This window comes from Rathayibacter sp. AY1F9, from assembly GCF_002932155.1.
In the GTDB taxonomy this organism is placed as follows: domain Bacteria; phylum Actinomycetota; class Actinomycetes; order Actinomycetales; family Microbacteriaceae; genus Rathayibacter.
Genome location: NZ_PSVA01000002.1, coordinates 109939 through 167609, shown reverse-complemented (window position 1 = coordinate 167609; position 57671 = coordinate 109939). Strand labels below are relative to the sequence as shown.

The window sequence follows — 57671 nt, the reverse complement described above, 5'->3', positions numbered from 1 at the left end:
CGCCTCCGGTCGGGGCGCCCGCGGGATGAGCAGGCCGAGGGCGACGGCGACCAGCGCTCCGATCGCGCCGATCACGAACGTGGTCTCGAAGCCCTGCGAGCTCGGCAGCTGCACGTCGCCGACCGACACGGTCAGCTGCGCGAGCACGCCCGCGGTCACGGCGGAGGAGAGCGTCGTGCCGAGGGTGCGCATCAGCGAGTTCAGCCCGTTCGCGGCGGCGGTCTCCGAGGCGGGGACGGCGTGCATGATGAGCGTCGGCATCGCGGCGTAGGCGAGGCCCAGGCCGACGCCGATGAGGGCGTTGATCACCAGGATCTGCCACACCTCGCCGCCGAACGGGAGGATCAGCAGGTACGAGACCGCGATCAGCCCGGAGCCGGCGATCAGCACGAGCCGCGGCCCGGACTGCGCCGAGAGGCGGGCGGCGAGCGGGGACGTCGCCATCATCGCCAGGCCCGAGGGGGCGAGCACGAGGCTCGCCACGATCAGGCTCAGGCCGAAGCCGACGCCCGACGCGGCGGGCAGCTCGAGGCGCTGCGGCAGGGTGATCTGGGCGCCGAAGAACGCGAAGCCGACCGCCACCGAGGCGAGGTTGGTGAAGAGCACGGCGGGGCGGGCGGCCACCCGGAGGTCGACGAGCGGGCTCTCCTGCCGCAGCTCGTACCAGCCCCAGAGGAGCAGGACTGCGATGCCGCCGAGGCCGGAGCCCAGGATCGCGGGGCTCGTCCAGCCGGAGTCGTTGCCGCGCGAGACGGCGATCAGCACGCCGCTCAGTCCGAGGGCGAGGCCGATCGTGCCGACCACGTCGAAGGTGCCGGGCGAGCGCAGCGTCGACACCGGTACGACCAGGAGGACGAGGACGATGTCGAGGACGCCGAGGCCCGCGGACATCCAGAACAGGACGTGCCAGTCGGTGTTCTGCGCGATGAGGGCGCTGAGCGGCAGGCCGAGCGCGCCGCCGATGCCGAGGGTCGCGCTGACCAGGGCGATCGCACCGGGGAGCCGGTCGCGGTGGAGGGTGTCGCGGAGGATCGAGATGCCGAGCGGGATGACGCCCATCACCGCGCCCTGGAGGGCCCGGCCCACGACCAGCGTCCACACGTCCCCCGCGAAGGCGCACACGATCGAGCCGATCACGAGCACGACCAGCGCGGCCACGGCCATCCGCCGCTTGCCGTAGAGGTCGCCGAGGCGGCCGGAGACCGGGGTGAGGATGCAGGCGCTGAGCAGCGTCGCGGTGATCACCCACGCGGTCTCGGTGCGGTCGGCGCCGAGCAGCGTCGGCAGCTCGGACTGGATCGGGACGACCAGCGTCTGCATGAAGGAGGCGCTCATCCCCGCGAAGGCGAGGACGGCGGTGATGAGGCGCGGGTCCGGCGAGCGGGTCAGGGAGCGTCTGTCGGAGTCGGGCACGGCTGTCCTTCGTGTCGGCGGCGGACGTGCACCCGGACCGCGGCGGCGGGCGGGCCGTCGTCGGCGGGATCGTATCGCTCGGCTCTGCTTTCGACCGGCTCGGGGCTCAACAGCGCGGGCCGCCGCTTTGTTCCCTCCTCCTCCTTCCCGCGCGCGTCGGGCAGGACGAGGATGGGCGGATGATCGACATCGAGAGCTGGATCACCGGCTACGAGAAGGCCTGGGCCACGGACGACGCGGCCGACGTGGCCGCACTGTTCACCGAGGACGCCGAGTACTTCACGGCGCCGCACCGCGACGCGATCACTCCGCGCGACGCGATCGTCGAGTGGTGGCTGGCGGAGGAGGAGCCCGCCGACCCGACGTTCGCGTGGGGCCTGGTCGCGCTGACGGAGGAGACCGCCGTGGTGGAGGCGCGCACCGTCTACCCGGGCGACCGCACCTACCTGAACCTCTGGGTCATCCGCTTCGCCCCCGACGGGCGGGCGCGCTCGTTCACCGAGTGGTACATGGAGGAGCCGGCCGACTCCGTGTCCTGACCCGCGGGGGTCCGCAGGCAGCGGCGAGGAGCCCTCAGCGGCGTCCGGTCAGAGCTGCGCGGCCGCGAAGGTGTCGCAGCTGGTGGCGTCGCCCTCGAAGCCGGCCTGGAACCAGCGCTGGCGCTGCTCGGCCGAGCCGTGCGTCCACCCCTCCGGATCGACGGTGCCGGTGGCCTGCTCCTGGATGCGGTCGTCGCCGACGGCGGCCGCGGCGCCGAGCGCGTCCTGGTACTCCTGCGCCGTCACCGGCTTGAGGTAGGGCGTGCCGGTCTCGTCGGGCACCGTCGAGGCGTCGCCCACCCAGGCTCCGGCGAAGCAGTCGGCCTGCAGCTCGAGGCGCACCGAGTCCGACTCGGGACCGGTTCCGGAGCGGTCCGCCGACTCCATCGCGCCGGTCAGGTTCTGGATGTGGTGGCCCCACTCGTGGGCGAGGATGTACATCTGCGCGAGCGATCCGCCCGAGGTGTCGAACCGGGTGCGCAGCTCGTCGAAGAAGTCGGTGTCGAGGTAGATCGTCCGGTCCGGCGGGCAGTAGAACGGGCCGACCGCGGCGGTCGCGCTCCCGCAGCCGGTGGTGGTGCTGGCCTCGAACAGGTCGACGCCGGTCGGGGTCGTGTAGGCGACTCCGAGTGTCGGCGTCTGCTCGCCCCAGTAGCGGTCGAGCGACTCCGCCGCACCCTCGAGGCGGCAGTCGACCTGCGTGTTCGCGTCGGCGCCGCTGTCGCAGGCCACCGCGGTGGAGGTGACGCCCTCCGGCGAGGACCCGCCTCCGCCGAACACCTCGCCGAGGCCCGAGAGGTTCACGCCGAGCAGCTGCGAGAGCAGCGCGAGCACGACCACGCCCACCGCGCCCCCGCCGACGGCGATGCCGGTGGTGCGGCCGCGACGGCGGACCTTGCCGCCGCTGAGCTGGGAGTCGTCGTTGAAGGTCATGCCGACGAAGCTAGCGCTCCGCGGACAGGCTCCGCTCGGGCTTGCGGTCAGCCCCAGCGCGACTCGCTGGCCGAGCGGATGATCTCGAGCAGCGCCTCGCGCAGGGGGCCGTGCTCGAGCGAGCCCGGGAACATGTCGACCTCGAGGCGGTGCGCCCGGCGCCAGGCCTCGCCGCCCGCGTCGGTGAGCGCGACGAGCTGCCGGCGGCGGTCCGACGGATCCGTGGTGCGCGAGACGTGGCCCTCGCGCTCGAGGCGCTCGATGGTGCGCGACATGGTCTGCACCTCGACGTGGGCCGCGGCGGCCAACTCCTTCTGCGCGACGGGACCCGCCTGCAGGAGGTGCAGCACGATCAGGCCGGCGTGGGTGAGGCCGATCTCGGCGAGGGCGCCGTGCCAGGCGTGCTCGACCATCCGGGAGGCGGTGGAGAGCAGCCGGCCGGTGGGCCAGTCCTCCATCCCGGAGGTGTCGTCCGCGCGCATCTGATCAGGGTAGACCCGCTCCCGGGACACGACGGCACCGGGCGCGGGACGCTCAGGCACGGGCGCCCGGGCATCCCGGCCGCGAGGCGCGGACCGCCCCGCCCGTCAGGACGCGAAGCGGTCCGTCGCCTCGATCAGCGCGTCGAGGATCCCCGGCTCGTCGAAGGCGTGGCCCGCGTCGGCGATCATCCGGAAGTCGGCCTCGGGCCAGGCCCGGTGCAGGTCCCAGGCCGTGAAGGCCGGGGTGCACATGTCGTAGCGGCCCTGCACGATGACGGCCGGGATGTCGCGGAGGACGCCGGCGTCGCGGATCAGCTGCCCCTCCTCCAACCAGCCCCTGTGCACGAAGAAGTGGTTCTCGATGCGGGCGAAGGCGAGCGCGAAGACGGGATCGGACCAGTCCGCGATCAGCTCCGGCTTCTGCAGGAGGGTGATGGTCGACGCCTCCCAGGTGGTCCAGGCGACGCCGGCGGGGCCGTGCACGGCGGGGTCCGCGTCGTGGAGCAGGCGGTAGTACGCCTCGATGAGGCTGCCCCGCTCGTCGGCCGGGACGACGGAGGTGTAGCCCTCCCAGAGGTCCGGGTAGACCGCGGCGGCGCCGCCCTCGTAGAACCACTCGAGTTCGGCGCGGCGGAGGGTGAAGATCCCGCGGAGGACGATCTCGCTGACCCGCTCGGGGTGGGTCTCGGCGTAGGCGAGGGCGAGGGTCGAGCCCCAGGAGCCGCCGAGCACGAGCCAGCGCTCGACGCCGAGGTGCTCGCGGAGGCGCTCGATGTCGGCGACCAGGTACCAGGTGGTGTTGGTCGAGAGGTCGGCCTCCGGCTCGCCGGCGTGCGGGGTGGAGCGGCCGCACATCCGCTGGTCGAACAGCACGATGCGGTACTTCTCGGGGTCGAACAGCCGGCGGTGGGCGGGCGAGGTGCCGGCTCCGGGGCCGCCGTGCAGGAACACGACGGGCTTGCCCTCGGGGTTGCCCGAGACCTCCCAGTAGAGCGAGTGGCCGTCGCCGACGTCGAGCATGCCGGAGTCGTGGGGCTCGATCTCGGGGTACAGAGTGCGCATGGCCCGCACCCTACCGACTGTCAGGGTCGCGGTCCGCGAGGCGGGCGGCCCGGCCCCGGAGTGGGCGGGAGCGCCCGCGTCCACCCGGCGCACCCGCCTCCCGCGGTCGTTACTGTGGAGCGGACCTGCACGCCCCCGTCGAAGGAGCCCCCTTGCCCACCACTGTGCGCGGCGTCATCGCCCGGTCGAAGGGCGCTCCCGTGGAGCTCGTCGACATCGTCGTCCCCGACCCGGGCCCGGGCGAGGCCGTGGTCGACATCGAGACCTGCGGTGTCTGCCACACCGACTTCCACTACCGCGAGGGCGGGATCAGCGACGACTTCCCCTTCCTCCTCGGTCACGAGGCGGCCGGACGGGTCAGCGCGGTCGGAGAGGGAGTCACCCATGTCGCGGTCGGCGACTTCGTGGTCCTCAACTGGCGCGCGGTCTGCGGCGAGTGCCGGGCCTGCACCCGGGCCGAGCCCTGGTACTGCTTCGACACCTTCAACGCGACGCAGCGGATGACCCTGGAGGACGGCACCGAGCTCAGCCCCGCCCTCGGGATCGGCGCCTTCGCCGAGAAGACCCTCGTGCACGCGAAGCAGTGCACGAAGGTCGATCCGGAGGCGGACCCCGCCGCGGTGGGCCTGCTCGGCTGCGGGATCATGGCCGGCCTCGGCGCGGCGATGAACACCGGGAACGTGACGCGCGGCGACTCCGTCGCGGTCATCGGCTGCGGAGGAGTCGGCACGGCCGCCGTGGTCGGCGCCGCTCTCGCGGGCGCCGGCACGGTCATCGCGATCGACCGGGACCCCAAGAAGCTGGTCGCGGCCGAGAAGCTCGGCGCCACGCACGTCATCGACTCCAGCGGCCTCGACGAGGCGGGCGTCGTCGCGGCGGTGCAGGCCCTGACGAACGGCTTCGGAGCGGACGTCGTCATCGACGCCGTGGGCCGCCCCGAGACCTGGCGCCAGGCGTTCTACGCCCGCGACCTCGCCGGGACCGTGGTGCTGGTCGGGGTGCCGACTCCCGAGATGACGCTCGAGATTCCCCTGCTCGACGTCTTCGGCCGCGGCGGCTCGCTGAAGTCGAGCTGGTACGGCGACTGCCTGCCGGAGAGGGACTTCCCGATGCTGACCGGCCTCTACCTCCAGGGCCGCCTGCCCCTGGACGAGTTCGTGAGCGAGCGGATCGGGATCGAGGACATCGAGGAGGCCTTCGCCACGATGGCCGGCGGCGACGTGCTCCGCTCGGTGGTGGTGCTCTGATGGGCGCGCGGATCGAGCAGCTCGTCACGAGCGGCACCTTCAGCCTCGACGGCGGCACCTGGGACGTCGACAACAACGTCTGGATCGTCGGCGACGACTCCGAGTGCGTCGTCATCGACGCGGCCCATGACGCGGACGCGATCCTCGCGGCCGTCGGCGAGCGCCGGCTCCTCGCCGTACTGCTGACCCACGGGCACGACGATCACCTCGACGCGGTCGAGGGAGTCCGCGCTGCGACCGGCGCCCCGGTGCTGCTCCACGAGGCCGACCGGATGCTGTGGGACGCCGTGCACCCCGGCACGGCCCCGAGCGGCGCCCTGGTCGACGGGCGGATCGTGCCCGTCGCCGGCGTCGAGCTCGAGGTGCGGCACACCCCGGGCCACACCCCCGGCGCCGTCTGCTTCGTCGCCGAGGCGCTCGGCACGGTGTTCACCGGCGACACGCTCTTCCAGGGCGGGCCGGGGGCCACCGGCCGCTCGTACAGCGACTTCCCGACGATCATCGACTCGATCACGGAGCGCCTGCTGACGCTGCCCGCCGCGACGGTGGTCCGGACCGGCCACGGCGACTCGACGACGATCGGAGCGGAGGCGCCTCACCGCGAGGAGTGGATCGCGCGCGGGCACTGACCGGGCGGGGCGGGGGCAGAGGCTGCCGGCCCTCCCGCTTCGGCGTTCTGCTCGCCCGGATGTCCGACGGGTGTGGGAGTTTCGCAACCGATGGTCATGCTCCCTTGTTACCGTGAACAATCGCCGGTACCGTGCGAAGACCACACCGCAGGCGGGATCCCCCGTCCGCCCACCGGTTCGCTGCAGAACCCGAGAGGACACGTCGACGATGACGTCACGACCCCCGGGCGGAGGCAGGCCCTCGCGCCTGCTCGCCGCCACCCTCGCCGCATCCGCGACGATCGCCCTCGCCGCCGGCGCCGCCGTGCCGGTCGCCGTCGCCGCGACAGCGGCGACCACTCCCGCGCAGAGCCTGCTCGCGGACTTCACCTTCGACACCGCCCCGAGCGGAGGCGCCTTCACCGACAGGTCGACCCGCGCCGCCGTGAAGGGCACGCCGACCCTCGTCGCCGGCCGCACCGGGCAGGGCAGCGCCGTCTCGCTGTCGTCCTCGTTCTGGCTCGACCTCACTGCGACCGACGGGCAGCCGCTGCTGAAGGGTCGCGACTCCGTCACGCTGTCGTACGACTCCAAGCCCGCCGCCGCGGACAACGTCGGCTGGTCGGTCTTCGCCGCTCGATCGGCCGCGACCCAGGACTACGCCCAGGAGAAGTACGTCGGCGTCCTCGACAGGACGAACGGCATCACCGTCGAGCGGTACGCCAACAGCGGCGCCCGCGACTCCTCGGGCAACCTCACCGGCCCGAGCAGCACGGAGTGGAAGCACGTCGATCTCGTGCTGAGCGCCGGCACCGCCCGCCTCTACGTCGACGCGAAGCCCGTCGCCGTCACGACGGCCGGCCCCTCGCTCGCGACGGTCCTCGGATCGACCGGCGGAGTCCTGCAGATCGGCAAGGCCAACTGGGGCGGCGGGGAGTACTTCACCGGACTCCTCGACAATCTGCGCGTCTACGACCGCGCCCTGACCGGGGCCGAGCTGGGCGCGACGAGCAGCACCGTGGCGACCGACCTGCGCGCCGCACTCGACGTCCCCACGACCGTGCTCGGCGACCTGCCCGCGCAGGTCCTCGGGAACACCGTGACGTGGACCGCCTCCGGCGCCGGCGCCGCGCGCGTCTCCTCCACCGGCGCCGTGAACCTCTCGGGCCTCACCGCTCCCGTCGCCGTCCGCCTCCAGGCAGCCGTCGCCGGGCAGACCTACGCGTGGGACAGCACCCTCGCCGTGCCCGGCGGGCGCATCGCCACCTCCGTCAAGACCGTCACCACGACGAACGGAGTGAAGGACGACCCGCTGGCGTACAACGACGACCGTCGCGCGGACTCACTCTTCACGGCCGCACTGCCCGCCGGCGCGACCACCTGGGAGCCGCTGAACCGCTCGCAGTCGATCCTCTCCGTCCTCAAGGACGGCGATCAGGCGCAGCGCCCGAACGCCCAGATGGGCTCGCCGCTGCTGTTCCGCTCGAAGGACGGCTCGCTCGGCGCGGTCTCGTCGCAGAACAACGCCACGGACTCCGTCTACCTCTGGAGCTCCGCCGACGGCCGCACGTTCCGCGACCAGCGCGTCCTCCGGGTCGCGCCGGGCTCGGTCGTGACCGACCCGCGGATCGTCTTCGACTCCGCCCTCGGCGTCTACAAGCTGTTCTGGACCGATCTGCTCACCACCGAGGGCCGCGTGACGCTGTTCACGGACCTCGCCTCCGGCACCGCTCCCGGAGCGACCACCCGCGCCGACGCCCGCGTCCCCGGTGTCCAGGGCTCGGGTCTCCCCGCCGGGTTCACCCAGGGCCAGGCCGGCGAGACGGCGCTGACCTCGACCGAGTTCAGCACGTTCTACCGCGAGTACGTCGACCTGAAGAACACCGGTGTGAAGTCGCTCAGCGGCTCCGTCGACTCCGGCGCCGGATCCGCTGCGATCGCCGCAGCGCTCCCGGGGCAGGCCGTGATGGAGTACAACGACGGCTCGACCAAGTCGCTCAACGTCGACTGGCAGGACGATCTGACCACCGCCGTCGACACCTCGCGTCCCGGGACCTACCGGGTCACCGGCTCCGTCCAGCAGGACCCCGAGGCGATGGTCAACGAGGCCCGCGCGGATCCGCACGTCTTCTTCAACGAGGACGACGGCTACTACTACCTCACGGGCTCGCACTACGGTCAGGACTCGCTCGGCCCGATCGAGGAGAGCTCCAGCTACCGCAAGATCGGCCTCAAGCGCTCGAAGACCATCGCCGGTCTCGACTCCGCTCCCGAGCAGATCGTGATCGACCCCGACGCCGGCACGCCCGGTCGCCAGAGCCAGTACCCGAACACCTTCTACGGCTGGGGCGGATACATCTGGGCGCAGGAGTTCCACAAGATCAACGGCACCTGGTGGATCGTCGCCGGCATGAACAAGGGCTACGCGCCTGTGGGCGGCTGGTGCGACAACACCGTCCTGATCCCCTACACCGGGACCGACGCCTCGATCGCCGAGGGCGGATTCCTCGACCAGACGAAGTGGGGCGAGCCGGTCGTCCTCGAGGGCGCGGCCTTCGACGTCAGCTACATCGACCGCCAGGAGAACGGCGCCACCCAGGGCTACTGGGTCCTGCCCAACGGCAACACGCTCTCCCTCGCCAAGGCGACGATGGGGCCCAAGGGCACCGTCCCGCTGGTGACCGGTGCGGTCACCCGCATCTACGGCGAGAGCCAGCCGTGGGAGTCGGGCAAGCGCTCGCCGACCCCGTCCGACACCACCGAGGGCAACGACCAGGGCGTCGTGGAGGCGCCGTTCATCGTGTCCAAGGGAGGACGCATGTACCTCACCTACTCGGGCGGAACGGTCGACAAGTACTACTCGCTCGGCCTGCTCACGGCCGACGCGAGTGCCGACCTCCTCAACCCCGCGACGTGGACGCAGACCGCGTTCCCCGTGCTGGACACCGAGGACACCTACCTGGGCCGCCTCGGCGCGGACGAGACGCAGTACTTCTCGCGCCAGCAGGCCGGCACCGGGCACAACTCGTTCGTCGAGGACGAGTCGGGCAACCTGCTCCTCGCCTACCACGCCCGCCCCTACCCGGACCCGCACACGGCGACCGACCCGCAGAACGCGGGCGGCCTGTTCGATTCGGACCGCAACACCTGGTTCAAGGGCGTGAACATCCGCGCGAGCGGCCGGCTCGACCTCTCGCTCTCGAAGGAGCAGGAGGTGGCCTCGGCCAACCGCACCGTCACGGCGACGATCACCGTGAAGGCGCCGGCTGTGCCCGTCACCGCCACTGCAGCGGCTCGCTGCGTCGCGGGCAAGGTGGTGGTCACGCTGACCACTGTCAACAAGGCCGCGTCGACCGCCGACCTCCGCTGGAACACCCTGTGGGGCGCGAAGACGCAGCAGATCGATGCGGGCCGGACCGCCTCGCTGGCCGTGACCACGCGGGCCGCCTCGGTCGCCGCCGGCACCGTCCAGGGGGTCGCCACCGTCGGCAGCGCCTCCGCTCCCGTGAGCGCCGCCTACCCGGCGCTCCGCTGCGGCTGACCTGACCGGGTCCTCCGACCGACGACGCCCGGCCGCCTCTCACCTGAGGGCGGCCGGGCGTCGTCGTTCCGGTCTGCGGTGATGTGCCGGGCGACCGGGTCGCGACCCTCGATGATCTCGGCGGTGCAGCCGGCATCGCGGGAGAAGACCCACCGGATGACGCGGCCGCGTCGGACGACCGGACCGTTGCGATCCACGAACGACTCCCCATCGAGGGGAGGTCGTCGGTCGGCGACGTACGGGGTGTCGTGAGTCGGACGGGAAGAGGCGAGCCGGTCTGCCGCTGCTGCACGAACCGGCCCGCCCCTTCGGCATCGTCTCAGTGGACGAGGGCGGCCTCCGCCTCGTCCCAGGCGGGGTTCAGGTCTTCCTTCTTCCCTCGGGTGAGGAGGAATCCGGTGAGAGAGGCCGCGACCATGGTCACTGCTGCGGCCAGGAACACGGCCTTGTAGCCGTCTGTGAATGCGGTGAGCTCGGCCGTTCCGGACGCGATGGCGGAGTCCGCGGTGCTCGCGTAGAACACGGTGAACACCGCGAGACCGATGGACCCGCCGATGTGGAAGACGGAGTTGACGACGGCGGAGGCCACTCCGGCGTCCTCGTTCTCGACCCCGAGAAGGGCGAGGTTCTGGACGGGCACGAAGAGCATGGAGAGTCCGATTCCGAGCACGACCAGGGTGGGCAGGACCTGGAGGAAGTAGTTTCCGTCCGGGGTGATGCCGAGGAGCAGGAAGAGCCCTGCTGCCGAGACGAGCGGCCCGACGATCATCAGGGGTCGGGGGCCGAACGTGTTGAGGATCTTCGTGGTGACGGGCGAGAACGCCATGATCGCGACGGTCATGGCGAGGTTCGCGAGTCCTGCCATCAGCGGTCCCATTCCGAGCACGATCTGGAAGTAGAACGCGAGATAGAGGATGGCCCCGATCATCACGGCGCCATTGGCGGCCTGGATCAGGATCGCGCCGCCTCGCACACGACGCAGGATGACGCGCAGGGGCAGCAACGGCTGGTCGACCTTGCATTCGATGAGCACGAAGACGGTCAGCAGGACGATGCCGAGTGCGAGGAAGGCGACGGTGTCGATCGCGCCCCATCCGTGCTCAGCCCGGGTGAACCCGTAGACGATCGCGCCCAGTCCCAGGGTCACCGTGACGGTTCCCCAGACGTCGTAGCGGTTGTCTCCTTCCGCCTTGCTCTCGCGGAGCACGAGCGCCCCGCCGACGAGGCCGAAGGCGACGAAGACCAGGTTGACGAAGAGGCACCAGCGCCATCGTCAGGACGATTCGACACCGAGGGGGTCGGGCCTCACCTTCCGACGTCGGCGGGAGAGGATGGCAAACTGGCGGCCGACGCTGTCGCACCCGCTCGTGCGGTGACGCGACGACACCCTCCGGGCGCCTCAGCACCCGCCATCCCTAGCCGCTCACTCGGACCGAGGGAGCGGCGGAATCGATCACGACATGGAACCGAACCCGCCCAGCGGTGAGGGGGTCCTGCCCTCTCCTCGGACGTCTCCTCGCGCGACGCGACCCAACAACCGGACTCGGATCCTCGACGCAGCGGTCCGTGTCGCGGCGAGGGAAGGTTCTGTTCGCGTCACGCTCGAAGCGACTGCCGAAGAGGCTGGGCTGACACGCGGTGGAATGATGTACCACTTCCGCGATCGAGCCGATCTCGCCCACGCTCTCCAGGAGCACGTCGCGGCCGGCTGGGAAGCCCAGCTGATCGACGTCGCGGGGAAGACCGCGAACGAGGCCACCTTGACGGAGCGCGTGAGTGCCTACGTCACCGTCGCCCTGACGCCGTCGACGCACATGCAGATCGGACTCCTCCAGGCCACGGGCAGCGACACCGCTCTCCGAGCGCCGGTAGCGGAGGTGCGCCGAAGGTGGACGCCCTCCGCAGAGGAGACCGCGACCGATCCGATCACTCTCCGCCAGTTCATCGCCTGCCTTGCGGCTGACGGCCTGTGGTCACACCACTCCCTCGGAGGCGATCGGATACCGGACGACACTCGAGCCGCGGTGATCTCCGAGATCATCCAGCTCTCCAGCACGGGGTGATGCACGAAGGGCACTTTCCGGCGCGAGGCGGATCCCGGTCGGAGGAGCTCGACCGGGACCGAGACTCTTCCTTCTGCGGTCGAGGATCAGGACAGGCCTGTCCCCGGACCCGGCTCCTGGGTCGAGGCGAGCCCCAGGCCGGCCTCGCACTGCTGAGGATGCAGCAGGGACGGCCTCCTCGAGGAGCGCCGCCATCGCGTCGCGCCACGGCAGCACGGTCGCGAACGCGGCGCCCAGGATGGTCGGCGACGCCTCGTGCTGCCCCGGAGCGCCCAGGACGCAGCCGGAGGCGACGTCCATGTCGAAGTCGCGCCACGTGGAGCGTCACCGACACGACCGATCCGACGACGGCCGACCAGGAGACGTCCCGCGTGCGCCCGCACAGGCACTCCGCTCGTCAGCGGGACAGCAGCGCGACGTGGATCTCCTCGGCGAGGAGGTCCAGTGCTCTGGCGTGGGACGCCAGGAAGGCCCGGCCGTCGCGCGTGATCGAGAAGCGCTCGATGCGCTGCAGTGCGGTCCTCCTGCCTCTCTCCAGGAGCACCAGGCCCCGGCGGGAGAGCCGGAGGAGCCGCTTGCGCACCTCGAGGACCTCGACACGGTCGCCGGAGCGGAGGTCGAGGACTGCTCGCAGGCGGGTCTCGTCGCGGTTCTCTCCGGTCGCGAGCGCGATCAGGATGAAGACGTCGATGCTGCAGTCGAGCCCGCAGGCTCCGCAGCGGTTCGTGCACCGCGCAGAGCGTGCCAGGGACACGAGGAATCGATCGAGGCGCATCACGGGTATCTCCTGGGGAACGGCGGTCTCCTGCTGCAACGAGAGGAACGGGCCGGACCGGTCACGGTCGGCCCGCATCCGGGAGTCCGCTCAGGAGAGGTTCGCACATCAGCGATCGGTCCGGACAGCAGGATACGGCCCGATCGCCGCCCCGGTCCGCAGCCGGTGGTGATGCCGCCGCGGCGGGATCGTCGGGCGATCAGGGTCGAGGACCCGTCCGAACGGCGCAGGGGGGCTCAGGAGAGAGGGAGGGCGTTGCCGTTGATCAGCAGGAGGTCGTGTCCTCCGACCGCAGCTGCGCTGCCGGCCGCTCCGTCGTCCTTCTCCTCGGTGAGGGTGTGCGACTGCGCGACCTTCGTCAGCACGGGCCCGATGGACGGGACCGTCCCGGTTCTCACTCTGTGGTGCATCTCGTCGGTCGTCCTTCTGAGGTGGCGGCACTGCAGGGCGGCGCAGTGCCGGTCGGGGGCGGGGCGACGAGGGAGCGGGCGATCGTGGCGCCCGCTCCCTCACCGTCTCAGCGGCAGCTGCGCGCCGGGTAGTCGACGCTCGTCTGCGTGCTGACCGTCTTCCCGTCGACGACGGCCTTTCCTGTCGCGGCCACCGACCCCGCGGGGATCGAGACCGCTCGGGTGGTGACGGCGCTCGACGCGGACGATCCCGGAGCGACTCCGGTCACGGTCTTCGAGCCGAAGGCGGTGACGGTCGTGATGTCCATGATCGAGCGGCTGTCGTTCTTGACCACAGTGGTCAGGACGACCTTCCCGCTGACGCAGCGGGTCGACGCCGTGGCGGTCAGGGTCAGGGGCGACGTGACGGTGACCTTGGCGGTCACAGTCCGGTTCGCGGGTGCGACCTCCTCCGTCGGCGTCAGGTCGAAGACCGGCCGGCCGTCGGCGGCGTAGTGGATGCGGGCGAGACGGGTGTCGCGGCCGTCACCCCCGACTCCGTTGCCCCAGGTGTGGTAGACGTACACGTCGTTGCCGTCCTCGTCCTGGGTGACGGCTCCGTGGCCGGGACCCTGCTCGTAGGTGCGGTAGTCGAGGACGCCGTCGGGCATGGGAACGCTCTGCAGGAGCGGGGCGTCGTACTTGGTCCAGCTCGCGATGTCGGTCAGGTCACTGCCCTCCTTCGCCCAGGCGCCGCCCACGATGTACTTCGGGCTGACGCCGCTGCTGGAGTAGACGAGCGTGATCCTCCCGTCGCGCTGGATCGCGAACGCTCCCTCGGACAGGTGGTCCTCGAACGTCAGCGAGGGCACGATGATCGGGGTCGGCTCGCCGATGACGCGGGTGGGGTTCGCGGGATCGACCTTGGCGATCCAGGTCGCCGGGTCGCTCACTCCGTTGTCGACGTAGCGCTGGGACCAGGCGTAGTACGCAGTTCCACCGGACTCGAAGTAGGTCATGTCGAGGCTGATGTTGCGTCCCGTGCCGGGGCGTCCGAGGGCGCTCCCATCGCTCTTCACGACGGCGCGCGGCGCGCTCCAGTCGGAGGGGTTCGCGGGGTCTCCGCCGTCGCGCAGCTGCATGATGTGCGCCTGCACCGTGAACCACTGACCGTTCTGGTTCGACTGGTCGTTGTCCGGGTTGAAGCACGGGGCGAACAGGATGGAGAGCTTGCCGCCGATCTCGTGGATCTCGGGGGCCCAGTAGCAGCCCGCGATCACCTTGCCCTCGGCGGTGCGGTCCATCCGCGTGGTGCGGTTGAGGAGGTCCACCTCACGGGCCCGTCCGCCGTTGTCGTCGCTGAGCTGGTCGATGCTGTCGGCGACCCGGATCGGCAGGTGCTGCGAGGCGACGTTGTTGTTGTTCGTGTCGTCCGTGGCGGTGAAGAGGTACTGCGTCTTCCCGTTGCGCTCGTAGCGGTAGATCGTCGGATCCGCGCGGTTGTAGGCGAACGGCTCGTTGTACTGCCGCTGGCGGACGGTCCCGGAGAGGTCGTACGTTCCCGGGCCCTTCGCAGCGAGGTCGGCGAGCTGCTGCTGGTTCCAGTCGATGCCGAGGCTGCCGGTCGAGCCGTCGTTGTAGGAGAGCTGCGCCTTCACTCCGGACAGGGCGGAGGTGTCGCCCTGATCGATCGTCTGCGGTGCGACCGAGGATCCGGTGTTGACCGTGCGGCCGAACCTCTTCACGAGCGAGTCGGCGACGGAGCCGGAGACCGTCAGCGCGCCGCCCGGCAGAGCGTCGGCGACGCGGCCCGGGACTCCGGAGAGGTCGGGAGCGGCGACGGTGGCGGGGCTTCCTCCGAGGACCGCACCGCGGTTCCCGTCGGTCACGACGACGCTGCGACGGCCGCCGTCCTTCGGCCAGAACGCCTGCGCGCGGAGCTCGGTGCGGGCGAGGTCAGTGACGGTCGTGTACTTCGCCGCCCCGGAGGAGTCCGTCCAGGAGACGAGGTAGCGGTTCTGGTCCGTGTCGAAGACGGCCTTCGGCGCGACGACGCCGCCGGTGGTGCCGAGGTCGATGAGGCCGAGCTCGGTGAAGTCGGACGCGGTGGCGTCCGTGGCCTTGAAGATCAGAGCGCTCGAGGCCCCGGTGCCGTCGGACGCGCCCGACTGCAGGACGCGCGTGGCGATCACGCCGACGGTGCCGTCGGCGAAGGTGAACAGCGAGGGGTTCGCGAGGCCGCGGTTGTCGGCCTTGTCGGTTCCGAGGAAGACCCCGTCGGCGAAGAGGACTCCCGAGTTGCCCGAGAGCGGTGCTGCGTCGGCGACGGACGAGCCGAGTGCCAGGTGGAGGCCGCGGGCGATCGTGTCCTGGTTCGCCTTGTCCTCGCCGGTCGGCGTCCGGGTGTACGACACCACGGTCTTCGCCGTGGAGGCGCTGAGGACGGTGGTGCGGAAGGTCTTCGTCAGCGTGGTGGCGCCGACCTTCACGGAGGCGGTGAGCGCGAGTGCCCGGTCGGTCGCCGAGTCGTTCACGAGGCGGCTGCCGGACAGGCCGGCACCGTCCGCGCTCCACGACACGGTGTAGCCGGCGACCGTGGGAAGAGCGGTTCCGGAGGCGACGGTCGGCGGGACGACGAGGGCGGTGCGCAGGCGCGCCGTGGCGTCGGCCTCGGTGTCGGCGGCGACGGTGACGGTTCGCGCGGTGCCGGTGGCGGCGGATCCGGCGAACGTCGCGGTCGGGGTCAGGGTCACGGTGGCGTTCGCCGAGCCGGGTGCCGGGCGGCGCACAGAGCCGTCGGTGCCGATCACCGCGGGGTCGCTGCTCGCCCAGGTGAGGACGGAGCCGCCCGCGCCGCGGGTCGGGAGGGAGAGGTCGCTGGTGACGGGTCCGGTCACGGCGATGGTCGCCGCGGCGGCGTCCGATGCAGCGATCGCGGCAGCGGCCGGAGCCGCGTCCTCGCGCACCTGGTCCTGGGTCAGTGCGGAGGAGTAGACGTGCACGTCGTCCATCGCCCCGGCGAAGAGAGGGTCGGGGCCGTAGAACGACTTGCCGAGGAGGCCGGAGAAGGCGGAGGTGCCGACAGTCGCCGCTCCGGTCGCGGAGGTCGGGGTGGTCTGGGCGAGCCGGCCGTCGACGTAGGTCGAGACGCTGACGCCGCTGCGCAGGACCACGGCGACGTGGCTCCAGCGGCCGGTGGCGGCGGGACCGGAGTCGGCCGCGCGCTGCTCCGAGCCGTTCTTCACGGCACCGATCAGGCTGCTTCCGCACTGGGGCGTGGTGAAGAGGTACCGCTCGGTCGACTGCCCGAGCGCGTACGCCCAGCTGCAGTTCTGGTTCCCCTCCCAGCGCAGCCAGGCCGACATGGTCACGTCGGTGGTGGCCGCCGTGGTCAGTCCCGGCGCGATCTCGGCGTAGGCGGCGGAGCTGCCTGCGGCGCCGCCGGGGAGGCGGAGTGCGCGGTCGGTGCCGCCGCGCGGACCGGCGACGGTCGTCGCTCCGGTCCCGCGCACGGTGGCGGAGCGGCCGGCAGCGGAGTCGGTCAGGGTCGTGCCCGCGCCCACGGCGGAGCCGACGGCGGCGGACGAGGAGAAGTCGTAGGAGAGGACCGGGCTGGGCACCGCGGCCTGTGCGGGTGCCGCGCCGAGCGCAGCCCCTCCCGCTGTCAGGCTCGCGGCGACCAGGAGGGCCGTCGTGCGTCGGAACCGCATTGTTCGTCTACTTCCGTGGGAGAGGTGGATGCGGGGAGCACGGACGCGGGGTCCATGCTCCCCTGCTCCGGTGGCCGGAGGCCCCGGAACGGAGGAGGTCAGGGGAGGGGCGGCTGGACGCCGCCCCTCCCCTGTCACCGGCCTAGCGGCAGGTGAGTGCCGAGTACGGCGCGGTGGCCGTCCTGGTGCCGTTCGCGTCCTTCGAGGCGACGCTCACCTCGCCCGCGGTGACCGAGGTCGCCCGGGTGGTGAAGGCGGCGGACACGGACTTGCCGGGAGCGACCCCGGCGAAGGTCCTGCTCCCCCACTGCGAGCCGACGGTCATCTCGACCGTGGAGCCGCTCGTGTTGGTGCCGGTCGCGGTGACCGTCACCTTGCCGGCGACGCAGCGGCTCGCGGCCGAGGCCGTCAGCGACGGTCCGGGAGGAGCCGTGGCGGTGATGGTGGCGATGGCCGGCGTCGCTGCCGAGTTGGCGAGCTGTCCGCGCACCTGCACGGTGTCGCCCGCCTTCTTCAGCGAGCTGAGATCGGCGGTCGCCCACGTCACGGCGACCGTCTCACGGTGGCCGTCCTTGAACGTCGCGCCCACCGTGGCGGGCAGGTCGACGGTGGTCGATCCGGCCTGCACGGTCCGCGCCACGGCGTCGATCGAGGTCACCAGGAGCGACGGGTTCCACTTCGCGGCGAGCCCGTCGCGCTCCTTCGCGGTGATGGAGACGACGGATCCGTGGCGGGGCGACGTCGGCAGCGAGAAGCTGCTGGGGATCGTCCACTGGATGTCGCCCTCGAGCGAGTTCGTGCCGAGCGGGATGTAGCCGCGTCCGCCGTAGTTGTCGGTCCAGAGGAAGTACTTGTACCCCGCCCGGTCACCCTCGTTGGTCTTGAAGATCTCGGGACCCTCGACCTCCGGCGTTCCGGCGGTGCGGCCGATGCAGGTGTCGATGAGGCTCCACGCTCCGGAGGCGGTGGTGGCGCGGAGGTTCGTCGACTTCTGTCCGATGATGTCGGGCGAGGGGCAGCCGCTGGTCTGGGTCGCCTTCGTGAAGCGGTAGTAGGTGTCGCCGTCCTTGAGCATCGTGGCGTCGATCAGTCCGTTGCTCTTGTTGAGCGAGGGGACGTCAGCGGCCTTGAACCAGACCTCGGGGGTGGTGAAGTCGCGGAAGTCGCGCGTGGTGGACGTGAGGATCTGCGGTCCGTTGCCGTCCTCGACGTTGCGCGTGCTGTCGGTGAAGAGGGCCGAGGTCCAGTAGACGACGTAGGCGTCGATGGTGGGGTCGTAGGTGGCCTCCGGTGCCCAGGTCATGCCCGCATTGGGCAGGTTGACCTCGACGTGGCGCTGCTGGCCCCAGTTGACGAGGTCCGTGGACTCCCAGATCTCGAGGTAGCGGCTGCCGCGGTTGGTCGATCCGCCGAAGCCGGTGGTGCCGACGGAGAGGTCGGTGGCCATCAGGAAGAAGCGGTCGCCCTCCTTCGAGCGGAAGACGAACGGGTCGCGCAGGCCCTTCGTACCCAGGGTCGAGGTGAGGATCGGCTGCGCGTCGTTCAGTGTCTTCCACGTGAGCGAGTCGTTGCCGTCGGAGGTCGCGAAGCGGATCTTCTCGCCCTCGATGCTGTCGCCGGTGAAGTACGCGAACAGGTACGCGTCGAGGTCGCTCGCGGCGACGGGGGCCGCGGCCGGAACGGTGCGCGTGAGCGTCCGTACGAGGGGCGTGGTGCCGGGCACCGTGACCGTCGCGGTGAGGGTGACGGTCGTGTCGGTGGACGGACGCGTGAGCGAGCCCTTGGCGACGACGTTCGGCGCGGTGCCCTTGTCGGCGGAGGTGATGACGGCCTCGTTCGACGAGGTCCAGCTGACCACGGCGCTGGAGCTGTTCGCGCGCGCGGCGGTGGCGGCGACGTCGGCTCCGGTCGAGGGCAGGTTCAGGCTGCCGCGCACCGGTCCGGCGAGAGCGGGATCGTTGCTGATGCCGTCGGCGACGGCCCGGGCGAGCTCGGCCTCGGCGCTGTCACCGGCGGCGTACGCCGGGACGAACACGGTGGTGGCACGGCCGACGACGGTGATGCCGCCGTGGACGGCGGTCGGGGTCAGCGTGACGGTGGCGTCCGGGCTGCCCGCGGCGGGCCGGGTGACGACGCCGCTGGTGCTGACGACGCCGGGGGCGCTCGACGTCCAGGTGATCGTGGAGCCGTTGGCGCCGGTCGTGGGGAGGGCGAGGTTCGAGGTCACGTTCGAGGTGTCGCCGAGCGAGACGGCGGCGTCCTGGTTCGCGAGCACCGAGTGCACGGATGCGGCGCTCTGCTGCACCTGGCCGGCGGTGAGCGCGGAGGTCCAGACCTGCATGTCGTCGATGGCACCGGCCCAGTAGGCGTCCGCGCCGTAGAACGATTTGCCGAGGAAGCCGGAGAACGTGGACGTGCCGATCGCGGACGCGGCGGTGAAGGTCGTGCTGCCCTGGCCGACGAGAGCTCCGTCGAAGTAGGTCGAGACCGACTGGCCGCCCTTGACGACGACCGCCATGTGCACCCAGCGGTTCGCGGCGACCGGAGTGTTGCCTGCGGCCCGCACCTCGGAGCCGCTCTTGATCGCGCCGAAGCCGGCCGGTCCGCACTTCGTGGTGGAGAGGACGTGGGAGTCGACGCTGGAGCCGAGCGTGAAGGGCCAGGTGCAGTCCGGAGCACCGCTCCAGCGCAGCCAGGCGGACATCGTGACGTCCTGCGTGCCGGCGGGGATCAGGCCCGGGGCGATCCGGACGTGCGGCGCGGCCGACGTGCTCGATCCGCCCGGGAGCGAGAGAGCGCGGTCGGTGGAGGCGCCGGAGGGACCCGCGACGCTGGTCGCGCCGGAGTTGATCAGGGTGCCGGGGTGGTTGCCCGGAGCGGAGTCGGCGACGACGGCTCCATTGGCGAGCGTCGCGCCGATGCCGTCGAACGAGTACTGCAGCGCGGGAGCGGGGACGGTCTCTGCGGCGCCGGCGGCGCCGATCGGTCCGAGTACGCCGCCGAGGCAGGCGATGGCGAGCGTCAGCGCGGCGCCCGCTCGGGGGAGGCGTGAGCGCCGGGTGCGCTCCTGCCGGGGGGTTCGTGACATGGGGGGTCCTTCAGGTGAGGGGTCGGAGGGGGAGGACGGAGCCCGCGCGATCGGCCGGCGGAGTGGTGAGTCCGGCGTCCGTCTGGCGGGGAGGGAATCGCCTGAAGGCGGCCCGGGACGCGGGCCTGGCGACCCGTGATCGGGAGGCGGAGGTCGACGTGGGTGCGAGGACGAGACGTCGCGCGCTGCGGGCGCCGACCGCGGTCACCGCGTGGAAGGTGTCGGCCGGGCCGACAGTCATCGGGGCCGGGCGTGGGCCTGCGGCGGGAGGGTGCGGCGGGAGGGTGGTGCTGTCGTCATCATCGACGTTCCTCTCAGGTTCGCCTTCGAACCGGTCGGAGTGGGACGCGAGGCGCGAGGACGCGCTTGCCCACTTCAGGTGACACCGTACCGACTTTTGTTAACGGTAACAATGGCGGATTCCCGGGCGATGCCGCAGCGACGGCGGGTGTGAGCGCTCTCTCCCTGCGAGCACGGGGATCCGCGTGGACGGATCACCCTCGCCCGGCGGGGCTCGGACCGGACCCGCTCGAGACCGGCACTTGACACCGGCTCCGCGACCGGTCGATGGTTGTCCACGTCAACATGCAGGTCGTGATCAGCTTCCCATCCCACTCGGAGCGTCGGCGCTGACGCGTCCCGCGGCGGGACGACCGGATCACCATCCCGGTCGCTCCGGCGCATCCTCTGCCGTGCTCCGATCCCTTCGGACACGGCTCCTTCCTGCGACCCTCATCCGCGTCCCTTCGGGGACGCCGGATGTCTGTGAAAGGCACCCATGTCCCGGACAACGAAGTCCCACCCCTCCAAGCGCCTGATCGGCGCCCTGATCGCGGCCGTCGTCGGCATCACGACCTTCGGCATCAGCTCGCCCGCCTCTGCAGCCACCGCCCCGGTCGGCCTCGGATCGGCGCAGGAGATCCGCAACCAGCACAGCAGCATGTGTCTCGACGACTTCGACTTCGGCACTCAGCCCGGAGCCGAGGTGCGGCAGTGGAGCTGCACCGAGGGGAGCAACCAGCGCTGGCAGGTCACCGACCTCGGCACCGGCTACGCCGAGATCAAGAACACCTTCAGCAACCTCTGCCTCGACAACTTCGACTTCGGCACCACTCCGGGCTCGGAGGTGCGGCAGTGGAGCTGCAACGGCAGCACCGCCCAGCAGTGGCGGATCACCTCCGTCGGCGGAGGCTACGCCGAGATCGCCAATCGGCACAGCGACCTCTGCCTCGACAACAAGGACTTCCGCCAGATCGACGGCTCCCCCATTCAGCAGTGGACCTGCACCGGCTCCAAGGCCCAGCGCTGGGCACTGACCGATCCGACCGTGCAGAAGATCACCTGGACGCTGAACCGCGTCGCGAGCCCGACCGCGGACGAGGCCGACGCCTACGCCCGCATCACCGACGCGATGGACCGCGCCGTGGCGCGCTACAACCGCCTCAGCAACATCTCCCGCTCCCTGACCGTCTCGTACAGCCCCGGAACCCCGACGGCCGATGCGAACATCTACGGCCAGATCCGCTTCGGCAAGGAGCGCGTCTACATGGTGGAGGGCACCGCCATGCACGAGATCTCGCACACCGTGGGCTTGGGCACGTCGACCACCTTCAACACGAACTGCGAGAACAGCAGCTGGGACTCGGCCCTGGCACTGCTGCGCACCTGGGACGGACCGGACGCGACAATCCAGTGCACCCCGGGTCACATCTTGAACTACGGCCTCAACTACAACAGCGAGTTCAGCCAGCTGAACCTCGAGCGCCACGTGAAGCTGGTGCAGTCCATGCTCAGTGACGGCATGTAGCCGTCACTCGAGGCACGCCCGAACGAGCATCCTCGCCGCCCCTCGCGGGCGGCCGGCGCCGGCGGGGCGGGGAACCAGAGCCCTCCACCCCGCCGGCGCCGCATGCCCCGACGTCTCCCTCCGGAGGCGCGGGGCAGCGGAGCGCTCGGGAGTCGAGGAGGGCCCCTCGACCGGGTGGTCGCAGCCGACGTGCCGGACGCCGCACCCTGGGGAGGGGGCGTCCGGCACGTCTTCCTCGTGTCGGCGCCGTCCGGTCCGCCGGACCCCCCGGAGGCGCATGACGGGCGGCGTCTGCGGGCGCTAGCGGTTCTGCTCGACGGTGCTCGGCGCGGTCCGGTGCGTCTCCGGCGCCTCCGTGCGGACGGGCTCCGCCTCCCCGCTCGCCGCGGCCTCCCGCAGGTACTGCGCCGACATGACGCGGTAGGAGCGGGTGAGCATCGCCGCGCCGGCCGCGATGATCATGACGACTCCGCCGACCAGGAACACCAGCGCGATCCCCCGGCCGATGCCGTCGCCGAGCAGCCCGCCGAACGCCGAGCGCCCGGCCGGCGACTCCATGTACGGGATGAGCGCGAACTCGGCGATCGGGGCGATGAGGAACGACGTGATCGGAGCGGCGGCCGACTCGAACGCCGCCGCGAAGCCGAAGACGCGCCCCTGGGTCTCGAAGGGGACGACCTTCTGGATCACCGTCTGCTCGGCGGCCTCGACCGCCGGGATCAGGGTCATGTAGATCCAGATGCCGCCGGCGTAGAGCCACCACCAGTCGCGGAGGGTGAAGACCGCGCCGATCAGGCCCATCGCCATGACGAGCAGCAGCATCGTCCGGATCGGGTTCCTCCCGAGACCGAACCTCGCGACGAGCAGACCGCCGATGACGAAACCGGTCGCCGTCACTCCGAGCACCACGCCCCACAGCTCGACCGGGAACAGCTCGAGGCCGTACGGGTCCATCAGCGCCATGTAGACGCCGCCGATCAGGTTCTTGAACGTCGAGAAGACGATGAGCGCGAACAGCCCGGTCGCCGCCCGCACCGCGGTGATGCTGCCGCGGAGATCGATCAGCGGCGCCCTCTCCCCCGTCGGCGCGGGCCGGTCCTCCGGGATGCGCAGGAAGAGGAGGTGCAGGAGCGCGGCGGCGGAGAGGCCGATCGCGATCACCAGCGTCCACCCCATGCCGAGCAGGCCGATGGCGAGCCCGCTGAAGACGCTCGTCACCACGAAGGCGAGGCCCTGGACCGTGCCGACGAGGCCGTTCGCGCGGGCGTGCCCCTCCACCGGGACCAGCAGGGTCACCGTCGTGGACAGGGCGATGTTGCGCATGTTCTCGAGGACGGCGCCGAAGAGGATCGTGCCCGAGAACACCCAGAACCAGGGGGCGCGGAAGTCCAGGAGCGCCGCCTCGGGCAGCGCGAGGAAGAGACCGCCCGCGACGCCGAACGACACGAGCGTGACCGCGCCGGCGAAGACCATGACGCGGAACTTGCGGTGCCGGTCCACGATCGTGCCGAAGGCCATCGCGAGGACCGCGACGAGCAGCATGTAGGCGCCGCCGATGATCCCTGTCGCCAGGACGGAGCGCGTCTCGAGGTACACCCAGAACGTGAGCGCGAACCAGAGGAAGCTCGTCGTCACGTTCGCGACGGCGGTGTTGAGGAGGATCTGGTGGAAGTCGCGGAGCCTCGTCGAGGCGTCGACGGCGGCTCCGGGCACGGGGGCGGTCGAGGACACGGCTTCCCTCCGCTCGCGACGGCGCCGTCGGTCCCGCGGCGGGAGTCGAGGGTCGTCGCAGCCACTGTAGGACCGCGCCGTCGGCGAGTCGAGAGGGGCCGGGCGTCCGGCGGGGATGCGCTGCCGCCTCCCGCGCGGACGCGGGCGCCGGCCTCCGGGCTGCATCGTCCGCTCCTCCTCGACGGATGCTCCGCGGCTTCACCGTGGACCGGCGCGGCGCCGGCGGGTCAGCGGTGACGATCAGGACGGCGAGCGCCGCGCACAGCACGACGCCGGCCCCGCGGGAGGGAGCCGGCGTCGTGCCCTCGCGGTTCCTGCTACTCGAGCAGCTTGCCCGCGGTGGCGACCTCGCCGCTGATCAGCGCCTGGATCTCCTCCGGCACCGCGGGGATCTCCTCGCGGGTGATCCCCGTGGAGGGCGACCAGACGAGGTTCACCTGGAGGGCCGGGTCGATGTCCGGGTAGTCGCTGCGGTTGTGGCAGCCGCGGCTCTCCCGGCGCTCGAGCGCTGCCTCGAGGGTGGCCCGCGCGGCCATCGCGGCCGACTTGAGGTCGAAGGCGTGGGCGAGGTCCTGGAAGCCGGCGATGTCCGGGTGCACGCCGATGTCGGCGATGCGCGCCTCGATCGCGTCCAGCTCGGCGAGCCCGGCGAGCAGGCCCTCCTCGTCGCGGACGACTCCGGCGTGCTCGGTCATCGTGTTGCGGATCGCGCGCTGCAGGGCGCGGACGTTCTCGGTGCCGTCGGCCGCGAGCAGGCCGGCGATCTCGTCGCGGGCGACCTGGACGGACGCGGCCGAGCGGGTCTGGGCGGTCAGTGAGGCGGAGTACTCCGCCGCCGCCTGCCCGACGATCCGGCCGAAGACCAGCAGCTCGATCAGCGAGTTGCCGCCGAGGCGGTTGGCGCCGTGCAGTCCACTGGAGGCCTCTCCGATCGCGTAGAGCCCGGGGACGTCGGTGCTGTGGTCGTCCGAGCGCACCCAGACCCCGCCCATCGAGTAGTGCGCCGTGGGCGCGATCTCGATCGGGTCCTTCGTGATGTCGAGCATCTGCAGCTCGAGCATCGTCTGGTACACCCGCGGCAGCCGGGTCATGATCGTCTCGCGCGGCAGGTGCGAGACGTCGAGCCAGACCCCGCCGTTCGGCGTGCCGCGACCCTCCTTGATCTCGGTGTAGCAGGCGAGAGCGACGCGGTCACGGGTCGAGAGCTCGAGGCGCTCGGCGTCGTACTTGCCCATGAAGCGCTCGCCGAGGCCGTTGCGGAGGATGCCGCCCTCGCCGCGGGCCGCCTCGGAGATCAGCGTGCCCGCCGCGTTCTCGGGCTCGATGATGCCCGACGGGTGGAACTGGACGAGCTCGGGGTCGCGCAGGCGGCCGCCGGCCTCGACGGCCAGGCGGAACGAGTCGCCCGTGTTCTCGTCGCGGCGGGAGGAGGTGCGGCGCCAGATGCGGTTGTGGCCGCCCGCGGCGAGGATCACCGCATCCGCGTGGATCAGGTAGCGGGTGCCGTCGACGAGGTCGAAGCCGTAGGCGCCGAACACTGTTCCGTCCTCGTTGACGAGGATGCGCGTGACGTACACGGTGTCCAGGATCGGGATCTCGAGCTGGGCGGCCCGGTTGACGAGCGTGCGCTGGATCTCGAGGCCGGTGTAGTCGCCCGCGAAGGCGGTCCGGCGGTAGGTGTGCGCGCCGAAGAAGCGCTGCGAGATGCGGCCGTCGTCCTCGCGGGCGAACGGCATGCCGTAGCGCTCGAGGTCCTGGATGCCGCGGGCGGCGTTGGAGGTGACGATCTCGACCGTGTGCGGGTTGGCGAGCTGGTAGGACTCGGTGATGGTGTCGGCCGCGTGCTGCTGCCAGCTGTCGTCGGGGTCCATCGTGGCGAGGGCGGCGTTGATGCCGCCGGCGGCGAGGGAGGTGTGCGCGTCCGACTTCGAGCGCTTGCCGAGCGCGAGGACGTCCACGCCCGCCTCGGCGAGCTCGATCGCGGCGCGCAGGCCCGATCCGCCGGTGCCGATGACGAGGACGGAGGTGGAGATCCGGCGCTCCGGTGCGGTGGTCTCTGAAGTGGTCATGCCTCCACGCTAGGCACGGCGCATCGATTACTCCAATGCATAATGCTGGGCACAGCCATGCGCATAGGGTATGCATGTGGATCTCGAGCAGCTCACCGGATTCGTCGAGGTCGCCCGCCTCGGCAGCTTCACCCGCGCCGCCGAGGAGCTGCATCTCGCGCAGCCCTCGCTGAGCCGCCGGATCGCCGCGCTGGAGCAGGACCTCGGCTCCGAGCTCTTCCACCGGGCGCGCTCCGGCAGCACCCTCACACCGGCCGGGGAGCTGCTGCTGCCGCTCGCCCGGCGCATGCTCGCCGACGCCGGATCGGTGCGCCGCGAGCTGGCCGAGCTGGCCGGACTCGAGCGCGGCCGGGTGCGGTTCGGCGCGACGCCGACGCTCTGCATCAGCCTCGTCGCGGAGGTGCTGCACGCGTTCCACTCCGCGCATCCCGCCGTGGAGCTGCACCTCGCCGAGGACGGGTCGCGGAGCCTCTTCGACCGGCTGGCCCGGGGCGAGCTCGACCTGGCGCTGGTGACGACCTCGACCGCGGCCGCTCCCGGCGCCTTCACGGTGACCCCGCTGCTCGTCGAGGAGCTCGTCGTGGTCTCCTCCGCCGCAGAGCCTCCCCTCGCCGCGACCGGCGCGCTCGACCTGGCCGCGGTCGCCCGCCTCCCGCAGATCGTCTTCAACTCCAGCTACGACCTGCGCCGCACGACCGACGCCGCGTTCGCCGCCGCGGGCCTGGAGCCGGACGTGGTGCTGGAGGGCGCCGAGATGGACGCGGTTCTGCGCTTCGCCGAGCGGGGCCTGGGCGTCGCGGTCGTCCCGGCGATGGTGCTGCAGGGGCGCCCGGGGCTGCGCTCGATCCGCATCGAGGAGCCGACGCTCGAGAAGCCCACGCTGACCCGGACGATCAGCCTCGCGCGCCCGGCGGACCTCGCGCCGACCGCCGCGGCGCGGGTCATGCAGCGCACCATCGCGGCGACCGCCCGCGCCTTCGCCGCCCAGGCCGGCGGAACGATGCGCCTGGCCGACAGCCGCTGACCCAGCGGGGTCTCATCACCCCGCTGCGCGGCCGGCACATGCTGATCGAGCAGCCCCGGAGGGGCGTATCGAGATCCCCCCACACGCGCAGGAGCGCCCCCGGCCCCGCAGGGCCGGGGGCGCTCCCCGGTGGTTCAGCCGTGCGCTACGAGCACGGGCGCGCCGCGTACGGAGCGCTCACCTCCGTCTCGACGGGGGCGCCGTTCATCGTGGCCGTGGCCTCGACGGTCACCGCACCGGCGGGCAGGTTCGCCTGACGGGTGGTGAAGGCGTGCGACACGGTCTTGCCGGGCGCCACCGAGGTGAACGACTTCGTGCCGGACGTCGACGTGAAGGTCACGCCGACGGGGACGTCGGAGCCGTTGCTCGCCTGGACGGTGACGATCGCCTTGCCCGCGATGCAGCGGGTCGCAGCGCTCGCCGTGATGTCGAGCGCCGGAGCAGCCTCGCCCTCGGTGAAGGCGAAGGTGTCGAGCTCGAACAGGTCGCCGGAGGGTCCGGAGTAGCTGAAGTACACGTCGTGCACTCCCGTCGCTCCGGTCAGCGCTGCGCTGACGTCGGTCCACTCGCCGGTCGTCCCGTTCACCGCGACGGTGCCCGCGACGGGCCCGGTCTCGGAGTCGAGGCGGACGGTGACGGTGCCGCCGGCCTGCAGCGCCTTGGCCTTCGCGGTGAACGTCGCGGCTCCGGTGTCCCCGAAGTCGACGGCCGACAGCGCGGTCCAGTCGCCGTTGTCGAGGTCCTTCAGCACGAGGTTCTGGGTCGCGCCCGCGGCGGGGGTGCCGAGCGGCGCCGTCGCGATGCCCTTGCTCCAGCCGATGGTCTCGGCCGGGAAGGTGCGGTACGGATCGAAGTCCTTCACCTGGTCGACGCCCTTGTAGTCGCCGACCACCTGCTGCACCGTGCCGTCGGCGTTGAACTGCAGCTCCTGGATGTGCGGGCTGCGGTACCCCTGGGTGGTGTCGCCGTTGATCCGCTTGTTGAGCGTCGGCGCGTGGTAGGTGAAGTAGTACTTGCCGCCCAGCTCGAAGACCGACTGGTGGTTGTTGCCGCCGGTGCCGGCTCCGAAGAAGCGGCTCTGGTTCGGGAACATCACGCCGGCGTAGTTCTCCTTGGGCCAGGACATCGGGTCGTCCGAGATCATGTAGCCGATCTCGCCGCCGCCCGGGTAGCCGGGCTCGCGGGTCTGGTTGCCGCCGAAGTCGTTGCCGCCGAAGTGGGACGAGTACGAGAGGTAGTACTTGTCCTGGCGCTTGAACACCTGGGCCGCCTCGAACGCGACGGGCGCGTCCACGACGGCGGAAGTGCCCTGGGTCGAGATCATGTCGTCGCCGAGCTCGATCACGCGGATGTTCTTCGGGTTGTTGAAGCGCTCGGCCGCGGGGAGCGCGGTCGAGGCGGGTCCGCCTCCGAAGAACAGGTAGCCCTGGCCGTCGTCGTCGACGAGCGGTGCCGGGTCGAACTTCCACGCGACCGCCTCGGCGCCCGGGGTGGACGCGTTGATGAGCGTGGAGGTGCGCTGGCTGGTCCACGGACCCACCGGCGAGTCGCCGGTGATCACGTTGCTGGAGCCGCCGCCGTTGGCGTAGTAGAGGAAGTACTTGTCGACGCCGTTCACGGTCTTCTTCGCCATGCCGGGAGCCCACGAGTTGCCGGTGTAGGGCGCGACTCCGGTGGAGCCGGCGACCTGGATCTCGCCGTGGTCGGTCCAGTTGACGAGGTCGTCCGAGGAGATCACGGTGATCTGGTTGATCTTGCCGTAGTCGATGCCCGCCGAGACGCCCGTGGCGGGGTTCGGAGCGTAGCCCTGGGTGTCGTTCGTCATGTACATGTACACGCGGCCGTTCTCGACGAAGCCGAAGCCGTCGGCGCCGAACTTCCAGCCCATGAGCGGGTTGTGGTCGCCCGGGATCTTGCCCACGACCTCGATGGTGCGCGAGGCGGGCGCGGGCGGCGCCGCTCCGACCAGCGAGACGTCGTCGAGCTTGTAGTCCATGAGGTGCGTCTCGGGCGCGGCCGAGGGAGTCGCGGTCCACGGCGTCTCGAAGAAGAGGCGCGCGGTCGCGACGCTCTGCCCGGCGGGGATGGTGAACGATCCGTTGATCGTCGCCCACTGCCCCTTCGTGGCGGTGACGCTCGCGAGGTTCGTGTAGGTGCCTCCGCCGTAGTGCATGGTGGCGAAGAACTGCTTGGTCGCGGGGCTCGCGGCGTTCTCGTACTTGATCTGCGCCTTGACCTGGTAGGTCTGGCCGGCGACGACCTTGCCGCTGAGGTCCTGCATGGCGCCCGCGCCGGTGGTCGTGCGGCCGGTGACGAGCGCTGCGGCGGTGCCGGTGCGCGCATCCGTGGTCGTCGCGATGGTGCCGGCGTCGGCGGCGTTGCCGTTGTTGACGAACCAGCTGCTGATGCCGCTCTCGAAGCCGCCGTTGACGATGAGCTCCGCCTCAGCGGCGGACGAGGTCTGGGCGGCGAAGGGGGCCACCAGGAGCGCGGTCAGCGCGGCCGTGGCCAGCAGCCTCAGCCGCAACCGCCCCTTCGGAGCGGCTTCTCGTTGTGGTGATCTCACGGATCCTCCTTGATCGTGTCGTGCAGGAGATCGTCGGCGACGGGTGCCGCTGACGCGTTCGGGGGCGGGGGCGGCCGCGCGGGCCGCCCCCGGAGTGCTCAGCCGCAGGACGCGGCCGGGTGGGGCGCTCTCACCGTGGTCGTCACCGGCTCGCCGTCGAGGGTGGCGGTCGCGGTCACGACCACCTCGGCGGCGGGGACCGAGGCCGCCCGCGTGGTGAAGGCGTGGCTCGTCGTGGCGCCGGGTGCGAGCGCGGCGACCGTCTTCGTGCCGGAGGCGCTCTCCATCCGGAGGGCGACGGGCACGTCGTCGGCGTTGGTCGCCCGCACGGTCGCGACGACCTTCCCCGCGATGCAGCGGGTCGCGGCGGCGGCGGTCACATCGAGCGACGCCTCCTTCAGCGTCCCGAGGCGGGCCAGCTGGTAGCTGAGCGCGCGCTCCGGGGCGTCGATCTGGTTCTGCGTTCCCGCGGTGCCGACCGCCTGCGCCTTCGCGAGGACCGACTGGAGGTCGGACCAGGCGTCGGCCGGGTAGTCGTCGGAGCGGAGCGTCGCCGCGTGAGCGACGGCCGCGTCGAGCTGCGAGCGGTCGAGCGCCTTCCCCTCCGAGGAGAGGGTGTCGCTCAGGAGGAACTCGTCGACGTCGACGTGGCCGCCGGCGGTCTTCGTCGCGTAGCTGAACAGCCCGAGGCGGTGGCCCATGAAGTGCGTGAGCTGACCGTCGAGGGTCTGCGGGCCGACGCGGCTGCCGAGCTTCGTCCAGCTCGTCCCGTCGAGGCTGTACGAGAAGGTCGTCCAGAGCTGTCCGGCCGGGGCCGAGAGCTCGAGGTCGGCCTTCAGGCGCACCTGCGAGGCGTCGCCGAGGGCGGCGGTGGTGCCGGGGAGGAAGGACTCCACGGCCGCCTGGTCGAACGTGGTCGCGAACGGCTGGCTGCGGTTCACGACGCCGACGGTGGTGACGCCGTCCACGCGCTTGACCGCGACGTAGGAGAAGCCGCGGTTGTAGGCCGCGAGGCCGGCGACGTCGCCGTCCTTCATCCCGGAGACGTCGAACGCCGCCTCCGCCGACTGCTTCGGAGCCACGATGCGCTGGGAGAGCGTGTTGCGCGCCTCCTCCAGGTACGTCATCTCGGGCGAGCCCGAGAGACGCGTGTGCGCGGCCGTTCCGCTGAGCACCTTCCCGTTGGTGAGGCGGAGCCAGCCCTCGCGCTCGGTCAGCGACCAGTAGCGGTTGTCGGGGGCGTGGTTCCACTGCCAGGGGAGGGCGAGGGTCGAGCCGTTCGGCTCGATCTCGGCGGCCGTCGGGCGCTCGAGGGTGGGAGCGGCGCCGACGAGCGAGACGTCGTCGAGCAGGTACTCGGTGCTCGAGGACGCCGGCTGCGGATTGCCCCACGGCGTCTCGACGGCGAACTTCACGCTGCCGACGTTCGCGGTCTCGGGCACCGTGTAGGTCCCCGTGATCGACGTCCACTGCCCCTGCGTGACGGCGGCGGAGGCCATCGTCACGGGTCCCGCGCCGAAGTCGGCGCAGAGGTTGAAGCGGACCGACGCGGGGCCGGTCGTGTACTTCACCTTCGCGGACACGGTGTAGGTCACGCCGCGCTGCAGCTTGTTCGCGAGCACCTGGCTCGGGCCGGAGCCGTTGAGCGTGCGGGTGCCCACGCGGAGCGCGGCGGTGCCGGACGCCGGGTCGGTCGTGTCGGCCGACAGCGTCGCGCCGAACTGGCCTGCCCACGGCGCCGTCCCCGACTCCGCTCCCGGGTTCTGGAGCAGCTGCACGCCGAGCAGCGACGCGTCGTAGGCGGGCGCGGGCGGGATCGTCCACGACTCGTCCTGGTAGGCCTTCGCCGGGGCGTCGTTGTCGAAGTCGTCCGAGACGACGATGCTCTTCTGCCGCTCGAACAGCTCCTCCTCGGGGCTGAGGCGGATCGGCTTCGGGAAGCTCCCGCCCACCGGCACCGAGCCGTTCGTCCCGAACGTCGGCCAGCCGTCCTTCCACGTCGCCGGGATGAGCCCGGGGATGCGGCCGGTCGGGAAGCTGTCGCGGAAGAACATGCCGTGCCAGGCGGTCGAGCCGTCCTCCTTCGCGATCGGCACGAGGCTCCCCTGGGCGAATCCGCTGGAGTTCAGCACGCCCCTGCCCTCGTAGGGGTTGCTGCCGTCGGCGGTCGCGTAGCGGCCCAGCAGCTCGGACGAGCGGAACAGCGCCACCTGGCGGCCCTGGCCCGAGGGCCACGTGATGATGACGATGTAGTACTGCCCGTCGATGTACTGCACCTGCGCGCCCTCGAACAGGCCGCCGAGGTAGCCGGCTCCCGGGTAGTCCGAGGTGCGGAGGATGTTCGGGTACTCGGCGACGACGGTCGTCAGGTCCTCGCTCAGCTTCACGGCGCTGGTGGATCCGGAGCCGTAGAAGATGTACGGCGTGCCGCCGTCCGCGTCGTCGAAGAAGAGCGACGGGTCGTGGAAGGCGCGGCCGAGGGCCGTGCGGGTCCAGGCTCCGTCCTCGATGTCGTCGGTCGAGTAGAGGTAGGAGCCGCCGAGGTTGTTGGTGTTGAAGACCGCGTAGTAGCGGCCGTCGTGGTACCGGAGCGACGAGGCCCACTGGCCGTTGCCGTAGGAGTTCTGCCCGTTCCGGAGCGAGAAGCGGTCGCCGATCTCGAGCCGGTCGAAGACGTAGTTGACGATCTCCCAGTTGACGAGGTCGTAGGACTTCATGATCGGGGCGCCCGGACTGAGGTGCATCGTGGTGCTGATCATGTAGTAGATGTCGCGGCCCTCGTCGTTCTCGGACGCGGGCACGCGCTCGACGCTGACGTCGGGCACGTCGGCGTTCAGCAGCGGCACGGAGTAGGTGCCGTCGCCGCGGTCCGTCGACGTGTAGGAGGCCTTCGGCGACCAGGCGCCGGCCGCGGTCGCCGGAGCCGCGCCGGAGGCGAGCAGGCCCGCCGCGAGGAGGGCGCCGATCGCCGTGGAGGCGACTGCGCGCATCGGGGTCATTCGAACAGCGACAGCGTCAGGACGGAGGAGTAGTCGCCGGGGGCGACGTCGGCCTCGGTCTTCAGGGTGAGGCCCGCGGACACGGTCCAGGACCCGTCCGTCGCGGTCTCCTGCGAGTCGAGCGACAGCGCGAGCAGCTCCTGGTCGAACAGGCCCACGGCGTCGGCACCCTCGTCGAGGATCGTGTCGACCGGGTCGCCCTCGGACACGAGGCCCGACTCGCCGCCGTCCACGAGGACCGGCGTCCAGCCGAGGTGGTCGGAGGAGATGTCCTCCTGGTCCGCGTCGCCGGTGAAGGCGCTCGCCGAGCCGAGGACGTACCAGCCGGCTCCGGCCGGGATCTCGTCGACGGTCCGGGTGTCCGTCACGGTCACGTCGGGCAGCTGCCCCGTGAAGGCGCGCACGGTCGGGGTGGAGCCCTCCTCGGCGAGCGTGGCGGAGGTGCCGTCGATCGACATCGAGAGGGCGCCGGGCTGCTCCAGCTCCTCGATGCTGACGTTCACGTCGACGTCGTCGGAGCCGTACTCGGTGTCGGCGGCCGCGGCCGCGGCGGCGACGCCGGACAGGAGCAGGCAGCCGGCGAGAGCTGCGCCCGAGCGGACGAGCCAGAGGGGTCGGGGGGTTCGTCGCGTGGACATGGTGTTCCTCACTCGATCGGCATCGTCGCCGATCAGGTCGAGCGCCGGACGGCGCGGAGTGGTGGCGCGGCCCGAGGCCGCGAGAGGACGGAGCGCGGCGCAGCCCGAGGGGCGTTCGGCCGCGCCTGGAGCGCAGGACGCGCGGAGAGCGGCGGACGGCTCGTGCGCGGCGGCTTCCACAGCGTGGCCACGCGAGCTCCAGCTCTCGACCCCCTCAGCACTGAGGGGAGAAAGGCTGCCCGACACTCGTCTCTCTCGACTGCTGAGCTTTCCCTCAGCTAGTCTTGCGGGCAATGTTACCGGGAACATTCCCGATTGCAAGGACGTGTTCTCAACCGTCCGGAGCAGCGCAGCGAGGCGATCACCGCGTTCCGCCGCGGCCGGGCGGGGACGGCGGGAGGGGACGAGGATGTCCGCAGGGGCGGCGACGGCGGAGGCCGAGCAGGAGGTCGTGACGACGGAGTGCGCGGAGCGCTCGGGCGTCATCGGCGTGCTCCTGGGCGACTTCGAGCCGTTCGGCACGGAGGTGCTGCAGGGAGTGGCGACGGCGCTCCGGGGGACCCGGTTCGACCTCCTCGCCGGCAGCGGCGCGAGCCGCCGGGGCCGGGCGGGCTGGGAGCAGGAGTCCCTGCGGCGCCTCACCGAGGCGCACGTAGCGGGAGCGATCCTGGTGACTCCCTCCGGCGTGATCCCCTCGTCGGACCTGCCGCTCGTCGTCGTGGATCCGCTGACCGCGCAGACCGAGCTGCATTCGGTGGCGACCGACGACTTCGGCGGAGCGCAGCTGGCGACGAGCCACCTGATCGGGCTCGGCCATCGCCGCATCGGCTTCGTCGCGGGCCGCCCCGACCTGGAGTCGTCGCACCGGCGCGGCGCCGGCTACCAGCGGGCGCTCGCGGACGCCGGCCTCCCCTACGACCCCGCGCTCGTACGGGTCGGCTACTACCGGCACGACCCCTCCCTCGCCGCCGCCCACGAGCTGCTGCTGCTGCCCGACCGCCCGACGGCGGTCCTCGCCGCGAACGACGCCTCCGCCATCGCCGTGATCGAGGCGGCCCGGGCGCTGGGCCTCTCGGTGCCGGGGCAGCTGTCGGTCGTGGGCTACGACGACGTGCCCGACGCCTCCCGGGTGGTCCCCGCGCTCACGACGGTGAGGCAGCCGCTGCACCGCGTGGGGCGCGCGGCCGCCCGGGCGCTCCTGACGCTGATCGACGGCGGGAGCGTGGCCGAGCAGCACGTGCGGCTGCGCAACAAGCTCGTGCTCCGCGGGTCGACGGCGCCTCCCGCCGAGGGCCCGCCGTCCGGCTGACTCCTCCCCCTCCCCCAGCCGGCGGGAATACGCTCGGCGCATGAACCAGCAGCGCACTCCGGTCACGGTCACGGTCACGGGAGCGGGAGGCGCCATCGGCTACGCGCTCCTTTTCCGCATCGCCTCGGGTCAGCTCCTCGGACCGGACGTCCCCGTCCGCCTGAACCTGCTCGAGATCCCCTCCGGCCTCCGCGCGGCCGCGGGCACGGCGCTCGAGCTGCAGGACGGCGCCTTCCCCCTCCTCCGCGGGATCGAGGCGACGGACGACCCGGCCGCCGCGTTCGACGGCGCGAGCGTCGCCCTCCTCGTGGGCGCCCGGCCGCGCAGCGCGGGCATGGAGCGCGCCGACCTGCTCGCCGCGAACGCGGGCATCTTCGGGCCTCAGGGCGCCGCGCTGAACGCGCACGCCGCCTCCGACATCCGCGTGCTGGTCGTCGGCAACCCGGCCAACACCAACGCCTGGATCGCGCGGCGCAGCGCCCCGGACATCCCCGCCGGCCGCTTCACCGCGATGACGCGCCTCGACCACAACCGGGCGGTCGCGCAGCTCGCCGCGAAGCTCGACGCCCCCGTCGACGCGATCGAGGGCGCCGCGATCTGGGGCAACCACTCCGCCTCGCAGTACCCCGACGCGACGCACGCCACCGTCGGCGGACGGCCGGTGCCCGAGCTGGTCGACGCCGAGTGGCTGCACACGGAGTTCGAGCCGCGGGTCGCCAAGCGCGGCGCCGAGATCATCGAGGTCCGCGGAGCCTCCTCGGCCGCGTCCGCCGCCTCCGCCGCGATCGACCACGTGCGCGACTGGGTCGACGGCACGTCGTGGACCTCGGCCGCTGTCGAGTCGGACGGCTCCTACGGGGTGGAGGAGGGGCTGATCTCCTCGTTCCCGGTCCGCTCCGTCGACGGCGAGTGGCGGATCGTCGAGGGGCTCGAGATCGACGCGCACTCCCGCGCGCGGATCGACGAGTCCGTGCTCGAGCTGCGCGCCGAGCGCGACCAGGCGCTGGCGTTCCTCGCGTCCTGACGCGCCCCTCCCCGTCCTGTCGCCACGGGATGCCACTCCGGTACGCCTCGCGCGACGTGTCGCGTACCGGAGCGGCATCTCGAGGAGGGGCTCAGCGGCGCTTCTCCGGAGTGGGGAGGGTGCCGGAGGCGCGGGCGGCCTCGTACCAGGCGTGCGCCTCCTCCTGGCGCTCCGCCTCGGCGCCGGTCGCGATCGCCGCGCGCACGTGCTCGGGCCCGTAGCCGAACGACGCGACCAGGTCGGCGGCGTGCGGGCGGATGCGGGCGAGCAGCCGGTCGATGTAGGACGTCACCGCGACCGCTCGCTGCGACGACAGGCGCCCGTGGATGAGGTACCAGTCGAGGTGCTTCTCGATCAGGCCCAGGCCGAACAGGTCGCGGAGCCAGGTGAGGACGGTGCGCGTGCCCGCGTCCTCGACGCCGGCGAGCGCCTCCGTGAACGCCTCCCACTGCAGCAGCTCGGCGTGGGCGCGCGCCGCCTCGATGAGCTCGCTCTGGTGCGCGTTGAACAGGCGGGCCGCCTCGTCGGAGGGCAGCTTCGACGCCGGGCGCAGCCGTGAGGCGATCCCCGCGACCATGCTCTCGACGCGGCCGGTGAGCAGCTCGCGCTGGTCCTCCCGCAGCTGGCCGACCGAGCGGGCCGTCGATCCGCGATCGGCGACGACCTGGGCCAGACGGCGCAGACCCGAGTTGTCGACGGTCGCCCCCGCGACCTGCGAGGCGGCGTACCGCGCGAGCTCCGCGGGCTGGGCGCCCTTGAAGCGGCGTCCGACGTCGGTCAGCAGGCGCTTGGCGACCAGCTGGAGGAGCACGGTGTTGTCGCCCTCGAAGGTCGCGTACACGTCGAGGTCGGCGCGCAGCTGCGTGAGCCGGTTCTCCGCCAGGAAGCCCGCGCCTCCGCAGGCCTCGCGCGCCTCCTGCAGCGTGTCGAGAGCGTGCCAGGTCGAGAGCGCCTTCAGCCCCGCGGCGAGGGTCTCGAGGTCCTGCCGCGACTGCTCGGTGTCGTTCGCGCCGGAGAAGACCTCGTCGAACGCCGTCAGCAGCTTCTCGTGCGCGAAGGCGGCGGCGTAGGTGGTGGCCAGGCGCGGCAGGAGGCGGCGCTGGTGCCGCTGGTAGTCGAGCAGCACCTCCTCCCGCTCGCCGCCGCCGGTGAACTGGCGGCGCTGGTCGCCGTAGGTGACGGCGACCGTCAGCGCGATCTTCGCCGCGGCGACCGAGGCTCCGTCGAGCGAGACGCGGCCCTGCACCAGGGTGCCGAGCATGGTGAAGAAGCGGCGGCCCGGGCTCGCGATCGGCGAGGAGTAGGTGCCGTCGGCGGCGACGTCGCCGTAGCGGTTCAGCAGGTTCTCGCGCGGGACGCGGACCCCGTCGAAGTGGAGGCGGCCGTTGTCGATCCCGTTCAGACCGCCCTTGAGGCCGTCGTCCTCCCCGCCGACGCCGGGCAGGAACGCGCCCTGCTCGTCGCGGATCGGGACGAAGAAGGCGTGGACGCCGTGGTTCACCCCTTGGGTGACCAGCTGCGCGAAGACGACCGCCGCGCGCCCGTCCACCGCCGCGTTGCCGAGGTAGTCCTTCCAGGCCGCGCGGAACGGCGTCCGCAGCACGAACACGCCGTCCTCGTAGGTGGCGGTCGTAGCGATCGACGCGACGTCGGAGCCGTGCCCGGTCTCGGTCATCGCGAAGGCGCCCGGGATCTCGAGGCTCATGATCCCCGGCAGCCACTTCTCGTGGTGCGGGCGCGTGCCCAGGTGCAGGACCGCGGCGCCGAAGAGCCCCCACTGCACGCCGGACTTGATCTGCAGCGAGGGGTCGGCGGTGACCAGCTCCTCGAAGCCGGCGATGTTGCCGCCGTGGTCGGCCTCGCCGCCGAGGTCGACCGGGAAGGCGCGGTGCACGCCGCCCTCGGCCGCGAGCACGCGCATCTGCTCCGAGACGCGGAGGCGGTGCTCCTTCATCGGGAGGCCGTCGGTGCGGTGCAGCTCGGGGCGGGCGGTCAGGGCGCGGCTGGCGAGGCGCTGCTCGCGCCAGGCGCCGAGCAGGGTCTCGCCGAGGGCGGCGACGTCGACAGCGGGGGCGCCGTCCTCGTCCAGGCGCGCGTCGACCTCGGAGCCGAGGGAGTCCACCGGCGGCGTGGGCGCGATCGAGCCCGAGCGGGAGCGCCGGGCCCGCGTGCGTCCGGTGGCTGCCCGGTCGGCGGCGTCGGCGGCGGAGCGGGGGTGGGGAGCGGTGCTGACCATGGTGTTCGTGTCCCTTCGACCGTCTGCGGTTCGGGCCGCTCCCGGTGCGTCGTGCGCCGACGGGCGCGGCAGCGGAGGCGGTCCTCGCACGGTAGGTCGCGCGGCGGCGCGGCGGAAACGTTCCGTCGCCCGGGCACAAACGGCGCCGGGCGGAGGCGGAAGCGCGTTGTCGGAACCGACCAGGCGGAGGCGGGGCGCCTCGTCTGTGCGCTGGACGGGCGGTCCCTGCCGACGGGAGCGGAGGAGGGGGCGGCTCGTCCGTGTGCTGAACGGGCTGTCCCTGCGGGCTGCTTCTGCGGAGGAGGGACGCCGCACCGGAGGCCGCCTCGCTAGTCTCTCGGCATGAGCGAGCCGCCGCTGCCTCCCCCTCCGCCCGCCCGACACCCGGCGGCCGGGCCGCCCGCGGACGTCGCGGCAGCGCCTCCCCGGACTCCGGGTGCGCCGCCCGTGGACGTCGCGGCCGCGCCTCCCGCGCCTCCGGCCGCGCCGGGATCCGGGGTGCCGCATGGGCGCCCGGTCCGCGTCTGGGACCTGGTGCTGACGATCGTGCTGATCCTCGTGGCCTCCGCGGTGACGCTGCTGCTGTCGTTCTTCGGGCTGTTCTTCGCGATGGCCAGCGACTCGTGCGGCGGATCGAACGCCTGCGACATCGGCCTGATCGAGGGCGGGGTGGTCCTCGCCGCAGGAGGAGTGTGGGTGCCGTTCCTCGCGGCGCTGGCCGTCTCGATCGTGCTGCTGGTGCGGCGGCGCATCGCGTTCTGGGTGCCGGTGGCGGGCCTCGCGGTGTCGTTCTGCTGCACGCTGCTCGGCGGGTGGATGGCGTCGACGGGCGCGGGCGGCTGAGGGCGCTCGCCGACGCCTCGGACCGAGGACGCTCGCGTCGGTGACGAGGTGGGCACGATCGCCGACGCGGAGCCCGGAACACGGTCGCCCGCGCCGGCGCCCGCCTCCGTCGCGGGCGGTGAATCGCGCGCCTCAGCGACGGATCAGTAGCTGTCCCAGCCGGGCTCCCAGTCGGGCTCGTCCGGCGGCACCCAGTCGTCCTCCGGCGGCTGAGCGGCGGACACCGGCGGACCGGACGACTCGCGGCCGAACGAGGGCTTCGCCCCTTGCGAGCGGGACGACCCGCCACGGGCGGCCGGCGCGCGGCGGGGAGCGGGAGCCTCCTCACCGGGTTCCGGGACGGCGATCTCGGGGCTCTCCCCCGCGACGACGGCGAGAACGGCCTCGCCGTAGGTGAGCAGCTTCTTCTGGCCGACGCCGCCGATGATGCTGAGCGCGTCCATCGTCGCCGGCTCGGCGGTCGCGATCTCGCGGAGGGTCGCGTCGTTGAAGACGATGTAGGCCGGGACCGCCTGCGCGCGGGCCTGCGCGGCGCGCCACTCCCGGAGCCGCTCGAACAGCGGCTGAGCCTCGCCCGACAGCTCGGCGACGGTGGACCGCCCGGAGCGGGAGGATCCGCTGGAGCGGGCCGGCTTCTCCGGCTCCTGCCGCAGCTCGACCTTCCGCTCGCCGCCGAGGACGGAGCCGGACGCGGGCGTGAGCACGAGCGTGCCGAAGCCGTCGTCGTTCACGCCGAGAAGGCCCTGCGCGAGGAGCTGGCGGGCGACTCCGCGCCACTGGGTGTCGCTGAGCTCGGCGCCGATGCCCCAGGTGGCGAGGCCGTCGTGCTGGTGCTGGGTGGTGCGCGGCGTGGTCTTGCCGCGGAGGACGTCGATGATGTGACCGGCGCCGAACTGCTGGTTGCGCTCCCGCTTGAGGCGGACGACCGTCGACAGGAACTTCTGCGCCGCGACCGTGCCGTCCCAGGAGGCGGGCGGCTCGAGGCAGGTGTCGCAGTTGCCGCAGGCGGTGCTCTCCTGGCCGAAGTAGGCGAGCAGGTTCACCCGGCGGCACTGGACCGTCTCGGAGAGCGCGAGCATCGCGTCCAGGTGCGCGGACATCCGCCGACGGTGCGCCAGGTCTCCCGGCGACTCGTCGATCATCCGGCGCTGCTGCACCACGTCCTGCAGGCCGTAGGCGAGCCAGGCGGTGGACGGCAGTCCGTCGCGGCCGGCGCGACCCGTCTCCTGGTAGTAGCCCTCGACCGACTTGGGCAGGTCGATGTGCGCGACGAACCGCACGTCCGGCTTGTCGATCCCCATGCCGAAGGCGATGGTCGCGCAGACGATGACGCCCTCCTCGCGGAGGAACCGCGACTGGGCGGCGGCGCGCACCCGCGAGTCGAGGCCCGCGTGGTACGCGACGGCGTCGAAGCCCGCCGAGCGCAGCGCCTCGGCCGTCGCCTCGACGCTCTTGCGGGAGAGGGCGTAGACGATGCCCGCGTCGTGCGCGTGCTCGCGCCGCAGGAAGTCGATCAGCTGCTTGCGCGGCTCGACCTTGTTGACGATCCGGTACTGGATGTTCGGGCGGTCGAAGCTCGAGACGAAGTGGCGGGCGGCGCCGAGGTGCAGGCGCGAGGTGATCTCGCGGTGCGTCGCCTCGGTGGCGGTCGCGGTGAGGGCGATGCGCGGGACGTCGGGCCAGCGCTCGGCGAGCTCGCCCAGTGCGAGGTAGTCGGGGCGGAAGTCGTGGCCCCACTGGCTGACGCAGTGGGCCTCGTCGATCGCGAAGAGGGCGATCCGGCCGCGGGCGAGGAACTGCTTCATGCCCTCGTTGCCCAGGCGCTCCGGGGCGACGTAGAGCAGGTCGAGCTCGCCGTCGAGGTAGGCGCGCTCGACGCGGCTGCGCTCGCCCGCGTCCTGGGTGGAGTTGAGGAACTCGGCGCGGACGCCGTTCGCGCGGAGGGCGTCGACCTGGTCCTGCATCAGCGCGATGAGCGGGGACACGACCACGCCGGTGCCGGGGCGCACGATGGCGGGGATCTGGTAGCAGAGCGACTTGCCGCCGCCGGTGGGCATCAGGACGACGGCGTCGCCGCCTCCGATGACCTGCTCGACGATGGCCTGCTGCTCGCCGCGGAAGGAGCCGTAGCCGAAGACCTTCTCGAGGATCGCCTGCGCCTCGGAGGATCCGGATCCCGGGGCGCCGCTCGCCGCGTCGCTCCGGACGCCGCCGCGGGACTCCGCCGAGGGGTCGGCGAGCGGCGGGGCGGGGAGGGCTGTCGCGGTGGGCTCTGTCACCCGGGGAACTCTACCCGCCGCCTCCGACGCCGCCCCGGGGGTCCGGGGAACTGTGGAGAAGGGCCGCAGGGAGGGAGCTGGGGAGGCGGCTGCGGGGAGGTCGGGGGTCTTCTGCGGCGCCCGGATCAGAGGTCGGTGAGGGTGCGGGTGTCGCCGTCCCAGAAGCGGACGCCCGCGAGGCCGACGGTGAACGGCTCGCCGAGGAGGGGGACGGCGTCGCCGAGCTGCTCGGCGCGGAGGCGGCGAGAGACGCTGATGTGCGGCGTCCAGGCGTCCGGCAGCGAGGTGTCGACGCCGCCCGGCACGAGGCGCGTGGCACGGCCGTGCAGCGCGTCGAGGGCGGGCGAGCGGACCACTCCCCAGGCGAGGACGAAGCGCCCGGCGTGCGGGAAGAGGAGGACGGCACCGAGGTCGGCCGTCGCCGGCAGCGGACCGAGCGCGCCCGGCTCCGGGGCGGTCAGCTCGGGCCCGGCGATAAGGGTGAGGTGCGGGCGGTTGCTGGCGGACGTGTGCAGTGCGAGGCTCGGGACGCCGGCCGCCTCGAGCGCCTCCCACTGGCTGCGGACGCGAGCCTCCGACTCCGGATCGAGGAGGACTTCGAGGCTGCGCATGTCCACATTCTGCCGCGGCTCCTGTGTGCGGGCCTTCGCAGGCGCGCGGCCACTCGCGGGCGCGCGCGGTCCTCGTCGGCTCCCGCGAGTGCGCAGGAGTCGTCGCACTCGAGCTCGAGTGCGACGACTTCCGCGCACTCGCGGGGGCGGGGAGCGGGGCGGAGACGGGGAGCGGGCGGGCACCGCCCACCCGCGCCCCGCCACCCGCGTCAGCCGATCGTCACGAGGGCGGCGAACAGCTCCGGCGCTCGGCGGTCGACGATCCGACCGCCGACGCGGATGCCCACCAGCGCGAAGACGGTGCCCAGCACGAGGGCGGCCGCCAGTCCGATCAGGCCGAAGGCCGGGTCGCCGCCGATGAGCGAGATCGCGCCGAGGACGATCGACGGGAGCGCCAGCAGACCGGTCGCGGCCATGCTCCCCAGCATCACGACGCTCGAGATCATCCCGGAGCCCGGCGGCGTCTTCAGCGGGCTGTCCCCCGGCCCGGGCACGGGGTAGACGACGAGCGACGAGGCGACGCTCGACACTCCGAACCCGCTGAGAACGAGGGCCAGCGCCATGCCCAGCACGGCCGGGATCGCGTCGGCGCGTCCCGCGTACAGCGCGGTGCCCACCGCCACGGCGACCACCGCAGGGACGCCGATGATCGCGGCGGCGACGACGCGACCGGCGCGGTCGGCCGACCCCGTCACTCCGGAGCTGACGTGCGCCGCCCAGGCGGTGCCGTCGTACGACACGTCGGCGCAGAGGGTCACGCCGAAGATCAGGCCGACGAGCACGGCCGAGAGCAGCACGAAGGTGTCGCCGCCGCTGCCGATCGCGGAGTAGAACACCGCGAGGACGACGACGGCGGGGATGACGAGGAGCCCACGGCTGTAGCGCGGGTCGCGCCACCAGTAGCCGAGGGCACGCGCGGCGACGGCGCCGGTCGGGGTGCCGGGGAAGCGCCCGAACAGGCCGAGGCCCGCGGATCCGGAGGCGGAGTGCGCGCCGGACGCGGCGGGCTCCGCGAGCGCGTGCCGCAGCGCCCGGGCCCACGCCCAGACGAGGACGGCCAGCGTCGCGAGCCCGATCAGCAGGCGCGCGATCGCCGCGACCCAGTCGCCCGCGACGACGGATCCGGGGACGGCCCAGATCGCGCCGAGCGGCGACCAGCCGAGGGTTCCCGCGATCACGGGCAGGACGTCCAGGCCGTCGCGGATCACGTTGGTCAGGCCGAAGAAGAGCGGTCCGAGCAGGATGACGACGACGAGCACGACGCCGCCGATCACCTCGCGGTAGCGGCGGCTCGAGCCCAGGCCCGTGGTGAGCGCGCCGATCAGGCGGGACGCGACCACGCAGGTCGCGACGCCGATCACCGCGGCGACGAGGCCGGGCAGGATGCCGATCGGACGGCTCCACCAGGCGGCGGCGGAGGCGAGCGCCCCGAGCGTGGTCACCACGCCGGGGATGCCCGCGAGGCCCGCGGCGGCGAGCCCGAGGAGGAGGGTCCGCAGCGGGATCGGGAAGGTCGCGAGGGTGGGCAGGTCGAGGCTCTGGTCGGAGCCGGACAGGAAGATCGGCCCGAGCACCCAGCCGAGGATCAGAGCGGAGCCGCCGAGGACGATCGCGACGTTCGCGAACGCCGGGTCCGTGCCTCCGAGCGCGACCAGGCCGGCCGCGACCAGGCCGAGCACCGCGATCGCGTAGAGACCGCCGAGGATCACGCCGATCAGCTGCCACACGTTCCGCGTCAGCGAGTTGCGGAGCAGGAGCAGCCGCAGCCTCAGGAGATGCGCAACCATGCCGGTCCCTCCTGGTGGGTGCGGCCGCCGACCAGCTCGACGAAGCGCTCCTCGAGGCTGGAGCCGGCGCGGACCTCCTCGAGGGTGCCGGAGGCGAGCACGCGGCCGTCGGCGATGACGGCGACGCGGTCGCACATCCGCTCGACGAGGTCCATGGAGTGGGACGAGACGATGACCGTGCCGCCCGACGCGACGAAGCCGGTGAGGATGTCGCGGATGTTCGCCGCCGAGACCGGGTCGACCGACTCGAACGGCTCGTCGAGCACCAGGAGGCGCGGGGCGCGCACGAGCGCGCAGGCGAGCGCGATCTTCTTGGTCATGCCCGCGGAGTAGTCCACGACGAGCGTGCGGTCGGCCGGATCGAGGCCGAGCAGGGCGAGGAGGTCGTCGGTCCGCTCGACGACGACGGAGCGCTCGAGCCCGCAGAGCAGGCCGTAGTAGGTGACGAGCTGGAGACCGGTGAGGCGGTCGAACAGCTTGACGCCGTCGGCGAGGACGCCGATCAGCCGCTTCGCCTCGAGGGTGTCCTTCCAGACGTCGACCTCGTGGATCGTGACGACGCCGCTGTCGGGGCGGAGCAGGGCCGTGGCCATCGAGAGGGTCGTCGTCTTGCCCGCGCCGTTGGGGCCGACGAGCCCGAAGAAGGAGCCGGCGGGGACGTCGAGGTCGATGTCCTTCACGGCCTCCTTGTCGCCGAAGCGCTTGCGGAGGCCGCGGATCCGCAGAGCGACCTCGCCGTGGCGGCCGGAGGCCTCGGGGGCGGCCCACGCGGGGGTCGCGGAGTCGGTGTGCGCGGAGTCGGTGTGCTCGGCAGCGGTGCCGTCGGCGGCGGTGCGCGCGGCGGGGCTCTCGGTGTCCGTGCCGTCCTGGGGAATGCCGGGGGGCGTCGTCCCGTCCATGTGTGTCCCTTCCGGGCCGCGGTGGGCGGCCGCTCCTCCACCCTAGGCAGGCGCTGCGGCCGGGGCATCCGTCCCGCGATGGAGTCGCGCTGAACGCGCCGGCGCGGCCCCGGTGGTCCGGCGGGGCGGGGCGGGAGCACGGCCGCCTACGCTGGCCCCATGCCCACGCTCCTCCTCGTCCGGCACGGACGCACCACCGCGAACACCGCGGGGATCCTCGCCGGACGCACCGCCGGAGTGCGGCTCGACGACGTCGGACGCACGCAGGCGGCGCGCACCGGGGAGCGGCTGGCGGCGGTCGAGCTCGCGACCGTGGTGTCGAGCCCGCTCGAGCGGTGCCGGCAGACCACGCGCTTCGTCCTCGAGCGGCAGACGGGATCGCCGGCGACCGTGATCGACAAGGGCATCACCGAGTGCGACTACGGCGACTGGTCGGGGCGCTCGCTGCGGGATCTCGCGACGGAGCCGCTCTGGGCGACGGTGCAGAACCAGCCCTCCGCGGTGGTGTTCCCCGGCGGCGAGGGGATGCTCGCGATGCAGGCCCGGGCCGTATCGGCGATCCGGCGGCACGACGCGGCGGTGGCGGAGGAGCACGGGGCCGGCGCGGTGTGGGCGGCGGTCAGCCACGGAGACACGATCAAGGCGATCCTCGCGGACGCGCTCGGCATGCACCTCGACCTGTTCCAGAGGCTCAGCGTCGGACCGGCGTCGGTGTCGATCATCCGCTACGGCGCGGGGCGGCCCGAGGTCGTCGCGATGAACACGGACGCCGGGGACCTGGGCTGGCTGCGGAAGGCGGCCCCCGTGGCGGACGCCGCTGTGGGGGGCGGGGCGGGGCACGAGTAGGCGCGGTTCGGGAGGGCCGCTTCAGGGCTCGACCGAGCGGCAGGGACGCGGGTGCTCGGCGGCGGTGGATCTCGATGCGCCCGCTCCGCGGGGGGCTCGGTCAGCAGAAGAGACGGCTGCTCGATCAGCAGGCCGCCCGAGCCCGACGCGCGCAGCCACCGCGGAGGCGGGCGCTCGTAGACTGGGGGCATGCCTCCGATCGTGCACGGATTCGACTGGCCCGATCGCGTCGTCGTGGGGACCGTCGGCTCACCCGGCTCGCGCTCCTTCTACCTCCAGGCCAAGACCGGGCCCCGCGTGGTCAGCGTCGGCCTCGAGAAGCAGCAGTCGGCCCTCCTCGCCGAGAAGATCGACGAGATCCTCGACCAGCTGATGACCGCCCAGGGCAACCCGGTCAGCGTCCCCGCCGGCACTCCCCCGGAGCTCGTCGACAACGACCCGCTCGACCAGCCCGTGGAGCCCGAGTTCCGCGTCGGCGGTCTCAGCCTCGGCTGGGACCCGTCCACCGCGCAGATCGTGATCGAGGCCTACCCGCTGACCGAGGCGGAGGACGACTCCGAGGAGGAGCCCGAGCCCACCGAGATGCTGCAGGTGAAGATCCCGGTCGGAACGGCGCGCGCCTTCGCGAAGCGCACCCTCGAGGTCGTCGGCGCCGGACGTCCGCTCTGCCCCCGCTGCGGCGAGCCGATGGATCCCGACGGGCACGACTGCCCGCTCGCATGAGCGACCCGGGCGGGCTCGACGGCGAGCTGGAGCTGGCCGGCCGGATCACGATCGCCTCGAACGCGACGTTCCTCGCGCAGCTCGGCGAGACGTCCGTCGTCTACAAGCCGATCTCGGGCGAGAAGCCGCTGTGGGACTTCCCGGACGGCGTGCTCGCGGGCCGCGAGGTCGCCGCGTACCTCGTCTCGGAGGCGCTCGGCTGGAACGTGGTGCCGCGCACGTGGCTCCGCGACGGTCCTCTCGGGCCGGGCATGGTCCAGCTCTGGCAGGACATCGATCCGGACCAGGACGCGGTCGACCTGGTGCCCGCCGACGCCGTGCCCGACGGATGGCGGCACGTCCTCGACGGCAGCGACGAGGAGGACCGCGACATCTCCCTCGTGCACGAGGACTCGACGGCGCTGCGCCGGATGGCCGTGTTCGACGTGGTCGCCAACAACGCGGACCGGAAGGGCGGGCACGTGCTCGCGCTGCCCGACGGCCACCGCTACGGGGTCGACCACGGCCTCACCTTCCACTCCGAGCACAAGCTGCGCACGGTCCTCTGGGGCTGGATCGGCGAACCGCTGCTCGAGGAGGAGCTGACGGCGCTGGCGCTCCTGCGCGCGCAGATCGACGGACCGCTCGGCGAGGCGCTCTCGGAGCTGCTCACCGAGGACGAGGTCGCCGCGTTCGCGAAGCGCTGCGAGCGGCTCGGCTCCTTCGGCCGCTTCCCAGGCCCGCGGGGCGGGATGCCCGCGGTGCCCTGGCCGCTGTTCTGAGCCGGGCGCGGTCGGAACTCAGGACGAACGCCTCCGGAGCGGCGGAGACGCGCTGATCCTCAGGCGCGGGAGCGGGTCCCTCCTGCATCCTGAGCGGCTCAGAAGCTCCAGCCGCGGCCGAACAGCTCCTCGCCCGGCGTCCCGCCGCCTCCCGGACCCGCGCCGCGAGCGCCGAGGTAGGAGGAGACGACGGCCGCTCCCAGGTCCTCCGCCTCCGGGTTCACCACCGAGCCGCCGACCCGGCGGGCGAGCGAGTCGATGAAGCGCGCGAGGCCCGGGTCGTCGCCCAGGCGGAAGAACGTGGTGTGCGCGCCGAGGCGGAGCGACGCGTCGAGCTCGCGGACCGCGACGGCGACCGTCAGCGGGTCCGGCGGGTAGTCGAAGAAGACGCCGCCGTCGGGCTCGAGGTGCGCGGTCGGCTCGCCGTCGGTGACGATGAGCAGCACCGGCTGCGCGTTCGGGTGCTTGCGGAAGTGCCGGTTGGCCAGCAGCAGCGCGTGGTGCAGGTTCGTGCCCTTGTCCCACTCGGCGTCCAGGCCCACCAGCTGCTCGACGTCCATCACCTCGGCGCGTCGGCCGAAGGCGACGAGCTGCAGCGCGTCTCCGCGGAACCGGCTGCTGATCAGGGTGTGCAGGGCGAGCGCGGTGCGCTTCATCGGCACCCAGCGGCCGTCCATCGCCATCGAGAACGAGGTGTCGACGAGGAGCGCGACACAGGCCTGCGTGCGCGCCTCCGTCTCCTGCACCTCGACGTCGTCGATCAGGATGCGCACCCCCGAGCCGACCGGCCGGCCCTCGCCGGCGGTGCGGGTGAGGGCGTTGGTCACCGTGCGGGGGATGTCCCAGGCCTCGGTGTCGCCGAACTCCCACGAGCGCGTCGCTCCGGAGCGCTCGCCCGCCGCGCCCGCGCGCCGGACGTCGCGGGCGCCCTGACGGCCGGAGACGGTCTCGGCGATGTCGCGCAGGAGCGCTTTGCCGAGCTGGCGCATGGCCTTCGGGCTGAGGGCGAGGCGGCCGTCGGAGCCGCGGCGCAAAGTCCCGGAGTCGCGCAGGGCCCGCTCCAGGCGCTTCAGCGTCTGCGCGTCGACGGAGGCGTCCTCGCCGAGGCGCTTCGCCAGCAGGTCGAGGTCGAGGTCGTCGAGGGAGGAGCGGTCCGTCTGCGCGAGCTGGTCGGCGAGGGCGTCGAGGTCGGCCAGCTCCTGGAACACGCCCGTCCCGTCGCCGAGGCCGAGCCCCTGCTCGCCGTCCATCCGCTCGGAGCCGCCCCAGTCCTCGCCGGGACGGAGCCCCCGCAGGGTCTCGTCGAGGCGGCCGAGGGACTGCATGAGCTCCGGCGTGCCGAAGGCCTCCTGGGCGAGGGCGTCGAGCTCGGCGCGCTGCTCGGCGGTCATCGAGTTGCGCATCCGCTGGGCCGCCGCCGCGCGGGCGGCGAGCGCGTCGATCAGCTCGTCCACCGATTCCGGGCCCTCGGGGAAGTACTCGCCGTGCTGCTCCATGAAGGCGTCGAACTGCTCGGGGGTGTCCTCCCCGCGCGCGTGCGCCTCGAGCAGCTCGTTCAGGTCGCGGAGCATCGCGTCGATCGCGGCGCGGTCCTCGTCGCTCGCGTTCTCGAGGGCCTGCTTCATCCCCTCGAAGCGCTGATCGAGCATCTCGCGGCCCAGGAGCTCGCGGATCCGCTCGAAGTCGGCGCGCGCCTCGGGGCTCTGCCAGCGGTAGTCGCGGAGCTCCGAGACGGCCGCGGCCGGCGAGGGCGGGAGGCTGTCGAGCTGGATCTCGGCGAGCGCGCGGTCGCCGTCGTCCATCTGCGTGTCGCGGGCGAGCTGCTTGCGCTCGGCGAGGACGGCCTTGTCGAGGAGCTCGCGGATCTCGCGGAGCGTACCGTCGAGGTTGTTCCTCTGCGTGAGCTCGCGACGCCGCTCGGCGACGCGGGCTGCCAGGTCGTCCAGGCCCTCGCGGTCGCGGGTGCCCCGGCGGAGGAACTCGCGCAGGGCGCGCTCGGGCGAGGTGCCGCCCATCACGTCCTCGCCGATCGCGTCGAGGGCCTCCTTCAGGTCGACCGGAGGAGCGAGCGGATCGGGTCCCCCGTCGTACTTCGCGTAGCGCGCGTCGCGCTTCAGCCGCCGGTTGCCGCGCGGAGCATCAGCCATAGACGGCCTCGCCCCCGCCCGTCTCCTTGCTCAGCTTGCGCGAGAGGTAGAGGCCCTCGAGGGCGAGCTCGACCGCTCCGGCGCGGCGCCCCTCCCCCACGGCGTCGAGGCGCTCGGCGACCTCGTCGTACACGCGGGCCTCGCCCAGCAGCGGCAGGCCGGCCAGGAACTCGCGGGCGGTCACCTGCTCGCCCGTCGTGATCATCGCGCCGTTCTCGACGGCCTCGACGAGCGGCCCGAGGTCGACGCCGCGCAGGTGGGCGCGGACGGTCTCGGCGGTGGCCTGACGGAGCAGGTGGTCGAGGATCTCGTCCTCGCGGCCCTCCTCCCCCGCCTCGAACTCGATCTTGCCGCCGAGCACGTCGACGGCGGTCTCGAGGTCGATGGGGCGGGCGACCGCCTCCTCCTCGCCGCGGCGGGTGGCGCGGTGCAGGGCGGCGGCGGCGATCGTCTCGGCGCCGGCGATGGCGAAGCGGGCGCTGACGCCGCTGCGCTGGTCGACGGAGCTCGACTCGCGCAGGGCCCGCGTGAAGCGGGCGAGGATCTCGATGAGCGCATCGGGCACGGTCGCGACGAGGTCCGCCTCCTGCCGGATGACGGCGACCTCGTCGACGAGAGCCGTCGGGTAGTGGGTGCGGATCTCGGCGCCGAAGCGGTCCTTCAGCGGCGTGATGATCCGGCCGCGGTTCGTGTAGTCCTCCGGGTTCGCGCTCGCGACGACGAGGACGTCGAGGGGGAGGCGGAGGACGTAGCCGCGGATCTGGATGTCGCGCTCCTCCATCACGTTGAGCATGGCGACCTGGATCCGCTCGGCCAGGTCCGGCAGCTCGTTGATCGCGACGATGCCGCGGTGGCTGCGCGGGATGAGGCCGAAGTGGATGGTCTCCGGGTCGCCCAGGCTGCGGCCCTCGGCCACCTTCATCGGGTCGACGTCGCCGATGAGGTCGGCGACGCTGGTGTCGGGGGTGGCCAGCTTCTCGACGTAGCGCTCCTCGCGGGGCTTCCACCCGACGGGCAGGTCCTCGCCCAGCTCCTCCGCGCGGCGGCGGCTCTCCGTGGTGATCGGCTCGTAGGGGTGCTCACCGAGCTCGGACCCCTCGATGACGGGCGTCCACTCGTCGAGCAGGCCGACGAAGGTGCGCAGGAGGCGGGTCTTGCCCTGGCCGCGCTCGCCCAGCAGGACGATGTCGTGGCCGGCGATGACGGCGCGCTCGACCTGCGGGATGACCGTCTCGGCGAAGCCGTGCAGGCCCGGCCAGGGATCGCGGCCCTCGCGCAGGGCGTCGAGCAGGTTGTCGCGGATCTCGGTGCGGAGGCTCTTCTGCACGTGCCCGGAGGCACGGAGCTGGCCGAGGGTCTGGGTCGTCGGGCGCATCACCTCGGCAACGCTACGCCGCAGGTCCGACACGTGGTGGAGGTGCGGCGGATTCGCGGCGCGGGCTTGCGCGGGGGCCGCGCCGCGGACGGCTCAGCGCTCGAGGCGCGGGGCGGCGGCGAGCAGGCGGCGCGTGTACTCCTCCTGCGGTGCGGCGAGGAGCGACGCGGCCGGCCCCGCCTCGACGATCCGGCCCTCGCGCATCACCGCGATGCGATCGCTCATGTGGGCGATCACGCCGAGGTCGTGCGAGATGAGGAGGAGGGCGAGGCCGTGACGGCGCTGCAGGTCGTCGAGCAGGTCGAGGATCTGCGCCTGCACCGACACGTCGAGGGCCGAGACGGGCTCGTCGCAGATCAGCACGTCGGGGCGCGTCGCCAGCGCCCGGGCGATCGAGACGCGCTGGCGCTGACCGCCGGAGAGGGTCCGCGGCGAGCGCCGCTCCAGGGCGGGGTCGAGCCCCACGCTCTCGAGCAGCGCGGGCACGGAGGCGGCGCCGGCGTCGCGGAGGAGGCGGCCGACGCTCCAGCGCGGGTCGAACGAGGAGAGGCTGTCCTGGTAGACGGCGCCGATCCGCGGGCGGCGGGGACGGCGGGAGCGCTCGGTCGCTGCCGACCACGGCTCGCCGAACAGCTCGACGGCGCCCGCGTCCGGACGCCGCAGCGCCAGCACGAGCCGGGCCACCGTGCTCTTGCCCGACCCGGACTCGCCGACGAGCCCGACGGTCTCGCCGCGCCGCAGCCGGAGGTCGACGTCGTCGACCGCGACCCGCACTCCTCCGCCGGGCAGCGGGAAGCGGGCGGCGAGTCCGCGGGCCGCGACCACGACCTCGCCGGGAGTCTCGGGCGGGGTCGCCGGTGCGGTCGGGTCGGTGAGCCGGGAGCCGCGCGGGCGCCCGGCGGGGACGGCGGCCACGAGCGCGCGGGCCTCGGAGCTGCGGGGCGCGCGCAGCACCTCGGCCCCGGTCCCCTCCTCCACCACACGGCCGTCGGCCAGCACGAGGATGCGGTCGGCGAGGCCCGCCACCACCGCGAGGTCGTGCGAGACCAGGACGAGCGCCCGGCCGCGCGCCTTCTGCTCGGCGAAGAGCTCGAGCACGCGGGCCTGGACGGTGACGTCGAGCGCGGTGGTCGGCTCGTCGGCGACGAGCAACGGCGGATCGAGCGCCACGGCCGCCGCGAGGAGGGCGCGCTGGCGGAGACCGCCGGAGAGGTCGCCGGAGCGCTCCCGCATCCGCTCGGCCGGCTCCGGCATGCCGACGCTCGCCAGGGCCTCGACCGTCCGCTGCGCGCGCTCGGCCGCGGGGAGGCGGCCGTGGAGGCGGAGCACGTCGCCGATCTCGCGGCCGATCGGGCGCAGCGGGTCGAGCGAGAGCAGCGCGTCCTGCGGGACGAAGCCGACGGATCCGCCGCGCAGCCGCCGCAGCTCCCGCTCGCCCGCTCCGACCACCTCGGTCCCGCCGACGCGGACGCTCCCGGTCACGGCGCCTCCGCTCAGCCCCAGCAGCGCTCGCGCGGTGACGCTCTTGCCCGACCCGGACTCGCCGACGATCGCGACGCACTCCCCCGGCTCCACGCGGAACGAGACCCCGTGCACCACCTCGACTCCGTCGAAGGCGACCCGGAGCCCCTCGACGACGACCGCGCTCACCGCGCACCCCGCAGACGCCCGCCGAGGACCGTCGTCGCGATCGTGGTCAGCACGATCGCCAGCCCCGGGAACACGGTCAGCCACCACGCGCTCGCGAGGTAGGTGCGGCCCGCCGAGAGCATCGCGCCCCACTCCGGCGCGGGCGGCTCGGCGCCCAGGCCCAGGTAGCTGAGGGCCGAGGCCCAGACGATCGCCTGGCCGACGCCGAGGGTCGCCAGCACGGCGAGCGGCCCGAAGGTGTTGGGGAGGACGTGCCGGACGAGGATGCGGACGGGTCCGTGGCCCAGCACGCGCGCCGCCTCGACGTAGCCGGAGTCGCGGATGCCGAGCAGCTGCGTGCGCAGGATGCGGGCGTACCCCGGCGCGGTCGAGAGGCCGACCGCGATGGTGGCGGGGACGACTCCGGGACCCGTGACCACGATCACGAGCAGCGCGAGCAGGAGCGCGGGGAAGGCGAAGAGCACCTCGAGTACGCGGCCGATCACGCCGTCGACGACGCGGCCGCCGAACGCCGCGACCACCCCGAGCACCGCGCCGAGGACGAGGCCGATCGCGGTGGCGCTGGCGCCGATCAGGAGGGATGCGCCGGCCCCCGCGATGAGGCGGCTGAGGACGTCGCGACCGGACTCGTCGGTGCCGAGCAGGTGCGCGGCACCCGGTGGGGTGAAGGCGTCGCGCGGGGCGACGGCGAGCGGATCGGAGGGGGCGAGCAGCCCGGGCGCGACGGCGGCGAGCAGGAGCAGCACCACGAAGACCGCGGCCAGCACCTCGCCGGCGCGGAGGCGGGAGGGACCCCGGCGGAGCGGGCGGGCGGCGCGCAGCTCGAGCTCGCTCACGCGACCGCCTCCCGCCGGGCCAGCCGCGGGTCGATCACGCGCGTCAGCAGATCGGTGGCGAGGGTCACGACGATGTACGCCAGCGCCGTGACCAGCACGACACCCGTCACCACCGGCACGTCACGGACGGTCACCGCCGCGAGCAGAGTCCGGCCGAGCCCCGGCCTCGCGAAGATCGTCTCGACCACCACGGCCCCGCCGATCAGGTAGCCGAACGCCCAGCCCGAGAGCGAGACCCCTGGCAGCACCGCGTGGCGCAGCGCGTGGCGGGCGCGGACGCCGAGCTCGCCCTCGCCGCGCGCCCGAGCGGCGAGCACGAACGGCGACTCCAGCGCGTCGAGGAGGGAGCGGCGCATCACCTGGCCGAGGAAGCCCGCCAGCGGGATCGCGAGGGTGAGCGTCGGCAGCACCAGCCCGGCGGGCGACCCGGTGCTGACCGGGGGCAGCCAGCGCAGCGCGGTCGCGAAGACGGCGATCAGCACGGTCGCCAGCCAGAAGTGCGGGAGCGCGGCCGCCGTGAGCTCGAGGCCGGACCCGACCGCGGCGGCGAGGCGGCCGCCCCGGGTCGACCAGAGGGCGGTCGCGAGCGCCAGGATCCATGCGGCGGTGAGCGCGAGCACGGCGAGCAGGAGGGTGCCGGGCAGCTGCTCACCGAGGATCTGCGCGACGGGAGTGCGCAGAGAGTAGGAGGTGCCGAGGTCGCCGCGCGCGAGCCTGCCGAGCTGCACCAGGTACTGCACGAGGAGCGGCTGGTCGAGGCCGTACTGCTCCCGCACCGCGGCGAGCGCCTCGGGCGACGCCTGCGAGCCCGGACCGCCGAGGATCGCCTGCGCCGGATCGCCGGGGACGAGGCGGATGAGGACGAAGACGGCGGTCGCGACGGCCCACAGCACCACGAGGGCGCCACCGAGGCGGAGGAGCACGCGACGGATCATGCGGGCGGGCGTCCTCTCTGGTCGGGGCGGTGGAGGGGGGCGTCGTCGAGGTCCGCTCCCTCCGGAGCACGCGATGCGCGACCGACGGCGGCTACTCGACCAGCATGGAGGACGGACCCCTGCTGATCGAGCAGCCCGCGGAGCGGACGCATCGAGATCCGCCCGTCCGATCGCGGGGTCTCGGTGCGCCGCCGCGGCGACTACTCGACCGGCATGCGTCCGCTCTTCGATCGGTGCAGGCGGCTCTCCGGGGCCGGGTCAGACCCAGGCGTCGGCGAACCAGGGGGTCGACACGGTGTCGAGGGCGACGAGGCCCTGGACGGCCGACCGGTGCAGGTAGTGGTTCTGCTGGTCGTAGAGCGGCAGAATCCAGTAGCCCTCGAGGACGATCCGCTGCGCCTGCTCGTACAGGTCGGCGCGGGCGTCCTCGTCGGTCGTGGCGCTCGCCTGCTCGAGCAGCGAGTCGAGCGCGGGGTCGGCGATCTGCGCGTGGTTGGCGAAGTAGCCGCTCGGCGCGGGGGTGATGCCCGAGGAGGAGTAGAGGATCCGCAGCACGTCGGGTCCGACCTTCGTGTACGGGGCGCTCACCAGCTCGTACTCGTTCGACGCGAGCGCGGTGTACCAGCTCGACAGGTCGAGCAGGCTGATCCGCACGTCGAAGCCGAGGGTCTTCGCCGAGGCCTGGATCTGCTCGAACAGCGACTGCTCGGCCGGGATCGACTGGTTGGTGCTGACGGGGAATCGCAGCGTCAGCGGCGTGCCGTCCTTCTCGCGGATGCCGTCGCCGTCCGAGTCCACCCAGCCGGCCTTCTCGAGCAGATCCTCGGCGGCGGCCGTCTCGGAGTCGGACCCGGCGTCCTCGAAGAGCGACGGGTCGGAGTACGCGGTCGCCTCGCGGCTGGACAGCGGGGAGTAGGAGCGCTCGGCGGTGCCGAAGAAGAGGGAGTCGATCGCGTCGTTCACGCCGACGCCGCGGACGAAGGCCTCGCGAACGGACTCGTCGTCGAACGGCGCCTGCCCGGAGTTGAGCTCGAGGCGGTTGACCGAGCCGGGCCGGGGCGCGTCGAGCTCGACGAGTTCGGTGGCTCCGGTCGCGGCCTTCAGAGTGTCGGGCTGGGCGTTGTCGAGCACGTCGACCTCGCCCGACTGCAGCGCCGCATAGCGGGTGGCGGAGTCGGGGATGAAGCGCCAGGTGATGCTCGCCAGGTGCGCGGGGCCCTCGTGGCCGTCCCCGGTCGGGCCGGTCGACGCGTCGTAGGCCTCATTGCGGGTGAGGGTCACGTGGTCCTGCTTGACCCACTCCGAGACGGTGAAGGGGCCGGTGCCGACGGGCGCCTCGCAGTTGGCCGCCTCGCCGCGGGCGATGCCGGCGGGCGACTCGATCGCGGTCCACGGCTGCGCGAGCGACTCGAGCAGCGCACTGTCCGGCGCGGTCAGGGTGAAGCGGGCGACGGTTGGCGAGACCGCGGTGACGGAGGCGACCTTCGCCACGGCGAGGTAGCCGGTGGAGGACTTGGTCGCCGGGTCCTGCAGGTGCGCGATGTTCGCGGCGACCGCCTCCGCGTCGAGGGCGGTGCCGTCGGTGAAGGTCGCGCCCTCGCGCAGGGTGAAGTCGTAGCTGAGCGCGTCGTCCGAGACGGTCCACGACTCGGCCAGCCACGGCGTGATGGTGCCGTCGGCGTCGCGCGAGACGAGCGACTCGAGCACCTGCGTCGCGAGCAGCGCCTGCGGGTAGTTGCCGCCGACGTGCGGGTCGAGGCAGGTGGGCTCGCCGTCGCCGGACGCGTAGGTCAGCGTCCCGCCGTCGACGGGGGTGCTGGAGGCGTCGGGCGTCTCGGCGGTGCAGCCGCTGAGCAGGAGCGCGGCGGCCGCGACGGCGGCGGGGAGGGCGAGGAGGCGGGAGCGCAGCGGCATGACGTCTTTCGTGGAGGGGTCGGGGGTGCACGCATTTCTTGGACGCGACCCAGGAAACGCTAGCAGGGCGTGGAGGCGGCGGACGGGGATCGCTCGGATCCGTGGAGGAGCGCCCGGATCCCGCGCTGGGGAGGGACGAACCGCGCTGTCAGAGGCCCCTGATGCGCCGGGCGGTCGAGAAGGGCCTCCGCTCTCCTACTGTCGACGCATGACCTCCGCCGTGCTCGCCCTCCTGTTCGGCTCCGCCGTCGCCCTCGTGGGCCTCGTGCCCTGGGCCGCCCTGCAGTACCGGCGGCGCGGCGTCCTCGGGATCGGCAACGCGGTGCTGGCCTTCGCCGCCGTGGTCTACGCGCTCGCCCTCGTCACCTACACGCTCCTCCCCCTGCCCGACGAGGCGACGGTCACCGCCGCCTGCCGCACCGGATCGGGTCCGCAGCTGCGCCTGTTCGCCTTCGTCGGCGACATCGCGAAGGAGGGCGGGATCGACGGGCCCCGCGCGCTGCTGACGAACCCCGCGTCCGCGCAGGTGCTCCTCAACGTGGTCTTCTTCGTCCCCCTCGGGATGCTCGTCCGCCACCTCGCTCTGCGCGGGCGCCTCGTCGCCGGGATGGTCGGCGGCACCGCCGTCGGCTTCGCCGTCTCGCTCCTCATCGAGGTCACGCAGCTCACGGGCGACTGGTTCCTCTACCCGTGCGCCTACCGGCTCTTCGACGTCGACGACCTGCTGGCCAACACGGCCGGCGCCCTGCTCGGCACCCTCCTCTCCCCCGTCCTCCTCCTCTTCACCCGCCGGGCCGAGGGCGCGGTGCCGGAGCTGGCCCGCCCGGTCACGATCCGCCGCCGCGCGTTCGGCATGTTCTGCGACGTTCTCGCGCTGAGCCTCATCACGGGCGCGCTCGTCTCGATCACCGGGGTCGGCCTCGTGCTCGCGGGGGTGGACACGCGCTCGAGCCCCGGGGACGTGGTTGTCGGCGCCCTGCCGTTCGTCGCTCCGCTGCTCCAGCTGGTGATCGTGCTGCGGTCCGGACGGACCCTCGGCGAGACGGTGGTGCGCCTGCGTCCCGAGCCGCGACCGCTCCTCTGGCAGCGGCTCGTGCGCTGGGCGGCGGGATCGGGCGGCTGGTCGACCCTGCTCGCCGTCGAGGGCGGGTTCTGGTCGCTGCTCGCCTTCGTCCTCGCGGCGGCCGCGATGATCGGCCTGGTCGCGACACGGGGCCGCCGGGGGACTGCGAACGCGCTGGCTCGCCTCGACGTCGTGGACGAGCGGGCGGAGGCGCCGTCCGCCGTCCGGAAGACGGACTGAGAGGAGCCTGCCGGACGCCTGGGCCGGCCGGTGGTCAGACCGCCGCGCGGAGCCCCTCGACAAGGTCGTGCTGCGCCTCGCGGCCGGCCCGCGTGGGCACGAGCGGGTACACGTGGACCTGCCCGACGGCCTCGTGGAGCTCGAACGGGACCCCGGCGGCCGCCGCCCGCTCGGCCAGCACGTGGGCGTCCGGATTGAGGACGTCACGCGTGCCGCTGAAGACGGTGAGCGGACCGAGACCCGCCAGGTCGCCGAACAGCGGGCTGACCGCGGGATCGAGCAGGTCGAGGGCGCCGCGCCAGCTCTCGGCGAGGACGCGACCGCCCGGGGTGCCGAGCCAGGGATCGGTCGGCTGCACCTCTTGGATGCGCGGATTGCTCCAGGAGAGGTCGAGCGCGGGCGAGACGAGGGTGGTGCGCGGCAGGACCACCCCGTCGTCGCGCAGGGCGAGAGCCGTCGAGAGGGCGATCTGGCCGCCGGCCGAGTCGCCGGCGAGGCAGGTCGCGCCGTGCCGCTCCAGACTTCGCAGCACCAGGCCTCGGACGCCGTCGCGCGCCTCGAGCGCCGTGCCGAAGGGCACGAGCGGGTAGATCGGGAGGGTCACCGCGACGGAGGCCTCGTCGGCGATGCGGGCGGCGAGCCACCAGTGCTGGGGCGCGATCTCGTTCACCCAGCCGCCGCCGTGGACGTAGACGACGCCGCCGCGGATCACCCGCGGGCGGATCGTGTAGACCGGCCAGGAGCCGACCTGCTCCACGTCGACGCGCACGCCGGGCCGGAGGCGGGGCGGCGGGCCGTAGGAGGCGGGACGGAGCGCGCGCTCCCGGATGCGGCGACGGGCTCCCTCCGCGCTGACGAAGGTGCGGTTCGCACGGGCGAGCCGGAGCGCGAGCGGGACGAGGGCATCGGGGACGACGAGCGGCATCGCCCGAGCATCGCGCACCCCGGTGCGCGGCGGCTGGGCGGCGACGGGCTGCGCGGCTGCGGACTCTGCGGCGACGGCCTCGGCAGCCACCGACGCGACAGCCACGGACTCCGCCGCCGATCCACGGAGGTCGGAGGACGCGGCGCGGGCTCCGCGGACGGAGCGTCGGAACCCGCGGACGCAGCGTCGGAGACCGCGGTCGTCGCCCGGGCACCCCGCGGACAGCACGACGGCCCGGCCCGTGGAGGGAGCCGGGCCGGGGCCGCCGGTCAGCGTGGTGCCTGCATGCCCGCGGAGCGCGGGTCGGCAGCCACCTCGCTGTCGCCGTGCGCTGCGGGTCAGCGGCGCGCGGCGGAGCGGCCGGCGAAGCGGGTGTAGACGAGCAGGACGATGATCGCTCCGATGATCGAGCCGATGATGCCGGCGGGCTGGAAGAAGCCGTCCATCGGGTCGTGCTGGAAGATCAGGAAGCCGAGGAAGCCGCCGACGAACGAGCCGACGATGCCGAGCACGATGGTCATGCCGATGCTGATGCTCTGCTTCCCGGGGACGATGAGGCGGGCCAGCGCTCCTGCGATGAGTCC

Annotated in this window: 40 protein-coding genes and 1 pseudogene (2 of these 41 only partly in view); 14 read left to right on the top strand and 27 right to left on the bottom strand. The window is 72.8% G+C overall.

Going from position 1 to position 57671, the window contains the following annotated elements; translation table 11 throughout:
• On the bottom strand, nt 1-1413 hold the 5' portion of the coding sequence (locus tag C5C37_RS02440; RefSeq protein WP_244230520.1) for an MFS transporter. 18 nt of this gene lie to the left of the window's left edge; the window shows 1413 of its 1431 coding nt (coding positions 1-1413); its start codon is at nt 1411-1413; the stop codon falls past the left edge of the window.
• Nucleotides 1414-1592: 179 nt separating this feature from the next.
• Between C5C37_RS02440 and C5C37_RS02435 the strand changes: the two genes are divergently transcribed.
• Nucleotides 1593-1952, top strand: a complete 360-nt coding sequence (locus C5C37_RS02435; protein WP_104249695.1) for a nuclear transport factor 2 family protein — start codon at nt 1593-1595, stop codon at nt 1950-1952.
• A gap of 48 nt (nt 1953-2000) precedes the next feature.
• On the opposite strand, the gene C5C37_RS02430 is transcribed toward C5C37_RS02435, so the two are convergent.
• The 3 genes from C5C37_RS02430 to pip all read right to left on the bottom strand — a co-directional run bounded on the left by C5C37_RS02430 (nt 2001) and on the right by pip (nt 4429).
• Complete coding sequence (locus C5C37_RS02430) at nt 2001-2885, bottom strand: neutral zinc metallopeptidase (protein ID WP_104338401.1); 885 nt, start codon at nt 2883-2885, stop codon at nt 2001-2003.
• 47 nt (nt 2886-2932) lie between these two features.
• Entirely contained in the window at nt 2933-3367 is a 435-nt protein-coding gene (locus tag C5C37_RS02425) for a MarR family winged helix-turn-helix transcriptional regulator (protein WP_104338400.1), read from the bottom strand.
• A 105-nt stretch (nt 3368-3472) separates the two neighbouring features.
• Nucleotides 3473-4429 (bottom strand): prolyl aminopeptidase, encoded by a 957-nt coding sequence (gene pip / locus C5C37_RS02420; protein WP_104338399.1) that lies wholly within the window; start codon nt 4427-4429, stop codon nt 3473-3475.
• Nucleotides 4430-4581: 152 nt separating this feature from the next.
• Here pip and C5C37_RS02415 point away from each other — a divergent pair, with 152 nt between their 5' ends.
• The 3 genes from C5C37_RS02415 (at nt 4582) to C5C37_RS02405 (ending at nt 9825) form a co-directional block, all read left to right on the top strand.
• A complete protein-coding gene (locus tag C5C37_RS02415; protein ID WP_104338398.1) occupies nt 4582-5676 on the top strand; it encodes an S-(hydroxymethyl)mycothiol dehydrogenase in 1095 nt (364 codons plus the stop codon).
• Complete coding sequence (locus tag C5C37_RS02410; protein WP_104224396.1) at nt 5676-6305, top strand: MBL fold metallo-hydrolase; 630 nt, start codon at nt 5676-5678, stop codon at nt 6303-6305. The genes C5C37_RS02415 and C5C37_RS02410 overlap by 1 nt, the downstream gene beginning before the upstream one ends.
• Nucleotides 6306-6513: 208 nt before the next feature.
• Complete coding sequence (locus C5C37_RS02405) at nt 6514-9825, top strand: family 43 glycosylhydrolase (RefSeq protein WP_104261158.1); 3312 nt, start codon at nt 6514-6516, stop codon at nt 9823-9825.
• A 319-nt stretch (nt 9826-10144) separates the two neighbouring features.
• Here the strand turns inward: C5C37_RS02405 and C5C37_RS02395 are convergent.
• Nucleotides 10145-11083 (bottom strand): annotated as a pseudogene (locus C5C37_RS02395) (MFS transporter); the annotation flags it as partial.
• 202 nt (nt 11084-11285) lie between these two features.
• Between C5C37_RS02395 and C5C37_RS02390 the strand changes: the two are divergent.
• Entirely contained in the window at nt 11286-11888 is a 603-nt protein-coding gene (locus C5C37_RS02390; RefSeq protein WP_104297264.1) for a TetR/AcrR family transcriptional regulator, read from the top strand.
• A gap of 397 nt (nt 11889-12285) precedes the next feature.
• On the opposite strand, the gene C5C37_RS02385 is transcribed toward C5C37_RS02390, so the two are convergent.
• From C5C37_RS02385 to C5C37_RS02375, 4 genes are all read right to left on the bottom strand, one after another.
• Nucleotides 12286-12666: a hypothetical protein gene (locus tag C5C37_RS02385; RefSeq protein ID WP_104249689.1), complete on the bottom strand. Its 381-nt coding sequence runs from the start codon at nt 12664-12666 to the stop codon at nt 12286-12288.
• A 233-nt stretch (nt 12667-12899) separates the two neighbouring features.
• Nucleotides 12900-13073 (bottom strand): hypothetical protein, encoded by a 174-nt coding sequence (locus tag C5C37_RS17340; protein WP_181127357.1) that lies wholly within the window; start codon nt 13071-13073, stop codon nt 12900-12902.
• A 107-nt stretch (nt 13074-13180) separates the two neighbouring features.
• Entirely contained in the window at nt 13181-16762 is a 3582-nt protein-coding gene (locus C5C37_RS02380) for a family 43 glycosylhydrolase (RefSeq protein ID WP_104338396.1), read from the bottom strand.
• A 142-nt stretch (nt 16763-16904) separates the two neighbouring features.
• Complete coding sequence (locus tag C5C37_RS02375) at nt 16905-19850, bottom strand: immunoglobulin-like domain-containing protein (RefSeq protein ID WP_104338395.1); 2946 nt, start codon at nt 19848-19850, stop codon at nt 16905-16907.
• 778 nt (nt 19851-20628) lie between these two features.
• Between C5C37_RS02375 and C5C37_RS02370 the strand changes: the two genes are divergently transcribed.
• Nucleotides 20629-21657, top strand: a complete 1029-nt coding sequence (locus C5C37_RS02370; protein WP_104226029.1) for an RICIN domain-containing protein — start codon at nt 20629-20631, stop codon at nt 21655-21657.
• Between the two features lie 300 nt (nt 21658-21957).
• On the opposite strand, the gene C5C37_RS02365 is transcribed toward C5C37_RS02370, so the two are convergent.
• Together C5C37_RS02365 and C5C37_RS02360 are read right to left on the bottom strand one after the other, a co-directional pair.
• Nucleotides 21958-23388 carry an MFS transporter gene (locus C5C37_RS02365; protein WP_374954035.1) on the bottom strand — a complete coding sequence of 477 codons (1431 nt, stop codon included), beginning with the start codon at nt 23386-23388 and terminating at the stop codon, nt 21958-21960.
• A gap of 317 nt (nt 23389-23705) precedes the next feature.
• Nucleotides 23706-25457 (bottom strand): L-aspartate oxidase, encoded by a 1752-nt coding sequence (locus tag C5C37_RS02360; protein ID WP_104247858.1) that lies wholly within the window; start codon nt 25455-25457, stop codon nt 23706-23708.
• Nucleotides 25458-25527: 70 nt separating this feature from the next.
• On the opposite strand from C5C37_RS02360, the gene C5C37_RS02355 reads away from it, so the two are divergent.
• On the top strand, nt 25528-26481 hold the full coding sequence (locus tag C5C37_RS02355; RefSeq protein WP_104224383.1) for a LysR family transcriptional regulator: 954 nt from the start codon (nt 25528-25530) through the stop codon (nt 26479-26481).
• Nucleotides 26482-26626: 145 nt separating this feature from the next.
• On the opposite strand, the gene C5C37_RS02350 is transcribed toward C5C37_RS02355, so the two are convergent.
• The 3 genes from C5C37_RS02350 to C5C37_RS02340 all read right to left on the bottom strand — a co-directional run bounded on the left by C5C37_RS02350 (nt 26627) and on the right by C5C37_RS02340 (nt 32684).
• On the bottom strand, nt 26627-29047 hold the full coding sequence (locus tag C5C37_RS02350) for a family 43 glycosylhydrolase (protein ID WP_219812141.1): 2421 nt from the start codon (nt 29045-29047) through the stop codon (nt 26627-26629).
• Nucleotides 29048-29145: 98 nt separating this feature from the next.
• Nucleotides 29146-32037 (bottom strand): family 43 glycosylhydrolase, encoded by a 2892-nt coding sequence (locus C5C37_RS02345; RefSeq protein ID WP_258074010.1) that lies wholly within the window; start codon nt 32035-32037, stop codon nt 29146-29148.
• A 5-nt stretch (nt 32038-32042) separates the two neighbouring features.
• Complete coding sequence (locus tag C5C37_RS02340) at nt 32043-32684, bottom strand: hypothetical protein (protein ID WP_104233676.1); 642 nt, start codon at nt 32682-32684, stop codon at nt 32043-32045.
• Between the two features lie 409 nt (nt 32685-33093).
• On the opposite strand from C5C37_RS02340, the gene C5C37_RS02335 reads away from it, so the two are divergent.
• Both C5C37_RS02335 and C5C37_RS02330 read left to right on the top strand, forming a co-directional pair.
• Entirely contained in the window at nt 33094-33993 is a 900-nt protein-coding gene (locus C5C37_RS02335; RefSeq protein ID WP_104226034.1) for a LacI family DNA-binding transcriptional regulator, read from the top strand.
• Between the two features lie 40 nt (nt 33994-34033).
• Nucleotides 34034-35017, top strand: coding sequence for a malate dehydrogenase (locus C5C37_RS02330; RefSeq protein WP_104338392.1), 984 nt, complete (start codon nt 34034-34036; stop codon nt 35015-35017).
• A 91-nt stretch (nt 35018-35108) separates the two neighbouring features.
• Here C5C37_RS02330 and C5C37_RS02325 read toward each other — a convergent pair whose 3' ends face one another.
• Nucleotides 35109-37253 (bottom strand): acyl-CoA dehydrogenase, encoded by a 2145-nt coding sequence (locus C5C37_RS02325; RefSeq protein ID WP_104233657.1) that lies wholly within the window; start codon nt 37251-37253, stop codon nt 35109-35111.
• Between the two features lie 342 nt (nt 37254-37595).
• On the opposite strand from C5C37_RS02325, the gene C5C37_RS02320 reads away from it, so the two are divergent.
• Nucleotides 37596-38096, top strand: a complete 501-nt coding sequence (locus C5C37_RS02320) for a DUF6264 family protein (protein ID WP_219812269.1) — start codon at nt 37596-37598, stop codon at nt 38094-38096.
• A 143-nt stretch (nt 38097-38239) separates the two neighbouring features.
• Here the strand turns inward: C5C37_RS02320 and recQ are convergent, their stop codons facing one another.
• The 4 genes from recQ to C5C37_RS02305 all read right to left on the bottom strand — a co-directional run bounded on the left by recQ (nt 38240) and on the right by C5C37_RS02305 (nt 43672).
• A complete protein-coding gene (gene recQ, locus C5C37_RS02315) occupies nt 38240-40375 on the bottom strand; it encodes a DNA helicase RecQ (protein WP_181067822.1) in 2136 nt (711 codons plus the stop codon).
• Nucleotides 40376-40500: 125 nt separating this feature from the next.
• Complete coding sequence (locus tag C5C37_RS17335) at nt 40501-40986, bottom strand: 2'-5' RNA ligase family protein (protein ID WP_181127356.1); 486 nt, start codon at nt 40984-40986, stop codon at nt 40501-40503.
• A gap of 209 nt (nt 40987-41195) precedes the next feature.
• A complete protein-coding gene (locus C5C37_RS02310; protein ID WP_104338391.1) occupies nt 41196-42773 on the bottom strand; it encodes a transporter in 1578 nt (525 codons plus the stop codon).
• Nucleotides 42755-43672 (bottom strand): ABC transporter ATP-binding protein, encoded by a 918-nt coding sequence (locus C5C37_RS02305; protein WP_104225053.1) that lies wholly within the window; start codon nt 43670-43672, stop codon nt 42755-42757. Before C5C37_RS02305 ends, C5C37_RS02310 begins: the two co-directional genes overlap by 19 nt.
• 159 nt (nt 43673-43831) lie before the next feature.
• On the opposite strand from C5C37_RS02305, the gene C5C37_RS02300 reads away from it, so the two are divergent.
• The 3 genes from C5C37_RS02300 (at nt 43832) to C5C37_RS02290 (ending at nt 46002) form a co-directional block, all read left to right on the top strand.
• On the top strand, nt 43832-44518 hold the full coding sequence (locus C5C37_RS02300) for a histidine phosphatase family protein (RefSeq protein ID WP_104226042.1): 687 nt from the start codon (nt 43832-43834) through the stop codon (nt 44516-44518).
• Nucleotides 44519-44707: 189 nt separating this feature from the next.
• Nucleotides 44708-45241, top strand: a complete 534-nt coding sequence (locus C5C37_RS02295; RefSeq protein ID WP_104225051.1) for a DUF3090 domain-containing protein — start codon at nt 44708-44710, stop codon at nt 45239-45241.
• The gene (locus C5C37_RS02290) at nt 45238-46002 is read left to right on the top strand and encodes an SCO1664 family protein (RefSeq protein ID WP_104226043.1); all 765 of its coding nucleotides are present in this window, start codon (nt 45238-45240) and stop codon (nt 46000-46002) included. The genes C5C37_RS02295 and C5C37_RS02290 overlap by 4 nt, the downstream gene beginning before the upstream one ends.
• A 98-nt stretch (nt 46003-46100) precedes the next feature.
• Here the strand turns inward: C5C37_RS02290 and C5C37_RS02285 are convergent, their stop codons facing one another.
• From C5C37_RS02285 to C5C37_RS02260, 6 genes are all read right to left on the bottom strand, one after another.
• Complete coding sequence (locus C5C37_RS02285; protein ID WP_104287762.1) at nt 46101-48149, bottom strand: VWA domain-containing protein; 2049 nt, start codon at nt 48147-48149, stop codon at nt 46101-46103.
• The gene (locus C5C37_RS02280; protein WP_104287763.1) at nt 48142-49524 is read right to left on the bottom strand and encodes a magnesium chelatase; all 1383 of its coding nucleotides are present in this window, start codon (nt 49522-49524) and stop codon (nt 48142-48144) included. The genes C5C37_RS02285 and C5C37_RS02280 overlap by 8 nt, the downstream gene beginning before the upstream one ends.
• Before the next feature lie 93 nt (nt 49525-49617).
• Nucleotides 49618-51174, bottom strand: coding sequence for an ABC transporter ATP-binding protein (locus tag C5C37_RS02275; RefSeq protein WP_104338390.1), 1557 nt, complete (start codon nt 51172-51174; stop codon nt 49618-49620).
• Complete coding sequence (locus tag C5C37_RS02270) at nt 51171-52010, bottom strand: ABC transporter permease (protein WP_104225046.1); 840 nt, start codon at nt 52008-52010, stop codon at nt 51171-51173. The genes C5C37_RS02275 and C5C37_RS02270 overlap by 4 nt, the downstream gene beginning before the upstream one ends.
• The gene (locus tag C5C37_RS02265; RefSeq protein ID WP_104225045.1) at nt 52007-52945 is read right to left on the bottom strand and encodes an ABC transporter permease; all 939 of its coding nucleotides are present in this window, start codon (nt 52943-52945) and stop codon (nt 52007-52009) included. Before C5C37_RS02265 ends, C5C37_RS02270 begins: the two co-directional genes overlap by 4 nt.
• A gap of 258 nt (nt 52946-53203) precedes the next feature.
• Nucleotides 53204-54859, bottom strand: coding sequence for an ABC transporter substrate-binding protein (locus C5C37_RS02260; protein WP_104338389.1), 1656 nt, complete (start codon nt 54857-54859; stop codon nt 53204-53206).
• Between the two features lie 208 nt (nt 54860-55067).
• Between C5C37_RS02260 and C5C37_RS02255 the strand changes: the two genes are divergently transcribed.
• Entirely contained in the window at nt 55068-56162 is a 1095-nt protein-coding gene (locus C5C37_RS02255; protein ID WP_181127355.1) for a VanZ family protein, read from the top strand.
• 34 nt (nt 56163-56196) lie between these two features.
• On the opposite strand, the gene C5C37_RS02250 is transcribed toward C5C37_RS02255, so the two are convergent.
• A complete protein-coding gene (locus C5C37_RS02250) occupies nt 56197-57087 on the bottom strand; it encodes an alpha/beta hydrolase fold domain-containing protein (RefSeq protein ID WP_104269145.1) in 891 nt (296 codons plus the stop codon).
• Between the two features lie 338 nt (nt 57088-57425).
• Nucleotides 57426-57671, bottom strand: partial view of a GlsB/YeaQ/YmgE family stress response membrane protein gene (locus C5C37_RS02245; protein WP_104225042.1) — the 3' portion only. 33 nt of this gene lie beyond the right edge of the window; the window shows 246 of its 279 coding nt (coding positions 34-279); its start codon lies beyond the right edge, outside the window — the gene reads right to left on this strand; it ends in the stop codon at nt 57426-57428.

Bases quoted from the DNA above. Each gene is read 5' to 3' on its own strand.
- C5C37_RS02280 (WP_104287763.1), bottom strand. From the start codon at position 49,524: ATGCGCCCGACGACCCAGACCCTCGGCCAGCTCCGTGCCTCCGGGCAC.
- C5C37_RS02380 (WP_104338396.1), bottom strand. From the start codon at position 16,762: ATGCGGTTCCGACGCACGACGGCCCTCCTGGTCGCCGCGAGCCTGACA.
- C5C37_RS17335 (WP_181127356.1), bottom strand. From the start codon at position 40,986: ATGCGCAGCCTCGAAGTCCTCCTCGATCCGGAGTCGGAGGCTCGCGTC.
- C5C37_RS02300 (WP_104226042.1), top strand. From the start codon at position 43,832: ATGCCCACGCTCCTCCTCGTCCGGCACGGACGCACCACCGCGAACACC.
- pip (WP_104338399.1), bottom strand. From the start codon at position 4,429: ATGCGCACTCTGTACCCCGAGATCGAGCCCCACGACTCCGGCATGCTC.
- C5C37_RS02410 (WP_104224396.1), top strand. From the start codon at position 5,676: ATGGGCGCGCGGATCGAGCAGCTCGTCACGAGCGGCACCTTCAGCCTC.
- C5C37_RS02260 (WP_104338389.1), bottom strand. From the start codon at position 54,859: ATGCCGCTGCGCTCCCGCCTCCTCGCCCTCCCCGCCGCCGTCGCGGCC.
- C5C37_RS02360 (WP_104247858.1), bottom strand. From the start codon at position 25,457: ATGACCACTTCAGAGACCACCGCACCGGAGCGCCGGATCTCCACCTCC.
- C5C37_RS02370 (WP_104226029.1), top strand. From the start codon at position 20,629: ATGTCCCGGACAACGAAGTCCCACCCCTCCAAGCGCCTGATCGGCGCC.
- C5C37_RS02425 (WP_104338400.1), bottom strand. From the start codon at position 3,367: ATGCGCGCGGACGACACCTCCGGGATGGAGGACTGGCCCACCGGCCGG.
- C5C37_RS02265 (WP_104225045.1), bottom strand. From the start codon at position 52,945: ATGATCCGTCGCGTGCTCCTCCGCCTCGGTGGCGCCCTCGTGGTGCTG.
- C5C37_RS02405 (WP_104261158.1), top strand. From the start codon at position 6,514: ATGACGTCACGACCCCCGGGCGGAGGCAGGCCCTCGCGCCTGCTCGCC.
- C5C37_RS02320 (WP_219812269.1), top strand. From the start codon at position 37,596: ATGAGCGAGCCGCCGCTGCCTCCCCCTCCGCCCGCCCGACACCCGGCG.
- C5C37_RS02435 (WP_104249695.1), top strand. From the start codon at position 1,593: ATGATCGACATCGAGAGCTGGATCACCGGCTACGAGAAGGCCTGGGCC.
- C5C37_RS02375 (WP_104338395.1), bottom strand. From the start codon at position 19,850: ATGTCACGAACCCCCCGGCAGGAGCGCACCCGGCGCTCACGCCTCCCC.
- C5C37_RS02355 (WP_104224383.1), top strand. From the start codon at position 25,528: ATGCATGTGGATCTCGAGCAGCTCACCGGATTCGTCGAGGTCGCCCGC.
- C5C37_RS02325 (WP_104233657.1), bottom strand. From the start codon at position 37,253: ATGGTCAGCACCGCTCCCCACCCCCGCTCCGCCGCCGACGCCGCCGAC.
- C5C37_RS02330 (WP_104338392.1), top strand. From the start codon at position 34,034: ATGAACCAGCAGCGCACTCCGGTCACGGTCACGGTCACGGGAGCGGGA.
- C5C37_RS02305 (WP_104225053.1), bottom strand. From the start codon at position 43,672: ATGGACGGGACGACGCCCCCCGGCATTCCCCAGGACGGCACGGACACC.
- C5C37_RS02250 (WP_104269145.1), bottom strand. From the start codon at position 57,087: ATGCCGCTCGTCGTCCCCGATGCCCTCGTCCCGCTCGCGCTCCGGCTC.
- C5C37_RS02340 (WP_104233676.1), bottom strand. From the start codon at position 32,684: ATGTCCACGCGACGAACCCCCCGACCCCTCTGGCTCGTCCGCTCGGGC.
- C5C37_RS02255 (WP_181127355.1), top strand. From the start codon at position 55,068: ATGACCTCCGCCGTGCTCGCCCTCCTGTTCGGCTCCGCCGTCGCCCTC.
- C5C37_RS02430 (WP_104338401.1), bottom strand. From the start codon at position 2,885: ATGACCTTCAACGACGACTCCCAGCTCAGCGGCGGCAAGGTCCGCCGT.
- C5C37_RS17340 (WP_181127357.1), bottom strand. From the start codon at position 13,073: ATGCACCACAGAGTGAGAACCGGGACGGTCCCGTCCATCGGGCCCGTG.
- C5C37_RS02285 (WP_104287762.1), bottom strand. From the start codon at position 48,149: ATGGCTGATGCTCCGCGCGGCAACCGGCGGCTGAAGCGCGACGCGCGC.
- C5C37_RS02335 (WP_104226034.1), top strand. From the start codon at position 33,094: ATGTCCGCAGGGGCGGCGACGGCGGAGGCCGAGCAGGAGGTCGTGACG.
- C5C37_RS02290 (WP_104226043.1), top strand. From the start codon at position 45,238: ATGAGCGACCCGGGCGGGCTCGACGGCGAGCTGGAGCTGGCCGGCCGG.
- C5C37_RS02295 (WP_104225051.1), top strand. From the start codon at position 44,708: ATGCCTCCGATCGTGCACGGATTCGACTGGCCCGATCGCGTCGTCGTG.
- C5C37_RS02390 (WP_104297264.1), top strand. From the start codon at position 11,286: ATGGAACCGAACCCGCCCAGCGGTGAGGGGGTCCTGCCCTCTCCTCGG.
- C5C37_RS02310 (WP_104338391.1), bottom strand. From the start codon at position 42,773: ATGGTTGCGCATCTCCTGAGGCTGCGGCTGCTCCTGCTCCGCAACTCG.
- C5C37_RS02345 (WP_258074010.1), bottom strand. From the start codon at position 32,037: ATGCGCGCAGTCGCCTCCACGGCGATCGGCGCCCTCCTCGCGGCGGGC.